General features: G+C 45.4%; 55 protein-coding genes and 1 tRNA gene. 5 read left to right on the plus strand and 51 right to left on the minus strand.

Translation table 11 applies throughout. The features are described 5' to 3' along the window. Positions 1-180 precede the first annotated feature (180 nt). The 48 genes from K5Q73_RS15055 to K5Q73_RS15290 form a co-directional block, all read right to left on the minus strand. Positions 181-1,128: a chemotaxis protein CheW gene (locus tag K5Q73_RS15055; protein WP_220760179.1), complete on the minus strand. Its 948-nt coding sequence runs from the start codon at positions 1,126-1,128 to the stop codon at positions 181-183. Then, on the minus strand, positions 1,112-1,903 hold the full coding sequence (locus tag K5Q73_RS15060) for a ParA family protein (RefSeq protein ID WP_220760177.1): 792 nt from the start codon (positions 1,901-1,903) through the stop codon (positions 1,112-1,114). Before K5Q73_RS15060 ends, K5Q73_RS15055 begins: the two co-directional genes overlap by 17 nt. 185 nt (positions 1,904-2,088) lie before the next feature. Then, positions 2,089-2,784 carry a hypothetical protein gene (locus K5Q73_RS15065; RefSeq protein ID WP_220760175.1) on the minus strand — a complete coding sequence of 232 codons (696 nt, stop codon included), beginning with the start codon at positions 2,782-2,784 and terminating at the stop codon, positions 2,089-2,091. Further along, positions 2,777-3,958, minus strand: a complete 1,182-nt coding sequence (locus tag K5Q73_RS15070) for a chemotaxis response regulator protein-glutamate methylesterase (RefSeq protein ID WP_220760173.1) — start codon at positions 3,956-3,958, stop codon at positions 2,777-2,779. Before K5Q73_RS15070 ends, K5Q73_RS15065 begins: the two co-directional genes overlap by 8 nt. 93 nt (positions 3,959-4,051) lie before the next feature. Continuing rightward, positions 4,052-6,265 (minus strand): chemotaxis protein CheA, encoded by a 2,214-nt coding sequence (locus tag K5Q73_RS15075; protein WP_220760171.1) that lies wholly within the window; start codon positions 6,263-6,265, stop codon positions 4,052-4,054. A 12-nt stretch (positions 6,266-6,277) separates the two neighbouring features. Continuing rightward, a complete protein-coding gene (locus K5Q73_RS15080) occupies positions 6,278-7,015 on the minus strand; it encodes a protein phosphatase CheZ (RefSeq protein WP_220760169.1) in 738 nt (245 codons plus the stop codon). 13 nt (positions 7,016-7,028) lie between these two features. Continuing rightward, the gene (cheY, locus tag K5Q73_RS15085; RefSeq protein WP_220760167.1) at positions 7,029-7,412 is read right to left on the minus strand and encodes a chemotaxis response regulator CheY; all 384 of its coding nucleotides are present in this window, start codon (positions 7,410-7,412) and stop codon (positions 7,029-7,031) included. A gap of 58 nt (positions 7,413-7,470) precedes the next feature. Continuing rightward, positions 7,471-8,190: an RNA polymerase sigma factor FliA gene (locus tag K5Q73_RS15090; RefSeq protein WP_220760165.1), complete on the minus strand. Its 720-nt coding sequence runs from the start codon at positions 8,188-8,190 to the stop codon at positions 7,471-7,473. Continuing rightward, a complete protein-coding gene (locus K5Q73_RS15095) occupies positions 8,183-9,064 on the minus strand; it encodes a MinD/ParA family protein (protein WP_259650724.1) in 882 nt (293 codons plus the stop codon). Before K5Q73_RS15095 ends, K5Q73_RS15090 begins: the two co-directional genes overlap by 8 nt. A 4-nt stretch (positions 9,065-9,068) precedes the next feature. Beyond that, a complete protein-coding gene (gene flhF / locus K5Q73_RS15100; protein ID WP_220760163.1) occupies positions 9,069-10,481 on the minus strand; it encodes a flagellar biosynthesis protein FlhF in 1,413 nt (470 codons plus the stop codon). 11 nt (positions 10,482-10,492) lie between these two features. Continuing rightward, on the minus strand, positions 10,493-12,592 hold the full coding sequence (gene flhA, locus K5Q73_RS15105) for a flagellar biosynthesis protein FlhA (RefSeq protein WP_220760161.1): 2,100 nt from the start codon (positions 12,590-12,592) through the stop codon (positions 10,493-10,495). Positions 12,593-12,869: 277 nt separating this feature from the next. Continuing rightward, positions 12,870-14,003: a flagellar biosynthesis protein FlhB gene (gene flhB, locus K5Q73_RS15110; RefSeq protein ID WP_220760159.1), complete on the minus strand. Its 1,134-nt coding sequence runs from the start codon at positions 14,001-14,003 to the stop codon at positions 12,870-12,872. A gap of 92 nt (positions 14,004-14,095) precedes the next feature. Then, entirely contained in the window at positions 14,096-14,896 is an 801-nt protein-coding gene (gene fliR, locus K5Q73_RS15115; protein ID WP_220760157.1) for a flagellar biosynthetic protein FliR, read from the minus strand. A 113-nt stretch (positions 14,897-15,009) separates the two neighbouring features. Then, positions 15,010-15,279 (minus strand): flagellar biosynthesis protein FliQ, encoded by a 270-nt coding sequence (fliQ, locus tag K5Q73_RS15120; protein WP_012154625.1) that lies wholly within the window; start codon positions 15,277-15,279, stop codon positions 15,010-15,012. A gap of 7 nt (positions 15,280-15,286) precedes the next feature. Next, positions 15,287-16,036, minus strand: coding sequence for a flagellar type III secretion system pore protein FliP (gene fliP / locus K5Q73_RS15125; protein ID WP_220760155.1), 750 nt, complete (start codon positions 16,034-16,036; stop codon positions 15,287-15,289). A gap of 38 nt (positions 16,037-16,074) precedes the next feature. Further along, positions 16,075-16,449, minus strand: a complete 375-nt coding sequence (fliO, locus tag K5Q73_RS15130) for a flagellar biosynthetic protein FliO (RefSeq protein ID WP_220760153.1) — start codon at positions 16,447-16,449, stop codon at positions 16,075-16,077. Between the two features lie 27 nt (positions 16,450-16,476). After that, positions 16,477-16,857, minus strand: coding sequence for a flagellar motor switch protein FliN (gene fliN, locus K5Q73_RS15135; RefSeq protein ID WP_220760151.1), 381 nt, complete (start codon positions 16,855-16,857; stop codon positions 16,477-16,479). Between the two features lie 12 nt (positions 16,858-16,869). Beyond that, positions 16,870-17,898, minus strand: a complete 1,029-nt coding sequence (fliM, locus tag K5Q73_RS15140; protein ID WP_220760149.1) for a flagellar motor switch protein FliM — start codon at positions 17,896-17,898, stop codon at positions 16,870-16,872. 68 nt (positions 17,899-17,966) lie between these two features. Continuing rightward, complete coding sequence (gene fliL / locus K5Q73_RS15145; RefSeq protein ID WP_220760147.1) at positions 17,967-18,485, minus strand: flagellar basal body-associated protein FliL; 519 nt, start codon at positions 18,483-18,485, stop codon at positions 17,967-17,969. Positions 18,486-18,571: 86 nt separating this feature from the next. Further along, positions 18,572-20,233, minus strand: coding sequence for a flagellar hook-length control protein FliK (locus tag K5Q73_RS15150; RefSeq protein WP_259650723.1), 1,662 nt, complete (start codon positions 20,231-20,233; stop codon positions 18,572-18,574). 187 nt (positions 20,234-20,420) lie between these two features. Beyond that, positions 20,421-20,867: a flagellar export protein FliJ gene (gene fliJ / locus K5Q73_RS15155; protein WP_220760145.1), complete on the minus strand. Its 447-nt coding sequence runs from the start codon at positions 20,865-20,867 to the stop codon at positions 20,421-20,423. An 84-nt stretch (positions 20,868-20,951) separates the two neighbouring features. After that, positions 20,952-22,292, minus strand: a complete 1,341-nt coding sequence (gene fliI, locus K5Q73_RS15160; RefSeq protein WP_220760208.1) for a flagellar protein export ATPase FliI — start codon at positions 22,290-22,292, stop codon at positions 20,952-20,954. After that, on the minus strand, positions 22,264-23,214 hold the full coding sequence (gene fliH / locus K5Q73_RS15165) for a flagellar assembly protein FliH (RefSeq protein ID WP_220760143.1): 951 nt from the start codon (positions 23,212-23,214) through the stop codon (positions 22,264-22,266). The genes fliI and fliH overlap by 29 nt, the downstream gene beginning before the upstream one ends. Beyond that, positions 23,214-24,263 (minus strand): flagellar motor switch protein FliG, encoded by a 1,050-nt coding sequence (fliG, locus tag K5Q73_RS15170; RefSeq protein ID WP_220760141.1) that lies wholly within the window; start codon positions 24,261-24,263, stop codon positions 23,214-23,216. The genes fliH and fliG overlap by 1 nt, the downstream gene beginning before the upstream one ends. Then, positions 24,253-25,953, minus strand: a complete 1,701-nt coding sequence (gene fliF / locus K5Q73_RS15175; RefSeq protein WP_220760206.1) for a flagellar basal-body MS-ring/collar protein FliF — start codon at positions 25,951-25,953, stop codon at positions 24,253-24,255. Before fliF ends, fliG begins: the two co-directional genes overlap by 11 nt. Positions 25,954-25,995: 42 nt before the next feature. Beyond that, positions 25,996-26,328: a flagellar hook-basal body complex protein FliE gene (fliE, locus tag K5Q73_RS15180; RefSeq protein ID WP_220760140.1), complete on the minus strand. Its 333-nt coding sequence runs from the start codon at positions 26,326-26,328 to the stop codon at positions 25,996-25,998. Positions 26,329-26,865: 537 nt separating this feature from the next. Then, positions 26,866-28,218 (minus strand): sigma-54 dependent transcriptional regulator, encoded by a 1,353-nt coding sequence (locus tag K5Q73_RS15185; protein ID WP_220760138.1) that lies wholly within the window; start codon positions 28,216-28,218, stop codon positions 26,866-26,868. After that, positions 28,211-29,338 carry a PAS domain-containing sensor histidine kinase gene (locus tag K5Q73_RS15190; RefSeq protein ID WP_220760136.1) on the minus strand — a complete coding sequence of 376 codons (1,128 nt, stop codon included), beginning with the start codon at positions 29,336-29,338 and terminating at the stop codon, positions 28,211-28,213. The genes K5Q73_RS15185 and K5Q73_RS15190 overlap by 8 nt, the downstream gene beginning before the upstream one ends. 303 nt (positions 29,339-29,641) lie before the next feature. Further along, positions 29,642-31,075, minus strand: a complete 1,434-nt coding sequence (locus K5Q73_RS15195; RefSeq protein WP_308443279.1) for a sigma-54 dependent transcriptional regulator — start codon at positions 31,073-31,075, stop codon at positions 29,642-29,644. Positions 31,076-31,388: 313 nt separating this feature from the next. Next, entirely contained in the window at positions 31,389-31,790 is a 402-nt protein-coding gene (gene fliS / locus K5Q73_RS15200) for a flagellar export chaperone FliS (RefSeq protein WP_220760134.1), read from the minus strand. 6 nt (positions 31,791-31,796) lie between these two features. After that, positions 31,797-32,186 carry a flagella biosynthesis chaperone for FliD, FliT gene (locus K5Q73_RS15205; protein ID WP_220760132.1) on the minus strand — a complete coding sequence of 130 codons (390 nt, stop codon included), beginning with the start codon at positions 32,184-32,186 and terminating at the stop codon, positions 31,797-31,799. Between the two features lie 143 nt (positions 32,187-32,329). Next, a complete protein-coding gene (gene fliD, locus K5Q73_RS15210) occupies positions 32,330-33,691 on the minus strand; it encodes a flagellar filament capping protein FliD (RefSeq protein ID WP_220760130.1) in 1,362 nt (453 codons plus the stop codon). A gap of 137 nt (positions 33,692-33,828) precedes the next feature. After that, a complete protein-coding gene (locus K5Q73_RS15215) occupies positions 33,829-34,248 on the minus strand; it encodes a flagellar protein FlaG (protein WP_220760128.1) in 420 nt (139 codons plus the stop codon). 183 nt (positions 34,249-34,431) lie between these two features. Continuing rightward, positions 34,432-35,616, minus strand: a complete 1,185-nt coding sequence (locus tag K5Q73_RS15220; RefSeq protein ID WP_220760126.1) for a flagellin — start codon at positions 35,614-35,616, stop codon at positions 34,432-34,434. A gap of 629 nt (positions 35,617-36,245) precedes the next feature. Beyond that, complete coding sequence (locus tag K5Q73_RS15225) at positions 36,246-37,433, minus strand: flagellin (RefSeq protein ID WP_220760124.1); 1,188 nt, start codon at positions 37,431-37,433, stop codon at positions 36,246-36,248. Positions 37,434-37,768: 335 nt separating this feature from the next. Further along, positions 37,769-38,971, minus strand: a complete 1,203-nt coding sequence (flgL, locus tag K5Q73_RS15230; protein ID WP_220760122.1) for a flagellar hook-associated protein FlgL — start codon at positions 38,969-38,971, stop codon at positions 37,769-37,771. A 38-nt stretch (positions 38,972-39,009) separates the two neighbouring features. Continuing rightward, complete coding sequence (gene flgK, locus K5Q73_RS15235; RefSeq protein WP_220760120.1) at positions 39,010-40,935, minus strand: flagellar hook-associated protein FlgK; 1,926 nt, start codon at positions 40,933-40,935, stop codon at positions 39,010-39,012. Between the two features lie 43 nt (positions 40,936-40,978). Continuing rightward, entirely contained in the window at positions 40,979-42,130 is a 1,152-nt protein-coding gene (gene flgJ, locus K5Q73_RS15240; RefSeq protein WP_220760118.1) for a flagellar assembly peptidoglycan hydrolase FlgJ, read from the minus strand. A 28-nt stretch (positions 42,131-42,158) separates the two neighbouring features. After that, positions 42,159-43,250, minus strand: coding sequence for a flagellar basal body P-ring protein FlgI (locus tag K5Q73_RS15245; protein ID WP_220760202.1), 1,092 nt, complete (start codon positions 43,248-43,250; stop codon positions 42,159-42,161). A gap of 42 nt (positions 43,251-43,292) precedes the next feature. Beyond that, positions 43,293-43,967, minus strand: coding sequence for a flagellar basal body L-ring protein FlgH (flgH, locus tag K5Q73_RS15250; protein WP_220760116.1), 675 nt, complete (start codon positions 43,965-43,967; stop codon positions 43,293-43,295). Positions 43,968-43,989: 22 nt separating this feature from the next. Next, on the minus strand, positions 43,990-44,778 hold the full coding sequence (flgG, locus tag K5Q73_RS15255) for a flagellar basal-body rod protein FlgG (protein ID WP_220760114.1): 789 nt from the start codon (positions 44,776-44,778) through the stop codon (positions 43,990-43,992). A 10-nt stretch (positions 44,779-44,788) separates the two neighbouring features. Further along, positions 44,789-45,532, minus strand: coding sequence for a flagellar basal-body rod protein FlgF (flgF, locus tag K5Q73_RS15260; protein WP_220760112.1), 744 nt, complete (start codon positions 45,530-45,532; stop codon positions 44,789-44,791). A 408-nt stretch (positions 45,533-45,940) separates the two neighbouring features. Beyond that, positions 45,941-47,302, minus strand: coding sequence for a flagellar hook protein FlgE (flgE, locus tag K5Q73_RS15265; protein ID WP_220760110.1), 1,362 nt, complete (start codon positions 47,300-47,302; stop codon positions 45,941-45,943). Positions 47,303-47,390: 88 nt separating this feature from the next. Then, complete coding sequence (flgD, locus tag K5Q73_RS15270; RefSeq protein WP_220760108.1) at positions 47,391-48,203, minus strand: flagellar hook assembly protein FlgD; 813 nt, start codon at positions 48,201-48,203, stop codon at positions 47,391-47,393. Between the two features lie 25 nt (positions 48,204-48,228). Next, the gene (gene flgC / locus K5Q73_RS15275; protein WP_012154594.1) at positions 48,229-48,645 is read right to left on the minus strand and encodes a flagellar basal body rod protein FlgC; all 417 of its coding nucleotides are present in this window, start codon (positions 48,643-48,645) and stop codon (positions 48,229-48,231) included. Between the two features lie 2 nt (positions 48,646-48,647). Then, a complete protein-coding gene (gene flgB, locus K5Q73_RS15280) occupies positions 48,648-49,046 on the minus strand; it encodes a flagellar basal body rod protein FlgB (protein ID WP_220760106.1) in 399 nt (132 codons plus the stop codon). 165 nt (positions 49,047-49,211) lie between these two features. Next, a complete protein-coding gene (locus K5Q73_RS15285; protein ID WP_220760104.1) occupies positions 49,212-50,045 on the minus strand; it encodes a protein-glutamate O-methyltransferase CheR in 834 nt (277 codons plus the stop codon). A 139-nt stretch (positions 50,046-50,184) separates the two neighbouring features. Beyond that, on the minus strand, positions 50,185-51,105 hold the full coding sequence (locus K5Q73_RS15290) for a chemotaxis protein CheV (protein ID WP_220760103.1): 921 nt from the start codon (positions 51,103-51,105) through the stop codon (positions 50,185-50,187). 207 nt (positions 51,106-51,312) lie between these two features. Between K5Q73_RS15290 and flgA the strand changes: the two genes are divergently transcribed. The 3 genes from flgA to K5Q73_RS15305 all read left to right on the plus strand — a co-directional run bounded on the left by flgA (position 51,313) and on the right by K5Q73_RS15305 (position 53,030). Next, on the plus strand, positions 51,313-52,086 hold the full coding sequence (gene flgA / locus K5Q73_RS15295) for a flagellar basal body P-ring formation chaperone FlgA (RefSeq protein WP_220760101.1): 774 nt from the start codon (positions 51,313-51,315) through the stop codon (positions 52,084-52,086). A 105-nt stretch (positions 52,087-52,191) separates the two neighbouring features. Next, on the plus strand, positions 52,192-52,509 hold the full coding sequence (flgM, locus tag K5Q73_RS15300) for a flagellar biosynthesis anti-sigma factor FlgM (protein ID WP_220760100.1): 318 nt from the start codon (positions 52,192-52,194) through the stop codon (positions 52,507-52,509). 95 nt (positions 52,510-52,604) lie between these two features. Continuing rightward, positions 52,605-53,030, plus strand: a complete 426-nt coding sequence (locus K5Q73_RS15305) for a flagella synthesis protein FlgN (RefSeq protein ID WP_220760098.1) — start codon at positions 52,605-52,607, stop codon at positions 53,028-53,030. A 328-nt stretch (positions 53,031-53,358) separates the two neighbouring features. Here the strand turns inward: K5Q73_RS15305 and K5Q73_RS15310 are convergent, their stop codons facing one another. Next, complete coding sequence (locus K5Q73_RS15310; protein ID WP_220760096.1) at positions 53,359-53,805, minus strand: LPP20 family lipoprotein; 447 nt, start codon at positions 53,803-53,805, stop codon at positions 53,359-53,361. Between the two features lies 1 nt (position 53,806). Then, the gene (locus K5Q73_RS15315) at positions 53,807-54,436 is read right to left on the minus strand and encodes a FlgO family outer membrane protein (RefSeq protein ID WP_220760094.1); all 630 of its coding nucleotides are present in this window, start codon (positions 54,434-54,436) and stop codon (positions 53,807-53,809) included. Positions 54,437-54,726: 290 nt separating this feature from the next. On the opposite strand from K5Q73_RS15315, the gene K5Q73_RS15320 reads away from it, so the two are divergent. Continuing rightward, positions 54,727-55,896: a flagellar assembly protein FlgT gene (locus K5Q73_RS15320; protein ID WP_220760092.1), complete on the plus strand. Its 1,170-nt coding sequence runs from the start codon at positions 54,727-54,729 to the stop codon at positions 55,894-55,896. 192 nt (positions 55,897-56,088) lie between these two features. Further along, positions 56,089-56,164, plus strand: a tRNA-Arg gene (locus K5Q73_RS15325). A 120-nt stretch (positions 56,165-56,284) separates the two neighbouring features. On the opposite strand, the gene K5Q73_RS15330 is transcribed toward K5Q73_RS15325, so the two are convergent. Further along, complete coding sequence (locus tag K5Q73_RS15330; RefSeq protein ID WP_220760090.1) at positions 56,285-57,538, minus strand: dicarboxylate/amino acid:cation symporter; 1,254 nt, start codon at positions 57,536-57,538, stop codon at positions 56,285-56,287. Between the last annotated feature and the right edge of the window lie 133 nt (positions 57,539-57,671).

Below are 57,671 nucleotides of genomic sequence, written 5' to 3' on the forward strand. Positions count from 1 at the left end.
GACCATATTTATCCATTAATAAATAAACCTATTAGCTATGGTTGCTATTAATCACAATCTAGTTCGCCTAGTCATAACTGCTAGCTAATATCATTACTCAGCATGGTGTATGGCACTACTTAGTCGCTTTTAACCCAATGAGCTTGGCGCTTGGTATGCATCGGCAGCTAAATCATTCCGCTACAAAAGCGCATCTTGGCAGCCTAAGCCCGAGCCCAACATTTGAACCAAGGCATCAACATTTAAAATGCCGCACATCTGCTCTTTTACTACACCAGCCAACCATGGACGCTTACCAGCTTGGCTGCGCCAATTAATTTCAGATTTTTTAATTGTAATCGTATCGACTAACGACTCACAACCTAGGCCCCAGGCACTATCTTTTAGTACAACAACATATTGATAACTCACACTCTGAGCTAGCTGCTCATCGTACTTTTCAGGCATTACCCAAGCGCAAGTATCAACGACATTAAGTTGGGTCTCTCGATACTGCTGTACCCCCATATACCAATCGGGGCGCCCCATGAGCCTGGTGACCTTGTCTAAGCTAACAATTCCGCCAAGGCTAACTAAAGGCACTGCAAGCGTTAAGCCTGCCACATTGAAAAAAAGTACTTGGAACTCATCATCAAGCTGCTCTAATAATGTTTCAGTCGACACTAACATCTCTTGCTCAGACGCTACGCTTATTACTTCAGCGCTCGCTTGAAAAGCAGGAGCAACATCTGAAGCTGCTAGAGTCGAAGTTTTTAGCTGTGTGCCTTTATCTTGCAGCGCTTGTGTTTTAATTTCTTCCAGAGCTTTTAACTGAGCTTCATCCTGGTTTTTTACTAGTTCAACCTGCGCTGCAACTTCAGCCGCAACAGGATTACTCACTTCTGCAATCACAGGCTGTGCACAAACACTTACTGCATCAGTTAGCGTCTGTGTAGCTTGCTGACTTTCAGCCTGATTAGCTCGCGTAAACAGTAACTCAAGAGCCTGACGACTAAAGTCTGAGTCGACATCTAACGTTTCTGCTAATTGAGGCTCTTGTCGCGAGTCATTTTCTGCCTTATTTGCTGCGGGCTCATTTAACAGCAGCGAAAAATAATCACATACCGCATCATCAACCGATTTTGACATGAGATAGATCCTTCGCGAGTAAATAATCCAGCAAGCGATTGTAAGCCTTAACCCCACGGCTATTTGGAGCATAATGGGAAGCGGGTAAATGGCTCAAACTAGCATCTCTAAATTTGGTATCAACAGGGATCACGTCCTGCCATAGCTCATCAATATAATCTTCATTCAGTTGCAACAAAGCGGCCGAAGCCGCGCGTGTGCGTTTATCAAACATGGTTGGCACTATGGTATAACTGTATTTCATTTTTTTTGAACGTCCCATCAACAGCATGGTTTTTACCATACGATCCAGCCCTTTTATAGCCAGAAACTCTGTTTGAACAGGTACAATAATGTGCTCACTTGCGGCGAGTGCGTTGACCATCAATACACCCAATACCGGAGGGCAATCAATCAGCACGATATCGTACTGCCCTTCGATAAGTTTTAAGGCTCTTTTTAAGATAAGCCCCATTCCCTCTTCGTGACCTAGGCTGCGATCTAAAGTCGCCAAAGCCATAGTGGATGGCATCAGATCCAATCCTTGCACATTCGTCGGTACGATATGGGTTTGTACTGTCTCGCGAGTTAGGTTTTTGTGGGCTAAAAATAGATCGTACAGGGAGCAAGGCAATTGCTCGCTGTCTATACCTAGGTAATAGCCAAGGGAAGCGTGAGGATCGGTATCAATCATTAATACTCTTTGGCCACGTTTTACAAACGCACCAGCAAGGCTCGCAACAGTTGTTGTTTTACCCACTCCGCCTTTTTGGTTTGCTATGGTCCAGATCTTCAAGAAGTACCCTTAAGGTTAATTAAGCTAATAAAGTGCGACTTAAACTCAAACTGCTATCGATTCAATATTAATCGACTCAATGTTAATCGGTTCAATGTTAATCGGTTCAATATTAATCACGGGGCTAGACTAATAATCTTACATACTCAATGATATACGCGTTCACAAATGAGCTAGAAGCATAATTACTTTTCAAGCTCTCTAGTTGTTACCCTGATCCCACCATGAGGTAAACTGATAAGCTTTACCCCATCTGGCGACTCGTTCAGCATGACAGCTTGCTTGACTACTCGTGTACTATTAAAAGCGCTATCCTTCATTTTTGCAGCATTACTGCGCTCTTCATCAGTAACGGTTAACACTGCGTCTCTATCAAGCTCTGACAATATGGCTGCGGTGTGTTTCTGCTCTGTTTTAGCTATCACGCCATTTGAACTTTTTTCTTGTTCTTGTTCTTTCTCTGAAACAGGTTTTACTGGCTTTTGCTGAGTGACGCTTTGTTTTTGCTGTTCATCATCTGCTAAACCGCTCGATTTAGAGCTAACACTCTGGCTTGAAGACTGCTGCGCTCCCGGACCGATAGGCAAAACGGTGGATTCGCCTTGCTTAGCCTTATCGACAAAAGAACTAACAAAATCCGGATTTTCAGCCATCCAATTCGCCATCACTTCAGCTTGTTCATCCGGCACCATGAGCAATACTTGGCTATTCTTAAGCTTTTGTACTTCGCTAGATAACAGTTTATTTTTATGCTTAGCTTCAAAATAAAGCGAGCCGAATGTAAAGGATGCAATACTCAGCAAAAACATTAATAGCAATGACAGAGTATTGATCTCGCCCCGTTGCAAAATGCTGCTCTGTTTCAAAAGCGCCTTAGCCATTAACGGTTTCTTTTATTATCGACTCAGCCATATGCTCTAACGCTATCGATTTAGTTGCAATACCCGCTGCCGTAACAGCTTGCGGCATACCGTAAACCACGCAGCTGGCCTCATCTTGAGCCCAAATGTTCGCACCAATACCCTTAAGCATTCTTGCACCTTCACGGCCATCGGCGCCCATGCCCGTAAGTACTACGGCTAACACATCGCCACCAATCACTTTCGAAGCTGAGGCAAAAGTAATATCGACACAAGGCTTGTAGTTCATATCAGCCTTGCCAGCAATGATCTTAATTCTGCCAAAAGCTCCGCCTCGTTCTAGCATCATCTGCATGCCGCCAGGCGCTAGGTATGCACAACCCGGCCTTAGCTGATCGCCACTCACAGCCTCCTTTACCTCTATTTTACACAAGCCATTAAGCCTTGCTGCAAACGTTGGCGTAAAGGCAGCAGGCATATGCTGTATAAGTAAAATAGGATGTGGGTAGTTAGCTGGAAACTGAGTCAGAACCTTTTGCAGTGCAACGGGTCCGCCTGTCGAAGTACCGATTAATAGCGCCTTGTATTTTTTACCGCTACTACGGGTTACAAGATTAGAACGACTTGCGGGCTTATCGGTGGTTGTTAGCGCATGAACACTTGTTGCAGGTGCATTAACGGCTGTACGAGAAAAACTCGAAATAGGCCGAGTTCTATCGCTAGCAGCCTGAACTCTTTCATTGGCCGAAAGCGCTCTATCGTTACTCGTCAATGTGCGAGTTATGGGCCTAAATAAGCGGCGTCGGCCCAATGCCCGAATGCGCTGCTGTAACAGGGCTATCGCATCATCTTTATTGGTTGCAATGTCTTCAAAACGTTTAGGCAAAAAATCCAAAGCGCCTGCATCCAAAGCTTCTAACGTTGCTTTAGCCCCATCGTGTGTCAGTGATGAAAACATTAAAATTGGAATAGGCTTACTCGCCATGATCTCTTTAACCGCGGTGATCCCGTCCATGACTGGCATCTCTATGTCCATGGTGATCACATTTGGGTTAAGCTCTGCTGCCATCTTAACAGCCTCAGCACCATTACAGGCCGTTCCCACCACCTCTAGCTCAGAGTCTTGATTTACTATTTCACTAACACGTCGTCTAAAAAAACTCGAATCATCTACGACTAAAACTTTAATGCCCATTTAAATCCCTATACCGCACCACTGGCCGCCCAATACTGTATGTAAAAAAGGGAATAACAAAGCAATGCCTGTTATTCCCCATGCTAACCTGAGTTAGCTCCTCTTACGGGCGTAATGCTTGAGTAGCCCTGGTACATCTAAAATCAGTGCAATACCGCCATCAGAAGTAATGGTGGCGCCTGCCATGCCTGGTGTACCATGAAGCAATGTACCTAGCGGCTTAATGACCACCTCTTCTTGGCCTATCAGTGAATCCACCACAAAGCCAATCTGCATCGTGCCTAATTGAACGATAACAACGTGTCCGTGCTGCTTATCACCATGCTTAAAGCTTAACTGCTTGCGAGATAACCACTGCTCTAAATAGAATAATGGTACCGCTTTATCACGGACAATCACCGTCAATTGGCCATCAACCACGTTCGTTTTGGTCAAGTCTAAGTGGAAAATTTCATTAACACTCGACAGCGGCAGAGCAAATACTTGCTCAGCAACTTCAACCATCAAAGTAGGCATAATTGCTAAGGTCAACGGCACCTTAATCTCAAGACGCGTGCCCTTGCCCAGTTGTGAGCCTATATGAACCGAACCGTTTAGCTGAGTAATACGGGTTTTTACTACATCCATACCTACGCCGCGGCCTGAAATATCGGATATTTCAACTTTGGTTGAGAAGCCTGGCGCAAAAATAAGGTTATAAGCTTCTTCATCGCTCATACGAGCGGCCGCATCTTCATCGAGAACGCCTCGACTGATTGCGATCCCTTTAAGTTTATCTGGATCCATACCAGCGCCATCATCTTCAATCTTAAGTAGAATATGGTCGCCTTCTTGACTAGCTGATAGAGTAATTGTGCCCGTGCGCGTCTTACCATTCGCTTCACGCGCATCTGGCATTTCAATACCATGATCGACGGAGTTCCTCACTAAGTGAACCAGAGGATCTGCTAGCGCTTCGACCAGATTTTTATCTAGATCGGTATCTTCACCGATCATGACTAAGTCAATTTCTTTGTTTAAACTACGGGCTAAATCACGAACCACGCGAGGGAATCGACCGAAAACCTTCTTAATTGGCTGCATGCGAGTTTTCATCACAGCGCCTTGAAGATCGGCGGTCACTAAGTCAAGATTTGCCAAAGCTTTTGACATATCTTCATCTTCGCGTGCTACACCTAAACTCAGTAAACGGTTGCGCACTAATACCAGCTCACCGACCATATTCATAATTTGATCAAGTCTTGAGGTATCTACCCTAACTGTGGTTTCAGCTTGAGGCGCTACTTTAGCCGGTGGTTTTATATCTTGTTTAGGCTGTGGTTGAGGTTTAAGCTCAGCTTTAACAGCAGGCACTTGCTGTGCTGTTGTTATTGCTTGCACTACAGCTTGAGATTGATTAACTGCTGGCTGCTCAGTAACGGCTTCGCTGACCTCGTTAACCTTAGCTGATTTCCCAGGACCTGTGCCTGAACCATGCAACTCATCCAGCAGACGTTCAAACTCGTCATCAGTTATTTCATCAGAATCGACTTGTGAGCCACTCTGCTCAATAGCAGCAGGAGCTGCCGACTGAGTTTTAAATTGACCCGAGCCATGTAACTCATCGAGTAAAGACTCAAACTCATCATCGGTAATATCACCAGATGCAGCTTGTGAGCCCTGTGAGAGAGAGACTGTGGACTCTGCAGGCTTGCCTGGCCCGTTGCCCGAACCATGCAGTGCATCGAGTAAGGCTTCAAATTCGATATCATCGATATCATCAATGCTACCGGTAGTTGCACTTGTAGTTGTAGCGCTCTGCTCTATTACTTGAGGCGCTTGCGCTGCAGCTTGTTCAATAATAGGTTCTTGAATGCTGACAGTAGGCTCTTCAACAATTGCAGGACTGACAGTTTGTGCCACTTCTGATGGCAGTAATTCGCCAGCGCTTAAGGTTTTAAGCTGAGCTAATAATGTAGGCTCAGCGGGAGATTGAGTCTGCCCAGCTTGTGTTTCAGCGAACATTGAGTTGATTGAGTCGACCGCTTGTAAAATGACATCCATCAAATTAGCAGAAACTTCACGCTTGCCAGTACGCAATAGATCGAAGGTGTTTTCTGCTTCATGGCAAACATCTACCATTGGAGATAAACCTAAGAAGCCTGCGCCACCTTTAACCGTATGAAAACCTCTAAAAATCGCATTTAGCAGTTCGGTATCGTCCGGGTTATTCTCTAACGAGACGAGTTGCTCTTGTAGAAGCTCTAGTATCTCACCGGCTTCGATCAAAAAGTCCTGCAGTATCTCTTCATCAACATCAAAGGACATTCTTTGACTCCCTTAAAAACCTAAACTCGAAAGCAGATCGTCAACTTCATCTTGACCCGTCACCACGTCATGGCGGTGCTCTGCGTTCATAATAGGACCTTCAGCTTCAACATTTAGCTTTGGCTTATAGTCAGCAGTTTCAATAGGCTGCTCACCAAATACTGTCAACATAGACACTAAGCTATTCTCGACTTCTTTGACGAGATCAATAACTCGGCGGATCATCTGTCCAGTTAAGTCTTGAAAGTCTTGCGCCAATAAAATTTGATTTAGAAGTTCTTTTACTCGGCTTGCATCCGATTCACTTCTTTCCACAAACTGATGAATATCATGGCATAAGGCTTTAAATTCTGTCAGTGGCAACTCACGACGCATTAGCTTGTCCCATGCGGGCTTTATTGCTTGAATATTGTCATTGAGTTCACTAGCAAGAGGTAAGCACTCTTCCACCGCGTCCATGGTTTTATTTGCCGCTTGCTCTGTCATATCAATAACATAAGTCAAACGTTCTTTTGCATCAGGGATTTCAGTGTTGGCTAATTCAATAAGACGACTGTCGAATTGAAAATCTGCAATAGCACTATGAAGTTGACGGGTTAAGCGACCCACTTCATCAAAAAGATCTTTTTGAATTGGCGCGGCGATCTCCCTAACTAATTCATCCGCTTTTTCTTGCTGACCCTGACTGAGTAGTACGACTAGACTCTCTGCTTGCTCTAGAGTAATCAGGCTTGACGATTGTTGCTGCATAGCTCATCCCTGCTTAGCCGAGTCTTTCAAAAATTTTATCTAGCTTTTCTTTAAGGGTGGCGGCAGTAAATGGCTTAACTACATAACCGTTTACGCCAGCTTGTGCTGCGGTAATGATCTGCTCACGCTTAGCTTCAGCTGTGACCATCAACACTGGTAGGTGCTTGAGGTTATCGTCGGCACGAATAGCCTTTAATAGATCGATCCCTTGCATCCCTGGCATGTTCCAGTCGGTTACAACGAAATCAAAATCGCCTTTTTGTAACATAGGTAGAGCTGTAGAGCCGTCATCAGCTTCCTGGGTGTTATTAAATCCCAAGTCGCGTAACAAGTTCTTAATGATACGTCTCATTGTTGAAAAGTCATCAACAACAAGAATCTTCATATTCTTGTCCAAGGTTTCCTCCGCGGAGCGCGCTATATATGCGCGTGTAAAGTGCTATCAATGATAATAATTATTCTTGCGTCCAGTGTTTGAGCTTGCCCTTGAGTCTGAGCATCGCCTGACTATGGATCTGGCTAACTCTAGACTCACTGACCTCAAGAATGGCCCCAATCTCTTTTAAATTTAATGCTTCATCGTAGTAAAGCGACAAGACCAGCGCATCTCTTTCTGGTAATAGCTTAATCGCTGCGACGAGCGCTGAATGAAACTCGACTTCAGCGAGTGATTCATAAGCATCGTCTTCGTGGCCGTCATCTGGATTTATTCCATCAACAGCTACGCCTAAATCTTCTATACCAACAACTTTGCCGACTGATACGTCGTTTAAAATGGCATGGTATTCATCGAGTGAAACCTCGAGTCGCTCGGCGATTTCGCCATCACGAGCATCACGACCTAACTCTTGCTCTAGTTCATCTATGACCTGAGCCACACGGCGTTGATTACGGTGTACCGAACGCGGTACCCAGTCACCTCGCCTAATTTCATCTAACATAGAGCCCCTAATCCGAATACCGGCAAAGGTTTCGAACTTGGCGCCCTTACTACCATCAAAATTTGATGACGCTTCGAGTAGCCCCATCATGCCGGCCTGCAACAAGTCATCTAACTGGACTGATGCAGGTAAACGAGCCAAAAGATGATGGGCTATTCTTTTTACAAGCGGTGCATACTGTTCAACGATAGACGTCTTATTATCAAAACGAGTATACGCAGCCGCTTTATTCACCCGATTTATCCTCTTGATAATCAGGGCGCTGAACTAAACGTTCAACGAAAAACTCTAAATGCCCACCAGGTTGAGACGGCACAGGCCAACTCATGATCTTATTCGCTAACCCCTGGTAAGCTATTGCTGCAGGCGATTTAGGAAATGCCTCAACAATCAACTTTTGCTTACGTACCGATTTACGTAAATTCTCATCAAATGGCACAGTGGCAACCAGCTCTAGTGCAACATCGAGGAATCTATCTGTTACCCTGCTTAACTTGGCAAACAGCTCCATACCTTCACGTAAACTACGTACCATATTAGCCACAATCTTAAAGCGGAATACGCCGTGTTCACGACTCAAGATCTTAATCAACGCATAAGCGTCGGTAATTGAGGTAGGCTCATCACATACCACAATTAGCACGTCTTGTGACGCACGAGAAAAGCTCAGAACCATATCTGATATACCTGCTGCCGTATCGACAATCAAGATATCAAATTGGGTTCTCATTTCGCTAAACGCACGTATAAGACCTGCATGCTGAGCCTGAGTCAGTTCAACCATAGCTTGAGTACCTGAAGTGGCTGGAATAATACCAATACCTTTCGGTCCTCGAAGGATCACATCATCTAATTCGGCCTCTCCCGACAAAACATGAGATAAATTTCGCTCAGCGCGTAAACCTAACATCACATCGACGTTCGCTAGACCTAAATCGGCGTCCAATACCAATACACGTTTACCCTTTTCGGCTAACGCAACAGCAGTATTAATTGATACGCTGGTTTTACCAACGCCACCTTTACCACCTGATACGGCGATTACTTTTACTTTTTCATTATTTGGCTGATTCATCATACGTAAACCGCTTGCTTGATCCGGAGTCATGGCTTCACTCAAATGCATAGGTCATTTCTTGCGACCCTTCGCTATTATGTAATGGTTCTATGGGGTTGTTATCTAATGCTGTTAATGCGCGATTGGCTAATGATAATGTATCTGCCACCTGCATATCTTCAGGAACTCTTTGTCCGTCAGTTACATAACTTAAAGGCAACCCACTTTGAATCAAGACGCTTAACGCTGGCGCTAAAGAAATTGATTCATCTAATTTTGTCAGTACCGCACCCGAAAGTGGAATACGTGTAAACTGTTTTACAGCATCTTCTAATACTCGGCGCTGCCCCGTTGCTGACATTACCAGATAACTGCGTATGGGTAATCTGCTATTTGCAGCTAAGCTATCGAGTTGCTGGAATAAACGCTGATCTCTTTGCCCCATACCTGCCGTGTCGATTAGGACCAATTTACGGTTCCTGAACTGGTAGAGTATTTGTTCTAACTCATTAAAATCATGAGCCTGTTTGACAGGGCATCCCATTATCTTGCCATAAGTTGCTAATTGCTCAAAGGCTCCAATGCGATAATGGTCCGTTGTAATGAGAGCAACTTGATCTGAGCCATGATAAGCCGCAAAACGCGCAGCTAATTTAGCCACAGTCGTTGTTTTACCGACACCCGTTGGCCCAACAAATGCTACTACACCACCCTGGCGTACAATATCATCACCTTGGTTATCTAACATATTAGCTAAACTGCGTGGCAAAGAGGCGACTAATTCTGCTGGCGAGTAATGCTCACTAAGGCTAGATAACTTCTTGGCAATCGCAGGTGAAAACTCTGCATCCAGCAATTTGCTTTCAAGCATAGCACCCACAGGGTCGATACGGTTTTTCTGCTCGACCATCAAGCTACTTACTTGATGCGTCAATAAATTACGAATTGACGCTAATTCTTGTTTCATCGCGTCAATTTCTGCACTGTTGTTTTGCTTTTGGCCGTTGAAACTGTCTGGAGCGCGGTTGGGCGTAAACTCTGCCTTAACTGGCTCCGACTTTTTCACTTGTGCCTGCAATCCTTTGGCCCATTCAGGCATATCCAACTCGTCATTACTTCGCGGCTGGTTATGCTGACTAATTCTGCTCTGCTGACGCTCAAGTAACGCTTGCAGTGAATCAGGTGCTGGCGTCGGGTTTGCTCGGCTTTCAGTCCGTAGATTCGGCCCCCTAGCACCTGACGGAGCGCCTAAGGTCACCCTCTCTTCAGCAAGATCGGTGAACATGGCTGCCGACGGCTTGGCCTCGGCAATCTTTGGCTTAGGATCGTCATAGTCAACCGCAGCAACAATCTCAATGCCACCAGTCACTTTCTTGTTAGACATGATCACAGCATCAGACCCCAAGGTTTCTTTAACTTGAGCTAAGGCCGAGCGCATATCTTTTGCTAAAAATCTTTTAATCTTCAATTATTCGACCTCTACTGACCCACTGCCGAGACGATGCGTATCTGCTTCTCGTCGGGGACTTCCTGATATGAAATCACCCGTAAATTAGGGATCGTATGCTTAACGAATCGCGATAAGGTTGAACGTAACATACCAGATGTCAGCAAAATTGCAGGTTGCCCCACCATTTCTTGACGCTGTGTGGCGTCCACTAATGACTTCTGCATGCGTTCTGCAAGGCTTGGTTCGATATTCGGACCATCTCCTCCCGTCGCCTGCATAGACTGATGCAACATTTGTTCCAACTCTGGCGCCAAAGTAATGACAGGGATTTCAAGCTCAGGTCCACTGATCTCTTGCACTATCATACGTTTTAACGCGATACGTACGGCAGCCGTTAACACCTCGGTGTCACTACTCTTGGTTCCATACTCAAGTAAAGTTTGTACTATGGTCTTCATGTCACGAATAGACACGCCTTCATTAAGCAGGTTCTGCATCACCTTCACAACGGTACCCAGCGGCATCACATCGGGAATAAAGCCATCGACTAACTTAGGCGAATGCTTGCCTAACATCTCAAGTAACTGCTGTACTTCTTCATAGCCAAGTAGCTTGGCAGCATTATTGGTCAGCAACTGACTGATGTGAGTAGCCACTACTGTAGAAGCATCTACGACGGTGTAACCTAAGGTCTGTGCGTGCTCACGCATTTCAGGGGCGATCCAAACCGCATCTAAACCAAAAGCAGGATCTTTGGTTTCGATACCATCAAGCTTGCCATAAACTTGGCCGGGGTTAATCGCCAGCTCACAGTCATGACGAATTTCTGCTTCCCCAGAACTTACCCCCATCAATGAGATCCGGTAAGCATTGGGGGATAAATCTAAGTTGTCACGAATATGCACCGCTGGCACCAAAAAGCCTAACTCCTGTGACAGCTTCTTACGCACCCCTTTAATTCGGCCCAGGAGTTCGCCGCCTTGTCCTTTATCAACCAGTGGAATTAAACGATAACCCACTTCTAGGCCGATGGTGTCGACATGTTGCACATCGTCCCAACTCAACTCTTTAGGCTGAGCATCGCGAGGCTCTGCAGGTCCGCTCTTTGCAAGTTCTACAGCACGCTCTCTGTCTGTGTCTTTCTTTTTCTTAATAAAGTAAGCCGCTGCGCCCGATATTGCAGCGCATGACAAGAACACCAAATGTGGCATGCCAGGAACAACCCCCATCACTAACATCACTGCCGAAGCAATGGCTAGCGCCTTGGGACTGTCAAACATTTGCCCCATTACCATCTCGCCCATATCGCCAGATTCATTTTGACGCGTCACCATCAAGGCCGCAGCAATAGAGAGTAGAAGACCCGGGATCTGCGCCACTAGGCCGTCACCAATCGTTAGTAGGGTATAAATTTCAACGGCAGAAGAAAAAGATAAGTCATGCTGAGCGATACCAATAATAAATCCGCCAACTATATTGATAACCAGAATTAAAATACCGGCAATCGCGTCGCCTTTCACAAACTTTGACGCACCATCCATAGCACCATAAAAATCGGCTTCGCGAGTCACTTCGGCGCGGCGGTCTCTGGCTTGATCTTGAGTTAACAGCCCAGCATTTAAGTCGGCATCGATTGCCATCTGCTTGCCAGGCATAGCGTCAAGGGTGAAGCGAGCACTTACCTCAGAAATACGCCCAGCACCTTTGGTCACTACAGCAAAGTTGATAATAATGAGGATTAAAAACACTACTAGACCCACGGCGTAGTTGCCGCCGATCACCACGGAGCCGAACGCCTCAATCACTTTACCAGCAGCATCGCCACCGTTGTGACCTTCAAGCAGTACCACACGAGTTGAGGCAACGTTTAGGGCAAGTCTGAGTAAAGTGGCAACCAGCAATACCGTTGGGAAAGCGGCGAAATCAAGTGGGCGGTCACTATAAATGGCAACCAGAAGCACCACGAGTGCCAGTGCGATATTGAAGGTGAATAGAATATCGAGCAGGAACGCTGGCATAGGTAAAATAATCATAGCCAGAGCGGCTAAGACTAATAACGGTGTACCAATACCTTTTAAATGTGCAGGCTTTATCTGTTTTAATTGGCCTAGACTTGCTTTAAGTTCCATTCACCCTGAGTCCGATCTTTGACGTCTAGCGTCAATACAGCAAATACTGTACCAATTATTTTTATTAATATTTAAGAACTATAACCTGAAAGCTATTAACAAAGAATGCTTGCTGATTCAAATGTTTGATTTTTAGGCATAGATAGCAATATAAGTGCTATACAAAGAGCAATTAAGTTACCGGTAATAAACTTATAAGCGACAATCCATTGGTGTTGCTTAAATCAATATCTGAAAAAACAACTCTTAGTTGATAACTTTGTTATGTAGATTGCTATTAATGCTGTAGATCGTCAGGGATGGGTTGCTTGGTCGGGATAGGGTTGGGTCTACGGCCTTTGCCTTTTTGGTATTGGCGTAACTGGAATACATAGGCAAGTACTTGAGCAACTGCAGTAAACAAGCCTTCAGGGATCTCTTGGTCAATTTTGGTGGTGTGATATATCGCGCGAGCAAGTGGCGGTGCAGAAACAATTGCCACGTCATGTTCACGAGCTATCTCACGAATTTTAAATGCGACCTCATCCACCCCTTTCGCGACCACGAAAGGCGCAGTTGAGCGACCCGCGTCATACTTAACCGCTACGGCATAGTGTTCTGGGTTAACAACTATCACATCGGCATTGGGTACTTCTCCCATCATACGTCTTTGTGCCATTTCACGTTGTAACTGACGAATGCGCCCTTTTACCTCTGGCTTACCCTCTGTATCTTTATATTCGTCTTTGACTTCCTGCTTGGTCATCTTTAGCTGTTTAGAGTGATTCCAGATCTGAAACGGTACATCTATCATTACGATCAGCAAGGTCGACGCGCACAGCCAGATAAAAATCCAAACGATTAAGTCCAGAGCGTGATAAATATTGCCAGGTAGATGCTCCTGCGACAGCAATAAGATGTCGTTGAGATAAACGCTCAATAATAGGTAGGCGGTAATCGCTACCACTGAAAACTTGGCGATACCTTTAGCTAACTCAACCGCCGCCTGTACCCCAAACATCCGCTTAAATCCGGCTACGGGGCTCATTTTGCTGGCCTTCGGCATAAAAGCACTTACGGAGAAGGAGATCCCCCCCAGAGCGATATTGCCCGCAAAGGCGATTAGCGCTAGAAATACAATAAAACCCAATAGAGGAAAAGCTAACTCGCTGCCCACCATCCCCCAAACATTCATCATTTGGTTCGTATCGAAGATCTCATCGCGACTTAGCGTATACATCTTGCTCATGATATTAAACATAGCCTGAGCAATATTAGGCCCCGTCATTAACAGACCTACGGAGGCCGCAATGAGCACAGCAGAGGTACCTAGATCTTTAGAACGTGCAACCTGCCCTTTGTCTTTGGCCTGTTGCAACTTCCTGGAGGTTGCTTCCTCTGTTTTTTCTTGACTACTGTCGTTCTCAGACATTTATGCCCGCCCTCCTATCACAGAAGGTAACCAGCGAATCTCTAGCAACGATCCTGAATACGACGCCAGCAATGTTCCAGAGTACGACGCCATCAATTAAGCCCACCATCAACACTGCATTGCAGCTCAAGCGCATTACAGAGCAAAATTTGGGTTTCACGCCACACCTCATCGAAGTGAGACATGATTGGCGATAGGGTTAGCCATAAAATAAATAACCCGGCAACCATGGTGACCGGAAAGCCAATAGCGAAAATGTTTAACTGAGGTGACGCACGAGTCATCACTCCGAAGGACAGGTTAATCGTCAAAAGTGCCACAATCGCAGACAGTGACATAGTTAAGGCGGCGCCAAACATATAACCCACGAACTCGGTAAATAAGCGATAACTTGCCAAGCTTAACCCCTGCATCGACACAGGAATGGATTCAAAGCTGGCGATCACCATTTTAATCAACAGAAGATGACCATCTACCGCTAAGAAAATTACAGTGGTCAATAGCAAGAAGAAGTTACCCACAACAGGAGTCTGCTGGCCAGAACTCGGATCCACCATTGATGCAAAACCAAGACTGGTCTGCATACCAATGATTTGGCCAGTAAGTACGAAGGTTTGCATCAATAACAAAGTCGCAAAGCCCATGGCAACACCGATAATGATCTGCTGAGCGGTAACGAATGCGGCGCTTAAGGAGAATAAATCGATGTTTGGCATGGCTGGTAAAATTGGCGCTACAGCAGCGGTGACGGTAACTGACAGCAGTAGCCTCACTCGAGTCGGAGTTGTGGTTGCTCCAAAGACCGCCATGACCATAAACATGCTTGAAATTCGGGTTAAAGGCCACAAATAACCGGCAATGCCGTTCATAATGGTATCGAGTAAGATCTCCATTTACTTTAATCTACTGAAGACGGGACAAGTAGCCATATTTACTCTATCACCTGTAAGCACATTATATTCAACACTGGCAAACCTAAGTCCATGTTCAAAGCTCCAGCAACTAGTTAGCCTATAACTTGCGGGATCATGTCGACCATCTGCATGAAGAAGTCCATCATCATTTGGATCAAAAGATGGCCCATCAACATCAGCGCTAATAAAGTTGTTAGCAAGCGTGGAAGAAAACTTAAAGTTTGCTCGTTAATTGAGGTCGCGGCCTGAAACACTGCCACCACTAGACCTATGATAAGACCAGGCACAATAATCATCGACACGATGATGACGATAACAGCCAATGCTTCTCTAAAGATATCAACCAGTGATTCAGGACTCATAGCTTACCTACAATCCAAAACTGTTGGCTAAGGTGCCCATCACTAGGCTCCAACCGTCAACTAATACAAATAGCATGATTTTAAACGGCAATGACACAATCATCGGCGACAACATCATCATACCCATGGCCATCAAGATACTGGCAACCACCAAATCTAGCACTAAGAATGGTACAAACAGCATAAAACCAATCTGGAAAGCAGTCTTGAGCTCACTGGTTATGAATGCTGGAATGATCACAGTCATAGGCGCATCTTCTGGCTCATTGATATTTTGATAGCCAGAGATCTCAATAAAGGTATCGAGATCGGTTAAGCGCGTCTGGGCTAGCATAAATTCTTTAAGCGGCCCTTGTCCCTTGGTAAACGCATCTTGCAATGGCATACCTTGCTCAATATAGGGCTGTACTGCTTGATCATAAATCTTGTCGAATACCGGCGACATAATAAAAAATGTCATAAACATGCTGATGCCGATTAACACCTGATTAGACGGTGTTTGCTGTAAGCCAATTGCTTGGCGTAGAATCGATAACACCACAATAATGCGGGTAAACGAAGTCAACATAATAACCATAGCAGGGATGAAGCTTAACGCCGTCATCAATAGCAAGATCTGCATGGTGACGGAGTACTGCGTAGAACCGTCTGCGCCGGTCGACACAGTCACCGCTGGCAAAATGCCATTCTCAGCAAAGGCTACAGGTGCTGTTAATGACAGAGTCAAACCGACAATAACTAAAATCCATTTCATCATTTTAATGTCTTCATTGTGACGTCTTCATTGTGACGTCTTCATTGTGATGTTTTAGCTTGACGTAGACGACTAGCAAAAGACTCTGTCGATACTTCTACGGGTGTCGTTAATTTATCGACTAGGCTGACTTGCTGAGGTGTTACGCCCAGCAGATATTGTTGACCACCAACTTCTATCAGCACCAACTTTTCTTTCTGCCCGAGTGGGGTCACGGCAATCGTCTTTAACACCCCTTGACTGCTTGGCACTAAATTAAAGCGCCTAACAAGGTAAGCAAGAAAGAAAATTAACAACAACACGACGATCAAACCGCCAACCATACTCGAAAGCGTGGCTATGCTCGTTGGCGAAGCTGGCGCTTCAGCTTGAGCAGCTACTGCACTGACATTGGCTAAAACCAATTGAAAACTCATCTAACGTCCTCTGACATAACATCTTTGTTACTTAAGCTTTTTGATGCGCTCAGTTTGGCTAATAACATCCGTTAGACGAATACCAAATTTATCATTCACCACAACCACTTCACCGTGGGCAATTAAGGTACCGTTAACCATCACATCTAATGGCTCACCCGCCACCCGGTCAAGCTCAACCACCGAGCCCTGGTTTAACTGCAGTAAGTTACGAATATTGATAAAACTACGACCCACTTCCATAGAGATGGTGACCGGAATATCCATAATCGCATCTAACTTAGATGCTTCTTCTTCACTCAGAGGAGCTCCGTCACTGCTAAATTCATCTAATTCAACTGCTTTGGCTTCTTCAATTGCTTGCTCTGCCATTGCTGCAGCCCAATCATCACCGCTATCTGTACTCATTTACTCTTCACCTTATATCTCAGAACGTTCACGAGCACGGCCCTTATGGGTCACGAGCTGCAACTCTGTCTTAACCGTTTCTGGTCTTGGAATTTTTTCGCAAATTTTTAATGCTAGGTTATCTTTGGCTTTCCCCATCTTACAACGGTAAGTAGGTAAGTCTTCAACCTTCAAGATAATGTGCTCAGGAAGCTCTACAGGGATCACATCCCCAGCTTTAAACTCGAGTACTTCTCTTAGGGTTAACTTGTGCTCGACTATCGTGGCATCGATCCCCACATCAACATCCATGATCTCATCACGTAGTGCCTGAGACCAACGCATATCGGTATCTTGAGTATCACTTTGTACACCCGCATCTAGCAGTTCTCGGATCGGCTCAATCATGGAGTACGGCATGGTGATATGAAAATCACCACCACCGCCATCGACTTCAATATGGAATGAGCTCACCACGACCACTTCTGTAGGGCTAACAATATTGGCCATTGCCGGGTTAACTTCAGAGTCTAGGTAGTCGAACTGAACTTCCATCACTGGTGCCCAGGCTTCTTTATAGTCTTCGAAAATAATTTTTAATAGCAGCTGCACAATACGACGTTCAGTCGGGGTAAATTCACGCCCCTCGATCTTGGCATGAAAACGACCGTCACCACCGAAGAAGTTATCCACCAAGATAAATACTAAGCGCGCTTCCATGGTGATTAACGCGGTACCTTTTAGTGGGCTAAAGCGCACCATGTTCAGACTGGTCGGTACAAACAAGGTATGTACGTACTCACCAAACTTAAGCATTTGTACGCCGTTAATTGACACTTCTGCGGCGCGGCGCATCATATTGAACATGCTGATCCGCAAGTGGCGAGCAAAACGCTCATTGACGATCTCAAGCGTTGGCATACGACCACGTACGATTCTGTCTTGAGACGAGAAATCATAAGAACGGGCGTCAAGCTCATTGTCGTCAATAATGTCCTCTTCGACATCATCGACTCCATGGAGCAGTGCATCAATTTCGTCTTGGCTTAATAAATCACTCACGATATCGCCTTCATTTTAAAATAATCGCTTTTATTACAGCAAATAACCTCTAGTAAAAACTAAATGCGTTACTGCATAACAAAGCCGGTAAACAATACTTTCTCAACCACTGTACGACCCGTTACAGGTTGCAGGGTATTTTGCACATTGCGCAGCGCTAACTGGCGTAATTCATCTTTTCCCGCCGGTGAGCTTAACTTTTGAATATCTGACCCACTAAAAGTGGTCAATAGTGCATCTTCAATAAGCGGGATATGCTTTCTAATCAAAGTATCGTCGTCGTTACCGCGAACCATCAACTGAACTTTAATCTCGACTAAGCGGGTGCGGCCGTTATCCGACAGGTTGAATAGGAAAGGCCTTGGCATCGCTGCATAATAGGCTTCCCCAGTTCTAGCAGCTTGCTCAGTTACTGTCCCTGTTGCAGTGTTCTCAGCCTCTGAAGTTTGTTCTGTTGCCAACAACATCCACACAGTCGCTGCAATTGCAATCAGCAGTACTACACCGCCCACACCGAACATAATCAGTTTCTGTTTACTTTTTGGTTTGACGCTGTCTTCTAACTCTAAAGCCGCTTCTTCTGCCATGTTTCTTCCCTAACTGGAGCACTAAATCCGCTAAGCACTCTTTGCAATATACTCGTGCTCTATTCTATGTACTATAGGTTACCTGCTTATGCATAATAATCTATACCTGAAGCCGAACTTGTTGATAGATTTGACCTTGTCAGCATCTCTTCTGCCGATATTTCATCCGTTTCAGTCGCTGTTCTGCCATTTCCAGTACCAGAACCCTGATCACCTTGGCCGTTTCTTCCGTCACCTTGAGACACTTGACCGTCGGTGAGCTGCATACCTTGCTCGGCTAACATTTCTCGTAATCTTGGCATTGCTTGTTCAACAAGTTCGCGTGTCTGATGCTGGCTCACCTGAAATTGCACCTGTGTGGTATCACCTTGAACTTGGATGCGCACCATCATCTGTCCTAACTCTGGTGGATCTAACCGAATTTCGGCTTGCTGAATACCGTTACTAACCATAGTGATCAGCTGCTGATTCATCACAGGTGCAAATCGCTGGATCATCTGCTGCATTTGCGGCGCTTGTTCAGCACCTTGTTTTAGTGACAAATTAAACTGAGGTAACTCCTGGCGACTAGCTGGCGCTTGCTGCTGTAAAGCTTGACTCTGTAAACCAGCAAAGGATTTAAGCTCAGAAGTGCTCTCTTCGCTCACTCCGGCAAGATTAGCTTCAAGCCCGGCACTAATTGCCGTGGTACGAACCGATAACTCTGCGCCTTTAAGCTGCTCTAGCGAAGTTGCAGTGTTAGCTGTAATAGCGGCAGAATTCGCGCCATCTGCAGCTTGAGTCGATTTAGCTTGATCGCTATTCACATTACTTGGTGATATTTGCCCTGCAACCTCTTTGCCGAAAATGTCGCGACCAGTATTAGTGCCCTTTACATCGATGCTATTAAGTCCTTTAGAGTCTGTCACGGCGCTGCCCATTAAAGATTTTTCAGCTGCCAAAGCAAGCTCATCAGGAGCCCCATCTCCAGCTGTTGCCGCTGGATTAATCTGCATAGAAGAAACTGCCACGAATTCTGACTTTAAGGTGCCATTGGCATCGAGCATTTGGCCTTGCTGTAGCAGAGTGTTAAGTTCTGCAGATGACAGCTGACTCAGCTCTTGCTCTGAAAGATCCGTTTGCTGACTTAGTGCAAAAAGCGCTTCTTCTGACAGCTGGTTAGCAATTAAGTCATCAGCGCCTAACGCTTGCTCAAGCGCTTCTGTTGCCAGCGACTCATCTGATAACGGCAAATCTTCGCCGTTAGTGGCAAACTGTGAATCCCCGCCGAAATTGTTAGCTAAATTAATCTGTGCAAATACTTGGCTTACGTCGTCTGCGCCTTCATCACTTGAACTTTTATCAGCAAATCCTTGAACATTGCGCCCCTGCTCTTGAGTAGACGCGGCTTGATCTTGTCTATCGACTCGCTCGCCTTTATCTGACGAATTAGCACTAGTCGATTGATTTTCAGTTTGTTGCTTGGCATTTGCCTCGGCATTTCTTTGATTATTAAGAGCCTGCCTCTGGTTATCAAGATCTTGTCTCTGCTTATCAATAGCCTGTTTATCACGAGCTTGGCTTGCCGCTTTTTCTAACGCGGCAGTAAAACTATCCCCTTCGGAATTAGTCTTAGGTTCGGTGGACTGACTCTGACGTTCAGCAACCTGTCTATTCGAATCAGGGCTACTGAGTAAAACATTGGTCACCTGCTGCATTCCATCTCCATTACTCATCAATAAACACTCGGCAACTCTACCAAATGTCAAAATACCGCTCAATTAGGCTAATCAATAATGTAACTGCAATAATAATGCCAAAAGTCGGCTTATTAGGAACCTTAGGTCTAACGCCAATCAGCATTACTAGAGTGGTGGGGGGGTAGGGTAAAGGGGGGTGTTGAAAGTGCTGGAAACTAACTTGTTACGTTAGTTCAAGCTCTGAACTGATAAATGATTAACGCTGCCTTTTGCGATAAAACTGCTGGGACGCAAACTCGTCAACCATCTTTTGCTCGGCGCGTAACTCGGCGAGCTTCGCCTTTTCGGCTTTATTGGCTAATAACAACTCCACCGCTTTGCGCTTCTGTTGCTTTTCTTGCCAATATACCTGCCGGTGCTGACGCTGGTTATCAGCCTCTTGTACGGTGTTGACCTGCTGAATAATCGCGGTATCGATTTGACGCACAAATTGATGAAACTGATGATAGTGGCTGGCGCTGATACTTTGTCCCTGTTGCTGCTCCATCTGCTTCATATAATCGAGACGATAGTTTTGCAGTGCGTCTAACTGATTTTGTCGTCTTTGCAGTTCAAGCTGCGCCGAACGAAGTTGTAACGACGCCTGCTCTTCTGCATCTTCTGCAAGCTTTAACACCATTAATAGGGGCTCAGCTCTAGCCATGATTAGTGGTCCCGTGAGTTAGTGCTATAGGTAATATGCCTATACAAAATTTGGCTAAGCTAAATTTGGCTAAGCTAAATGTAATTAAGCTTGGCATTGGGCCCCTAATTGACTCAGCATCAAGGTGCTACTGTCAAAGGTAACGGAGTCTTTCATTGTCTGCCTTAAAAAGGCATTCATCGCGGGCTGTAAGCGGATAGCATTGTCGATACGCGGATCGCTACCTTGGCTATAGGCCCCAATGGAGATCAAGTCTTTATTTTGTTGGTAAAGAGAGTAAACCTGCTTAACTTTACGCATCGCTTCAAGATGATCAGGGCTAATCACCATAGGCGCTACACGGCTGATAGAAGCTTCGATATCGATGGCAGGATAATGACCCGAATCGGCAAGACTTCGTGACAACACAATATGACCATCAAGAATTGCTCTTGAGGCGTCGGCGATAGGATCTTGCAAATCATCGCCTTCGGTTAATACGGTATAAAACGCAGTAATTGAACCTTGTTTGCCACCGCCGTTACCTGCTCGCTCCACCAACTTAGGCAACTTGGCAAACACCGATGGCGGATAACCTTTAGTTGCTGGCGGCTCACCGACAGCCAAGGCTATTTCACGCTGCGCCTGAGCATAGCGGGTTAAACTATCCATAAGTAGCAGTACGCTATAGCCTAAGTCGCGAAAATACTCGGCAATTCGGGTCGACGTTTCGCAGGCGCGAAGACGCATCAAAGGCGAAGTATCGGCTGGTGCCGCGACCACGACAGACCGCGCTCGCCCTTCAGGCCCTAAAATCTCTTCAATAAACTCTTTTACTTCTCGGCCACGTTCACCCACAAGCCCCACAACAATAATGTCAGCCGTGGTGCCTCTAGTCATCATCCCCAGCAGCACACTCTTACCAACGCCAGAACCTGCGAATAATCCCATACGCTGTCCCTTACCCACGGTGAGCATAGAGTTGATAGCTCTTACGCCCACATCTAATGGCTCACTAATGGCACGTCTTGATAGAGGGTTAATGGCGGGCGCGTGGCTAGAAGCTTTTTGATCTGTCTTTAAATTTCCTAAACCATCGATAGGCAAACCACTGCCATCAAGCACTCGACCCAGTAGTGATAAACCAACGTTTAAACCTGATTGTTCACCTAGCGGTGTTACCTTGGCGCCAGGGAGTACCCCGCGTAGCTCTTCAATCGGCATAAGGTAGAGCAACTCATCATCAAAACCTATGACCTCGGCAATGAGGTCGCCAGACATGGTTTCGATTGCGCACAGGCTACCAATAGCTGCTCGGCAGCCTGTTGCTTCTAAGGTCAAGCCCACCACTCGCACCAGTTGACCACTGGCCTCAACTAGAAATGGATGCACTTTTTGCTGGTGTTGGGCCAGCTTATTACGGAGTTGGTGCTGACGAGTCGGCATACTCACCTTCGATTGCATTTAAAGCCGCTGTGGCTTGGTCATTATCTACTGCGTCATCTTTTGGCTCTATCGTTGCAGCATGCTGCTTAGCTTGCGCCTGCCTTTGTGCCAACAGTGCATCTTGTTGCTGCTCTTTTAACTGCAACAGATCTTGTTGATGCTTATCTAATTCTAAGAAGACGCTCTGAATACGGGTCTCAACTGTCATATCGATATGACTGCGGCCACTGTCAATAATACAGTCACCCGGTGTTAAGCTTGGATCGGCTTCAATTTCCCAGCGGTTTCGCTCTAACTGAGCCTGAGAGTAGAGCTCTGAGATCAGCATCTCATCACTCGGTGTGACTCGAATATTTATCTTCTGCTCTTTTATTGGCAAGGAGTCAACGCCCTGACGCAGCGCCGCCAAAATATGCTCGGGATAAGTTTTTAGCTCATGACCAATTACGGCCTTTGCCAACACCATTGAGGTATTGAGCAGTTCTTTTTCGATTTCGGTATCTAATATAGATAAAGGCGCTTCAAACTGGCTCAAAAGAGCTTCAAAACGTTGCAACATCTCAGCAGCCGCTTGTAACCCCTCCTGATAACCTTGTTGCTGACCTTGGCTGAAGCCTTCAGAGTGCCCTTGCTCAAGCCCCTCTAATCGGCCTTTTTCTAAGCCTTCGTTATGCCCTTTCTCTTGCCCTTCGGCAAAGCCTTCTTGCTCTGCATGAGCGCGAATATCTTCAATCTCGCTTAAGGTTGGCGGCAGTATAGACTCAACTTCAGCTAGCTCCTCGGCCTGCAATTGTAAGCTGTGACGACCGAACATATTCAGTGATGAGGGAGCCTGCTCTTTGCGGATCTCCGGTAGTTCCCAGTGTTCAAATTCGTCGCTAGTATTGATACTCGCGCCTTGAGGCTTTTTAGGATCCGTCATTATAGAAACTCTTCACCGCCTCCGCCGCCAAGCATGATCTCTCCACTATCACTCAAGCGACGTGCAATAGATAAGATCTCTTTCTGAGCGACTTCAACTTCACTAATTCTAATGGGCCCCATAGCTTCTAAATCATCTCTTAGTAACTCTGCAGCGCGCTTAGACATATTGCTGAGGAGCTTCTCTTTGAGCTGATCATCCGCACCTTTCAGCGCCTTCATCAACACGTCTTGCTGCACTTCACGCAGTAGAACCTGAATCCCCATATCATCAACCTCACTGAGGTTCTCGAATACAAACATCAAGTCTTGGATCTGTTGCGCCATCTCTTCATCAGATTCACGCATCGTCTCCATCAAGTGACTCTCTACTCCGGTATCGAGATAATTCATGATATTTGCCGCAGCTTTCAAGCCACCCATTTTCGCAGCCTGAGCACCACCTTGTCCGGCGAACTGTTTCTCCATGATATCGTTAAGTTCTTGCAATGCTGCCGGCTGCACCTCTTCAAGGTTAGCAATTCGCATCATCAGGTCTAAACGGGTATTTTCTGGGAACTGGCCAAAGATTTCCGCGGCCTGATCGGGTTCTAGATAAGACAGTACGATAGTTTGAATTTGCGGATGTTCATTTTGAATAATCGTCGCCACCTGACGTGCGTCCATCCACTTCAGTGAGTCCAGACCTTTAGCGCCTCCACCCATGATGATCTGTTCAATCAGGTTACCGGCTTTGTCTTCACCTAATGCTGCTGTTAGCGCTTTACGAACAAACTCTTCACTGTTAAAACCGATGGAAGAGTATTTTTGAATTTCATCGAGAAACAGCTTATGAACGCCAATAACTTTCTCTTGACCAAAATCTTGCATCGCCGCCATCGCCATACCGACTTTCTGCACTTGTTTAGGCTCAAGGTGCTTTAAGATAGACGCTGCGTCACTCTCACTCAGGCTTAATAACAAAATTGCGGTTTTTTCGATGCCACTTAAATCACTTGTCTTTAAGGCCGTCGCTTCGGGCTTAGCTTCTACATTAGTATTATTTGTCATCTTCAAGTAACCAGTTTTTCACGACTTGCGTCGATAGTTCAGGCTCGTTAGCCACTAGTGCACGAATCGCCTTAATCATGTCATCGTCTTTATGCAAGTTAGGGATCAATATTGAGCCATCATCGGCATAACTGTATTCGGCTTCAGGGCGTTGCAGCATGCCTAAGGTATCGGCTGCATACTGATCTTCAATTTCAGCTAGCTCACCACCGGTTTGTGGATCATCCGGCATTTTGACGCTATCAGGATAAACCAGTTTTTTCAGCATTGGGCGAACGACTGCAAGGATCAACACCAATATGACTAGCGCGCCAAGCACTAACTTTACTGCTCGCCAGAACCAAGGCTGTTCCCACATCTCTTGCGCTGGCGCATCTTCAATAAGCTGATCCATAAATGGCACGCTAACAACTTCAATAATATCACCGCGCTGAGTATTAAAGCCCACTGCGCCTTCGAGTAATCTACGAATATTGGCCAGCTCTTGCTCTGTGCGTGGTACACGGTTGACGCTACCATCCTCCGATACAGGGCCATTTTTAAAATCAACTGCAACTGATACGCTCACGCGTCTTAGAGTACCCACTTGCTGACGCGTGTGGCTAATCGTAGTGTTAAGCTCGAAGTTGCGGGTGGCTTCTTTATGCGTCGTTCCCGATGCTAACTTGGTACTTTCTTCAGCCCCTACCTCTTGCGGAATGTCGGATTCCATAGGAGGTTGATTAGACAGTGCGCCAGGAATGCCGCCACTTGTTCCACCAGAAGAGTTATTCTCAACTACCATCTCGCTTCTTAGCGCAGGTAAGTCTGGGTTATAGCGCTTTGCTGTTTGCTCTACGGCGGTAAAATCCATGCTGACATCGACCTGAGAAGTAAAATTCTCAGGGCCTAGAATAGGCATAAGAATCGACTCAACTTTGGTGCGGTATTCAGACTCTTTTTGCTGGACGATTTCAAGCTCGCGGCGGGCGATGGCAGAAGCGCCATCTTGGGTACCAGAATTTAACAGGCGGCCATTAGCATCGGTGACAGTAACCTTGTTCGGCTCGAGATTATGTACTGCAGAGGCAACGATATCGACAATTGAGTCGACTTCTTCCTGACTTAAACCACTACGACGAGTACTTACCACGACGGTAGCACTTGGCTTAGAGCGGTTGCGAGCAAACACGTTTTCTCTGGGTAAGGCTAAAATTACTTTTGCACGAGTGACACTCTTTAACTCTTCAATGACGCGGGCAAGATTTTGCTCTTGGCTGTGCTTGAGGCGTGCCTGCTCCATGCGCTGACTCACACCAAAACCACTGTCTTTATTTAAAAAGTCGTTATTCGCTTCTTGGTTATCTAGCCCTTCTCGGCTCAATAACATCTTCACATCTTGAAATTTATCTTCAGGAACCTTGACTACATCACCTTGAATTTCGTACTTAACCTGATTTTTATCTAGTGCATCCAACACTTGCACCATTTCTGCGGTGCTCATCTGTCCTAGAGGTCGATATTCAGGCTCTTGCGCCCAAATCATGACAAAAACAGCCACGGCTAAACAGATAGCAAGCGCCAAAATCATCGTCACTTGACGCAACATATCGACGCTGCCAAGCGAACCCATAATGCCAGGCTTATGCTCCTCTTGGACACCTGATGTTTGTGGACTCGATGCTAAACCTGAGCCTGTTCCTACGACCATTTCTGTACTCACTCTTGTACCCTGCGTTTACGTTAAAAAGGCCTAAACAGGCATACTCATAATTTCTCTATAAGCTTCAACAAGCTTATTTCGCACTTGTACCGTTGCCTCAAAAGCAACGCTCGATTTTTCTCTGGCGATCACGGTATCAGATAACGTCACTGTGGTATCTCCCATATCGAGTCGAGTGGCGAGATTAGCAGCATTTGATTGAAGTTCGCTTACATTTCCAACAGCTTGGGAGAGTAACTGACTGAAATCACTGCCCGAGGTGTTTTGTACCTGACGCGTGATCCCAGTTTGAATGCTTGAAGTGCCGATTTGACCATTGAGTGACTGCATCTCTTGCAGTAATGAATTCGCACCAATTTGCATAGCTATCTCCCCTGTCGATTTCTTGACGAAAATGTTGATATATCTAGACGAATGCAAATAGCTTGCCAGTTATTCAATGGAAGGTTAAAGCTGAGAAGGTGCTAGGAAAGGCAAAGAAAGGTTCTAGGTTTAAAAACAGGTGCTAGGAAAAGCAAGAAAGGTCCCAGGGAAAGCAAAGACGAACGGTCTGCGGCCTCACAGCACGTGGCTTCGCCACTACAGAACACTACGCTTACGGAGAAACCGATTAAAGCATAAACGATTTAGAGCCGAGACGAAAAAGCCAGAAAATCTTGTACCATCTCAGCCTTTGACTTGGCTTATGCTTTTCCTAGTTCCTAGTTCCTAGTAGCGAAGCGTCCTCGTAGTGAGCTTGCGAACGTCCTAGAACCTTATCAGTGAGTAAGCCTGCGAACGTTCCGTTAACCGTGAGCGAAGCGTTCGTCTCAGCCTTTGACTTTGATTTTGCTTATGCTTTTCCTAGGACCTAGTAGCGAAGCGTCCTCGCAGTGAGCCTGCCGAACGTCCTTCATAGCTTTAAGCCGGTATTTGGATCCCTAGCTCTCGCATTTTTGCCATCTTATAGCGTAAAGTTCTGGCACTAATGCCTAGCTTCTCGGCGACAAGCTTACGACTGCCATCACATTGAGTTAAGGTCTCTAAAATTATTACATGCTCTTGTGCTTTTAGCTCGTCACCTAAACCATCGAGCTCAGCAGGTTTACTTTCTGCCATAGGTATGACTTCAGCGGTAAAACCTAACTCTTGCGAGTCGATAATAATATCTGCCGCCGTTACCTCAGCAGACATAGACAAAATTAGCGCCCTTTGCACCACATTATCGAGCTCACGTACGTTGCCTGGCCAGCGATGAGTCAATAGACGACGAGTAGCACACTCGCTAAATTCAGGTATTTCACTACGATTGGCAATTAATGCGTGGCGCTGCAATAAATGTCTTGCGAGAGGCAAAATATCGGCTGGGCGTTGATTTAATGACGGCCAAGTCAGCGGAAAAACATTAATTCGATAATATAAATCTTCCCTAAATTCGCCCGATGACGCCATGGCTTTAAGATCGCGATTCGAGGTGGCCAGCACCCGTACATTGAGCTTAATCGTCTTACGCCCGCCTAAACGCTCCACTTCGCGCTCTTGCAATACTCGCAACAGTTTTGCTTGTAGGCCGACTTCCATCTCTGATATTTCATCAAGCAGTAAAGTACCACCTTGCGCCTGTTCAAACTTGCCAGGGCAGGCTTGATAAGCCCCTGTAAAGGCGCCCTTCTCATAGCCAAATAACGTTGCCTCAAGCATGTTTTCAGGGATGGCAGCGCAGTTAATAGCGATAAATGGCTCGTCGGCACGTTGGCTGTTCTGATGAATATACCGCGCTAAAACCTCTTTACCGCTGCCGCTCGGCCCCATGATCATCACAGAGGCGTCCGATGCCGCTACCCGCTGCGCCAATGCTAACAATGCAATGCTTTTTTCATCGGCTACGATTGGTGTGCCTTCAATCACTCTGGCTGGCATATAGCGAGAAACTTGATTAACTAATACCTCTGACGAAAACGGCTTAGCCAAATAATCAACCGCGCCTAGTTTCATCGCATTGACCGCGTTATCAATAGTCGCATATGCAGTCATCAACAATACTGGCACTTTGGGATGATGTTGCTGCATATAGTTGAGCAGGCCTATGCCGCCTACACCTTCCATTTGCACGTCGCTTATCACCATATCGAATCTATTGGCTTTGAGAGAAAGGATGGCTTCTTCTGCCGAAGCAACATCGACGCAATCATAATGAGCTAACATCAAGGTATCGAGCAGTGCTTCACGCAGTGAAGCATCGTCCTCTACGAGTAATAATCTACCTTCAGACATGCTCATTTTCTCCATGAGTTTCATTGTGAGCCTTATTTAGCGAAAGCAACGGGAATTTCAAAGAAGCCGTACAACCATTACCTAAATGACAACTGAACTGCATCTTACCGCCATGATTATTTACTACAGCTTGAACCACGGCTAGACCTAACCCAGTACCTTGCGACTTAGTAGTAAAGAATGGCTCTAGTACCTTTTGCTGCATATTGGCATCCAGCCCATTACCATTATCAATAACATCTAGATGTAATGCAGTTTGAGTGTCATATGCATGCAAGGTGACTTGGCTCGCCTCAGCTTCTAAACTGTTCATCACTAGGTTATTTATCGCTGAACAGAGAGCCGCATCATTAGCCCGAATTTTTTGTTTTGATTGATTGTTAAATATCAACTTACAGCCTTTTTGCTCCGCTATCGGCAGACAGTTACTCAGTACATTATCAACCACTTCATCGATAACCAGGATTGAGTCTAGCTCCTGTTGACGACCCTTTGCCATCAACAGCATATCATTCACTTGGTGCTCTAATTCATTGAGTCTATCGACTAGCTTGCCTTGAAAGCGCTTACGAGAGTCCTCCGATATTTTAGGGCTCGCCAAGTTTGACGCATATAGCAGAGCCGCGCTTAAAGGCGTTCTCACCTGATGGGCAAGGGTTGCTACCATCTTGCCTAGCGCTGATAATCTTTGTAAGTGTGACAAGTTTTTTTGCAGTAAACGGGTTTCGGTTAAATCAGTCAGCACAATCAGCTGACCTGGTTCTGGCGTAAGAGGGGTAATGGCAAGCTTTACCCGACGACCATTACGTAATGAAACCTCGTGACCATCATCATCTTGTGGCGAAAATGCCCGGTTGATGATTTGTAGCCAACGCATGCCTTCTAATGGGCTACCTAAAAGCTCAACAGCAACGGGATTAGCCTCGGTAACAATGCCATCACCGCTAATGATCACCACACCAGACGGCATAGCCTGCAGAATATGGTCCATACGATTAGACATATTAGCGGCTTGCTGAACGTCAACCAAGTGTGGGCGTTTCACCACTCTTGCGTTAGTAGCATGAGTTGCGTTAGTTGAATCGCTAGTATCGACTGGTGATTGTGGAATAGCTGACATGGTAACCCCGTCAAAAAAACTGCATTTGCATGGGGTTAAGCAGGAATTATGCCAGTTGTTTTTTAAAAGAAGGACGCTGCGCTTACAGAAAAGCTTAGAACGAAGGCAATAAAAAAGCCAGAAGACTCAGCTTCTGGCTTATTCACGAAAGTAAGTAAATATCGAAAGTTCACTTTGATTTAAACAGTCTCAGCTTGTACCGTAAGCGAAGCGTTCGTCTCAGCCTTTCTTGTGCTTTCCCTAGGACCTAGAAGCGCAGCGCCCTCGAAGGACGAAGTCCGCCCTAGAACCTATCTCTTAGCCTTAATCTTTACTCAACCCGTACTTTCGCATTTTCTCAACTAAGGTAGTACGGCGAATGCCTAGCATTTCTGCGGCGCGAGCAACCACGCTATCTTGTTGATCCAGTGCTTGTCTGATCATATCGATTTCAAGCTCTGCCAATAAGTCCTTTAGATTTACCCCTTCAGGTGGTAACTCACTCGGGAATCGCGTCTCAGGGATCTCAATAGGCTCTTCATCACTAAAGATAGAGGCTAAAGCATCACGTTCAAGCTGCTCTTCGCTTACTTCGACACAATACTCGGGGACATCAATATGACGATACTTAATAGGTAAGTCGTTTACATCAACTAATCCGCCTGGGTACAGAATCGTTAAACGCTCAACCAAGTTAGACAGTTCACGCACATTACCTGACCAGCAATGTTCTTTTAACGACTCGATAGCTCGCTGAGTGAAACGCACTCGACCGCGGCCTTCGTTATAGACTCGGCTGACTAACTCTTGCAGTAATAGAGGGATATCTTCTTTGCGCTCGCACAAAGCAGGCATTTCGATTGGGAAAACATTCAAGCGGTAGTAGAGATCTTCTCTAAAATCTCCTTTCTCTATCATGGTTTCTAAATGTCTATGAGTTGCAGCAACAACGCGAACGTCGGCTGAAATAGACTTACTACCACCAACACGCTCAAACATACGCTCTTGCAGAACACGTAATAACTTAACTTGCATCTGCAATGGCATATCGCCAATTTCATCTAGGAATAAAGTGCCTTTCTCAGCAAGTTCGAAACGACCTTTACGCGCACTGATTGCGCCAGTGAATGAGCCCTTTTCATGACCAAAAAGCTCACTCTCCAATAATTCTGGTGGGATTGCACCGCAGTTGACTGGAATAAACGGCCCGTCACGGCGATCTGAAATATAGTGAATATTACGAGCGACTACCTCTTTACCAGTACCTGACTGACCTAGTATCAGTACCGTAGCTTCAGAGCTGGCAACCTGGTTAATAAGATGACGAACATTAGCAATCCCCTCACTGCGGCCCACTAAACTTCTAAATAATTTAGTCTGATTCGCACTGGTTGGGATCTCTGGCCGTTTAACTTGACCATAGACCTGACAAAAGTGGAGTAACTCAGTTAATTGTGGGTAGTTTAAAGGTTCTTCGATGCAGCCGAGAATGTTCGACGTTTTAATGTCGCCTCTTTCTCCTAACATCAAAAAGGGCTGCCAAGGAAGCGTACCAGTCAAAGACTGGATAATTTCTTTCGGTTGGTTCTCAGAAGGTAAAACAATCGCGCGAAAGCGCGTCTGTTTTGTATGCGTCTCGAGTTTATCGAAGTCGATCAGTTCGACCTGCTCTCCTAAGAACTCAAATACACACGACAAGCGATTAATTCGCTCTGACTGGTTACCGACAAGTAGAATTCGTTGATCTGTTTGCATCATTCCGAAGGCCGTATAGGCTCAAATATGTTCAGCGCATTAATTATTAGTGTTCGTTGCTTTTCTCAAGCTAATTGTTCAGCCAGTAGTTATCTAAAATCCAATCTCAAATATCTACCTTATAGAATAGTGTATTATCAGCCCGTTATTAGCAAGCCCCTGATGAATTTTATGAGGAGCTGACTAAGTTTTAGGTTAAAATCTCTACTTTACAATCAACTGTTAGACGTATTTTTGACGGGTGACAAAAAGGAGTGCGTTAACACTCCTATAAAACAACAACCCAGAAACCTGAGCCAACTGATTAACAAAGTAATTAGTTTTGTGAAGATAACTCATGCAATTCGCTAGGTATTGCATCCCACGCTTCCTTGATAGTGCGTAAAACATCCATTGCATCATCAATAGCCTGAACATCATTATTGATGTTAGCGTCAGAAATTCTGCGCAGCATAAAGTCATAAAGAGCACTTAGGTTACCAGCAACATCCCCCTCAGCCTCCATGTTCAAGCTGCTATTTAACCCAGCAACAATACTTATCGCTTTACCTAAACTCACCCCTTTAAGTTCTAGGTTGCTCTGCTCAATGGCATAACGCCCCTGAACTAAGCGCTCCAAAGCTCCGGCAAACATCATTTGAATGATCTTATGCGGTGAAGCAACGTTGATACTGCTATCCAACGAGACCTTTCTATACGACTGAAGCGAACCTCTCATAAATACCTACCTATTTGAATCTATTGTCTTGTAAAGATTTGTTTGTCGTCTACCCTTGCGAAGTGCGCCTAACAAAGCTTCTCTATCGGCAAGAACATTACGTGCTCGTATTTCAAAGTTTTTAGTGCTCTGTGCAAGCCCTTGTAGATAAGACCTATCTTGGATCTGATCATCATTCACTAGCTGAGCAATCAAAATTTGACGGCTACCAATGCTATCCTGCAATTTAGATACCAAGGTGTCACTTTCACCATCTTCAAACTGAGCATTTTCTAAACTATCTAATATTTTGGATAAAGCATCATCCAGTTTTGCTAACTCGATGACTCGCGTTTCTGTAGTTAACGGTGAGTTTAAATGTGAGTCTAATGGTGGGTTTATAAGTGAACTTGTCATCTAGCAACTCTCAATATAAGGAGGATGAATAGCAAGGCAGGCGTAGCTATTACTAACGCCTTTTACGCATTCTAATGTTACCGGGAAAAGCTATTGCAAAAAAAATGTCGTAGCCAGGCTGTAAGCCATATCTTTCAAAGCGACTAATTCTGCGGCACCATGCCAGGCAGGGAGTCTAGTCGATTAAACAGGTCACTCGTTTGCTGATTCAAACTAGCAACCATCAAGTCCATGGCATTGAACTGGTTAAATAAGCGTGTTTCGTATGCAGCCATTTTCCGTGCGAATTGCTCTCGGCTATCGGTGAGTCGTGATACTTGATTATCTAAGGTCTCATCACGGCTATCTAGGGTACCACCAGATTGTACGTAAGTTTCGGCCAAACCATCTAATCTAGAAGCTAAACCTGTATCTTCTGCGCTAAACATCTCTCGGATCTGCGGCATATCAGATTCAAGTGCCTTATCCAAAATCTTCTCATCGATCTCAAGTGTACCTTGCTGAGTGGTTTTTATGCCTATATTAGCCAACATAGTCGTACCTTCAGAGGTATCAAAACTACTGGATAATACACCACGCAACTGGCTCTGAAGACTACGGATCATCGAGTCGCCTTGCAAAATTCCCGCTTTCTCTGTTTCAGCATCATAACTAGACAGATCTGAAACAGTCCCCATCAAGTCATTATAAGCTTCGACAAATCCCTCAACACTCTTCTTAACAGAATCCGTATCTGGAGATATCGTTAGCGTAGTGCTCTGCCCGATATCATCATCTTTAAGGGTTAAACTGACGCCGGTGATAACGTTCTCGACTTCATTGCTACCCGACGTCACTTTTAAACCATCCACATACAGCACCGCATCTTTTGCCGCACTGAGCTCTGTCATAGTAAAGGTATCAGTCAGACCTGTACCACCGTCGGTGTCTGTTGCAGTAACTGTAATGTTATTAGCAGTGCCGGTTTCATCCGAAGTCATCACCAGTTGTGGGCCATTATCACCGTTAATGATGGTTGCGGTTACGCCGACGTTATCTTCGGCATCGTTGATTTTTTTCATTACCGTTTCGAGCGAGTCCCCCGCTTCAACGGCAACAGTAAAATCTTTGCCATCGACGCCAAAAGTTAACGAGCCTTCACCCAGTGCAGCAGTGGCATCGGCTACCGCCGCCGAGCCAATTTTTTGACTTTCGGCTAATTGTTCAACTTCGATTTTATAACTACCGGCAACGGCAGTTGCATCCGCTGTTGCACTGATGAAATCTTTATTCGACAACTCGACCTTACGTGCAATAAAAGTATCTGGGTCGGTTAGCTTCTCTAAACTATCTTGAAATTCAGTCAGTGCACTCTTTAGTGCGCCTATACCCGAGATCTGCGCGTTAAGCTTGCCCTCATCGGCATCAAACTTGGCAACCTTTGGATCGTTTTCAGCCCCTACAAGCGCCGATACAATGCCATTGATATCCATTCCAGAACCAATACCTACCGATGTTAATCCCATGACAACCTCAACTTAACTAAAACTATGAATACTGACTAATTTAATTCTACGCATTAGCCTTATTTAGGCACACGCAAGAATTATTTGTATTAAAACACACTGGAGCCAACTGTGGTTAAAGATGCTAATAAGTAGAGTTAAACTTGAGTCGACATCAATAAACCATCCATCTCTGCAATTTTTTCATGCAATTTTATGGCCAACTCCAATGCTTCTTCATTAGGGATCTGCCTGATTAAATCGCCGGTATCGATATCGACCACACTCACAACTTGTTGCCCAAGCGACTCATCAAGCTTAAAAGCCAAGCCTTTACGCAGCATAGACATCATATCAGACAGCTCGTTCACAACAGACTCCATCTGTTCAACGCTCTCCCCCTGTAAGCTATCTTCCGCCTGGCTGCTGTTATTTACAGCTTTAACTTCATCAGTTTGCGAAACTAAAGAGCTGCTAGCATTTATTTCAGCAAGGTGATCTTGGCTGCTATTTTGCGTCTTTACAGCTAGATCAATAGCGATTGGGGCTACAGAGTTATTAGTTACATTGACATCCATCTCTTCACTCCTGTGTTTTAAATTCCTTTGTTGTTCAACGCAGTTGAATTGATTGTTATTAATCCAGCTGCTTTCGACTATCTAGATTAAACAATAAAGGGAGAGCCGAAACCGACTCTCCCTTTTAACATCAGCGATACTGACGGTTAATCCTAATGTTCAACCAGAGGCTTAGCTCTAAGATTACAATAGAGACAATGCCGCTTGTGGTAGCTGGTTAGCCTGTGCAAGCATTGCAGAAGAGGTTTGCGATAGAATTTGCTGCTTAGTCAGCTCAGCAGTTTCTTTAGCAAAATCGACATCCTGAATACGGCTACGTGCATCTGACACGTTAGACTGAATGTTGCTCAAGTTGTTAATGGTGAAGTTCATACGGTTTTGAACCGCACCTAAATCAGCACGTTGACTATCGATTTGTGAAATAGCCGCATCGATAACGCCAATTGCAGATTGAGAGCCCTCAACAGTATTTAAGTCTATATCGTTTACAGAACTAACCTGACTATCATCAGCTCCGAGTGCAAAAGCAGTTGAAGGTGTAACAGCCCCTGCGGCATCATCTTCTGCAGCCATGGTTAATGTACTGCCATTCTCTGCTACACCACCAAAAACAATCTTACCTGTATCGACTGTCGCGGTAACACCCGTATCAGCAAGGCTGGTGTTTAGTGCAGTTGCTAATTCATCAGCAGTCATACCTTGTTCAACTGTCACTTCAATATTTGTTGGAGCCCCTGCTCCAGGAGGTGTATGTGCGAAAGTAATTTTACCCTTAGTGGTGCCATCAGTGTCAGAATCATCAGCGAGCGCTGTAATATTTGCAGCACTCAATTCACCAGTAACAGTCTTACCTTTTGATCCAAGTTGATCTGCAGAAATATCCGAAAGAGACAATGATATAGTCTCATTAGCATTCGAACCAACTTGGAAACTTTGAGTACCATAACTACCGTCAAGTAGCTTCTGGCCACCGAAAGAGGTTGTATCAGAAATACGAGTCAACTCAGCATTAAGTGATGTAATTTCTTTTTGCATTGCCGCACGGTCGTCGCTTGAGTTTGAACCGTTAGCCGATTGTAGAGAAAGATCACGCATACGTTGCAGGATATTAGTCGACTCTTGCATCGCACCTTCTGCTGTTTGCGCGATAGAGATACCGTCGTTAGCATTACGCATTGCAACGCCGATACCATTAATTTGACTGGTCATACGATTCGAGATCTGTAGACCTGCAGCATCATCTTTTGCGCTGTTGATGCGTAGACCCGATGACAAACGCTCCATTGAGGTTTGTACGTTTGAGTTAGCGCTATTTAGGTTGCCCTGTGCGCGCATTGAAGTCACGTTCGTATTTACTGAAATAGCCATTATTAATTCCCTCTGATCTTACTTTAGATAGACTGATTGTTGTTGCCTGTCTTTCTAAAGTCAGGCGAATTATCTTGGTTACAATATCTATAACGGCAGAGGGATTTGAAGCTTTAGTGTTTTTTTTGATTTTTTTGTTTTTTGCTCTAAAGGGGGCGCGATACCGCTAAAGAACAATAGCTACAGACAGTTAGCTGTGCGCGTAGAGAATGCCTAGATGCTAGAAGTTAGATGCTAGAGCGCTTCGCTGCTAGGACGTGGCTTCGCCACGGCGAGAGCGTGCTCCGCCCTGCGATACAATCAAAAGCAGCAAGACAATGAACAATGTAGTTTTAATCTTTTGCTCTTCTTCGTGCCCTCCGTGAAAGCGAAGCGCTTCGTGGTAAAATTAGCTCGTAACTCTTAAATAAAAAAAACAGCTAGGCCCATTTGGGTCTAGCTGTTTTTTTTGCTTTTACTGTTAAGAAGGTAAGTCTAGCAGGAGCGGAGCGACGCTCTCGCCGTGACGAAGTCACGCTCTAGGCTCTAGAGCCTGCTTTGCGTAAGCGCAGCGTTCCGTCATCCGTAAGGCCGCAGGCCGTTCGTCTTTTAGCCGTCTTTAAACCATCTTTGCCTTAACCGATTTGGTTCTAGCCAAGCAATGATAAGGCTGTTTGCGGTAACTGATTCGCTTGCGCAAGCATCGCAGAAGAGGTTTGTGACAGAATTTGCTGCTTAGTCAGTTCTGCAGTTTCTTTGGCAAAGTCCACATCCTGAATACGGCTACGCGCATCAGTTACGTTGGACTGAATATTACTTAGGTTATTGATAGTAAAGCTCATACGATTTTGTACCGCACCTAAGTCTGCACGTTGGCTGTCAATTTGAGTAATCGCAGCATCAATAACACTGATTGCAGACTGAGAGCCTTCAACAGTATTGATATCAATATCAGCCACCGCTGTCACTTGGCTATCATCAGCGCCGAGTGCAAAAGCAGTTGAAGGTGTCACAACACCTGCAGCGTCATCGACAGCCGTCATAGTTAATGCACTGCCATTCTCTGCAACACCACCAAAAACAATCTTACCAGTATCAACAGTAGCGGTAACTCCCGTATCAGCAAGACTTGTGTTTAGTGCTGTTGCTAACTCATCTGCAGTCATACCTTGCTCAACTATCACTTCAATGTTTGTAGGGGCTGCTGCACCTGGAGGTGTATGAGCAAAAGTAATTTTACCTTTGGTGGTACCATCAGTATCACTATCATCTGCTAGCGCTGTAATATTGGCCGCACTTAGTTCTCCGGTAACAGTCTTACCTTTAGAGCCTATTTGATCTGCAGAAATATCAGAAAGAGTAAGTGAGATCGTCTCGTTGGCGTTTGACCCCACCTGGAAGTCTTGTGTCCCGTAACTACCATCTAACAATTTCTGGCCACCAAAAGAGGTAGTGTCTGAAATACGAGTTAATTCGGCCTGTAGTGACGTCATCTCTTTTTGCATTGCAGCGCGGTCATCGGCTGAGTTTGAACCGTTAGCCGACTGTAGAGAAAGATCACGCATACGCTGTAAGATGTTAGTCGATTCTTGCATCGCACCTTCGGCAGTTTGCGCGATAGAGATACCGTCGTTGGCGTTACGCATGGCGACGCCGATACCGTTGATCTGGCTGGTCATACGGTTAGAGATCTGCAGACCCGCAGCGTCATCTTTAGCACTGTTAATACGTAGGCCTGAAGATAAACGTTCCATTGACGTTTGCGTACTAGAGTTAGCACTGTTTAGGTTGTTCTGCGCTCTCATTGATGTGACGTTAGTATTAACGCTAATAGCCATGTTGTAATCCTCTTCTTAGTTTGTCGCCAAGACTAGAGACTTGGCTAAAATTGTTAATAGTAAAATTGTATCGGGTACTGCTGTTTAAAATGATTCCGACTCCCTTGTCTCATCATTAAGCCCAGTGCATTTATACGCTATGAAGTCTGCGTTAAGCACGGAGCACTACAGCAACCTAGTAGCAGCTAAAGTTACATTTGAGCTGCGGGTGTCAAATATTTAAAAGAGACAAACTCTTTAATGTTTTAATGCTTTTTTCGTGCCAACTTTGTTAAAAACTAGAAAAATAAGACGTTAAAGACTGAGTCGGTGCTCTAGGTCCTAGGTCCTGGCCCCTATATATAGTCAAACAGCGAAGTCGAGCCCACCTTGCTAAACACACTAGATACCGCATTCAGCGCCAATTGTTGCTTCTCAAACTCAGTAATCGCTTCGGCATAATCTAAGTCTTCTAGCAGTGATAACGCAGATTGGTTAACCAACTGTTCTTCTTTATGGGTATCTGTATAGCTCTCTAAACTTTTGAGGCTATTACCCGCCACACTGCGGCTCATTGCCATCTGTTCTTGGCCACTGGTTACATTAGTCAATAATTGCGCCATCTCAGATTGGCCTTGTGGGCTATTCAGCTTTGCACCATCTTCGAGTAAAGAAATCGCACTGTTTAAGGTGTCGAAGATGTTTGATTGGGTTTCTGGCGACATTGAAAAAGTATCACCGGCAACTGGCGCCCCTTTAAACTGCAATTCAATGCCGTCGACAGTCACGGGCTGACTTGGGTCAAAATTAGGAATGGTCGTGACAACGCCTAATGCATCGGTCACATTCAACTCAAGCCCACCAGCACCATCATCCGCAAATGCAAAGCTGTAATCACCTGCAACCGGTAATGCGCTATCTGTCACTTTAGCGCTTTCAACTGAAAAGCTGCCGGTTTGAGACGCCGAATAATTGACGCTATAGTCCCCTAAGCCATTAGCTGCGTTCATAAAAACACTGTCACCAGGGATATTGCTGCCTACCGTCACGCCCGATGCCACTATGGAGTCTCTGACTCCTGAATCACCGCTATAAACAACCTTGCCGTTATTATCAAAAGCAAATGGCGTGGTGTCGGTTGCAAAACCAGCAAACAAACTATTACCAGATTCATCTTTGCTATTGGCAATAGATAACAACTCTTCTAGGCTACTGCGCATCTCATCGGCAATAGCTTGCCGGTCGGTATCCGTTAAGGTGCCGTTTACTGAGCGCAGCATCCCCTCGTGCATACTTTGTATTAACGTTTCAGCGCTACCAATCTTACTTTCACTTACCGCCAGTCGATTCGAAGCGTAATCAATGTTCTTTAAAAACTGATTGGTCAGCGCGCTTTGCTGATTTAGGTTATCTATCCCAGCTGCGGCAATAGGGTCGTCACCAGCAGTATTCACTTTTTTGCCTGACGCCAACTGCTCCAAGATCTGGTTGGTGGCAGACTGGCCTTTTAAGACATTGCTGCTGGTTTGATGAAACATTTGCGCTGTTGAAATTCGCATAATCTTAATTCCTGTTTCAAATCTTGAAGCGTTCAGTGCTAGCGCAGAGAACTAAATAATGTGTTGAATATTTCATTGGCTGTGGTCATGATCCGTGCTGACGCCTGATAAGACTGCTGAAAGCGCATCAAATTTGCCGCCTCTTCATCAAGGTTTACCCCTGATACACTTTGCACTCGGGTATAAGCCTGACTGTATATTGCATCGGCAGAGCCCATTGCAATTTCAGCCGCCTTAGTCTTGCTGCCCACATCAAACTTAGTGGATTCATACACGTCATTTAACGTTGTTTTGCCACCATTCATTAATTTGGCTTCACTGAGCTTGGCCATATTCACCAAGTTAGTGTTATCACCTTCGGCAAATGATAAATTGAAGGTGAACTTCTCGGCCGTCGCCGCGGTAGAATCAATCTCGAAGGTAAAGCCATGGGCACTGATATTCGGTGGTGTGTAAGCTGCCGCAGCGCCAAGCGATGTACCATCAACGTCAAACACTTCAAATGTAGGTGGCGTTGCAGAGGGATCGATTTCAAAGGTAAGCTCAGCGCCCGTTACAGGGAAATTTGTGTCAGTTCTATCATCGATGCTGACGAGATTTACTTGGCTGTTACCGGTATTTGCCGCATCGGCAGTGATTTGAGCCCCCGTAGCAGCGGCTATGCCTTTACCATCTGTCATCTCCACCGATACTGATGCCGCTGCGCCTGATGTTGGGCGTATTTCAAAAGTGTCACCAGAGGCGAGTGCCCCTGCATCGATGTCGATGCTAAAGCCAGCAGCACCTTCGAGCTTAGTGCCGTTTAACGTAAGCGGCGTGATGTTGCCGCTTACGGCATCTTTTAGCTCATAAGTTGATGGGGCAGTAAACTTTAGCTCATAGCTGCTACCAGTTAAACTGCCTACATCGTCAATATTCACGCTTAGATTTGCAGTGCCAGTATTACTTGATAGCGCACCGACACGGCCAAGCTGCATTGATGGGTCGTTAATATCGGTAAAGATATTTGCGCCCACTTGACCATTTAAGTCAAAACCTTGGGCCTGCGCCTGATTAAAGGCATCCGCTACGCCTAGCGCGTATTGGCCAAGCTCCATCTGTGATGGCATCAGAGTCTCATCGCGATAGTTAACTAATGCGCCTAACTGGCCACCGAGTTTGGTCGCATCAACAATCATGCTCTTACTGCCCGACTGCGCGGTTATTTGTAACTCATTCGGGTAAGGATCACCTTGCACTGTACCCATTTGCATTGAAACTTCACCCGACACCAACATCATTGTGCCACCCAGCATTACACTCTTGGCTCCAGAGTCGAGTGCCACTACGTTGACAGATGCATACTCACTCAGCTCTAAAATCAGTGCATCTTGCTTGTCTAGGAGCTGCATGTCTTCGCCCTGAGACTTCATCAACTCACGATTGATATTGCCTAATTCAGTACTGATCTCATTGATGCGGCTAGTTACAGCAGAGATCTGATCATTGGTTTGAGTCATCTGGCTATCAAGATGCCCTTGCATTTGATTAATGCTGTCAGCTAATTGATTAGCACTGGTCAGCATTGAACCTCGCATTCCCAAATCACCAGGAATATCAGATAAGGCGTTCATGCTGGCAAAGAAATTGTTTAGCCCTTCAGGCACTCCTTTACCTATTTGTGAGAACAGCTGATCTAACTCACTCATCTTGCCAAAGGTAGTTTGTGTCTCACTGACAGCAGTTGAACCAATACGTAGCTCTCTTGTGGCGTAGTCGTTATAGACACGTTTAACATCAGATACATAGGTACCCGCGCCATAAAAGTCATTGCCCATTCGCTGTGAATCAAGCGCCGACTGAGAAACTACCTGACGGTTATAGCCCGCGGTATTAGCATTAGCGATATTATTACTGGTTATCGCCAGTTGAGATTGAGAGGCCAGCACACCTGTGCGAGCAATATTCATTAAATCTAAAGACATGCGTACTGACTCCCTGCTGCAAGTGGTTGAACAAAACTATTCTTCATTGCTTAACCCCTTGTAAGACGTCTTTAAAATCTCGCGTAATGGTTTTCATCACCTGAATAACCTTATCGGCATATTTCGGGTCGGTTGCATAACCCGCTTCTTGCAAGGAGCGGATAAAAGCCTGTGGATCCGCGGCTTGTTTCATCGCGTCTTGATAGCGATCACCATTAGAGACAAATGACACAAAGTCATTAAAGCTTTGACCAATATCCTCATAGATCCTGAAATTAGCTTGCTGCTTAACGGCTATACCCTGCTCATATTCCAGCGTGCTGACCGAGGCTTTGTCACCTTGCCAACGCTTATCGGCTTTAATGTTAAACAGGTTATTACTCTGCTGCCCTTGATGGCCTTTCACCATTTTCTGGCCCCAACCTGTTTCTAACGCTGACTGAGCAATCAATACTTCTGGTGTGGTGCCTAAGCTTTGAGCCGCTTTTTGGGCATGGGGGTATAAACGCGCAACAAACTCATCTTGGCTGGTGAAATTAGCCTGAGACTTATCGGCATTGACTGCCGCCGACGGCAATACTTTGCCACTCAATACCGAATCTAAAGTTTGTGATTGAACGCCGCTTGTTAATGCGTGCGGAGCCTGGCTATTCGCTGCTAGAGCATTACTCGAAGAACTATTACCCGCAAAGCTATTACCCGAAAAACTCTGATGAATCGGACTACTTACGCTTGGATTTGCTACGGCCTGAACGCTTACGGCATCTAAGCTAGCAACACGTGAGTTAGGCATCTGCAGCGCATCAGGTCTATCCATTGTTAATGCAGCAGCCTTAGAGCCGCCGTTGATATCACCACGAAGCACTGAAGCTGGCGTCATCGGGCTGTTGGCGGGGTCAAGTTGCTGCACCATTAAATCGGCCAAGCCCAACATGCCTTCACCAGAAAGGTTGAGCGACATCTGCTGATCATGCATCTGCTCATAAAACTTGGTGTACTGACTATTCATTGGGCTGTCTGATTCAAACACAGCATTGGCGTCACGCATGCTTTGCATCAGCATCTGCACGAAGATCCCTTCGAATTGCTGAGCAACTTCTTTTAACGCACTGGTTTCATCGTTTTGGGCTCTGGATCTTAATGAGTCCAAGCCTCCAAGATCCAGAAATTGCGATGCGTTCGACAGCTTCTCCATGACACCTTTCCAATCAAACTGACAATATTTAGATAATTATCAGTTCACCATGCAAAGCTCCTGCCATCTTTAACGCTTCTAGGATGGCAAGTACATCTGAAGGTGCAGCACCCACCAAGTTAACCGCGCGAACTAGCTCGTCTAGCGTGGTTCCTGGGTTAAACATAAACATACGGCTGTCTTCTTCTGCCACATCAATTGTACTGTCGGTAGTGACCACGGTTTGACCATTTCCGAAAGCATTTGGCTGTGAAACCTGGGTTGCTTCAGCGATTGTCACCGTTAAGCCACCATGGGTTACAGCTGCTGGCAATAATTTGACGTTTTGACCAACAACAATCGTACCGGTTCGCGAGTTAACAATGACTTTGGCAGACTCTGCAGCTGGCTCGACTTCAATATTCTCAAGGGTTGCCAAAAATGACACTCGTTGTGATACATCTCTTGGTGCACTCACTTGCACCGATGTCGCGTCAAGCGGTCTTGCCATGCCAGGACCTAATAAGTCATTAATCGAATCTGCCAAACGTTTCGCAGTAGAGAAATCGGCCCGGCGCAAGTTAAAGGTTAAGTGATCACCCGTTGAAAATGGCGTAGCCACGGTACGCTCAATGATGGCGCCGTTTGGTATACGGCCAACTGTTGGCGTGTTTTGCACCACCTTTGAGCCATCCATGCCTTCAGCGCTAAAACCACTGACCACCATGCTGCCTTGGGCTATCGCGTAAACATTACCGTCGACACCTTTTAAAAAGGTCTGTAACAACATGCCGCCACGTAAGCTTTTTGCCTCACCTAAGCTTGAAACCGTCACATCTAAGGTTTGACCCGGCTTAATAAACGGCGGCATTTCAGCGCTCACGGCAACAACTGCAATGTTTTTAATCTTGGGTCTGAAATTATCAGGCAGATTAATGCCAAAATTTTTCAGCATGGTTTTAAAGGTCTGCTCGGTATAGCGGGTTTTCTCACCCGTACCAGGCAAACCCACAACTAAACCATAGCCAATCAACTGGTTACTACGTACACCCTGTACGTTAGCAATGTCTTTAATACGCTGTGCATGCACAGGAGCGCTCAAGGCCAAGATTGCACAGAGCAAAACCAATTTTAATTTCATCATCCTAAATCCTTAACCTAGGCTCATACCTAAAAGGTTGGCCTAGAATGGCCACCAGCTACCCATAAAGAACGAAGCTAACCAACCGACTTTCTGTACTTCGGCAAAGGTTCCAGTGCCGCTGTACTGAATACGTGCATTCGCAACTCGCTGTGAGTCAATCGTATTGTCTGGTCGAATATCTTGCGCGCGCACAATACCTGTGATGCGAACGAACTCGTCACCGTTATTAATGCTTATCCATTTTTCACCGCGGATCACCAAGTTACCGTTATTAAGCACCTGCATCACGTTGGCCGAAATACTGCCCGACAAGCTGTTGCTTTGGTCTGCATCAGATTCACGCTTGGTGTTCATGCTGTCTTTGTAGCGTAGATCGATTGGGTTGCCGCCAATGGTGACATTGCCGCCGCCAGCATAAATGGGATCCAGAGATAAATCCGTGCCTTTAGAAATTTCGTTATTGGCGCTCTTTTTAGCCTGGGTTTGCTCCATCAACATCACAGTTATGATGTCACCTACCTTAAGCGCCTTAATATCTGAATAAAGACTCGATGCCTGACTATCTTGATACATAGAGCCTGTAGCAGCGATTTTAGTTGGCGGCGCCTCGGGATAGACAGGCGCATAATAGGGATCGTCAGCAATCGGTTTACCGCTGGTCGAATTACACCCCGATAAGGCTGTCATAAAGACAAGTGCCCACAAACGCTTCATAGTCAAAGCCTCTTATAAAACCTTAAAGATTCTGGTTAACGTAAGACAACATTTGGTCAACCGCTGAAATGACTTTTGAGTTCATCTCATAAATGCGCTGACTCTCAATCAAGTTAACGAGCTCTTCGGTCACGTTAACGTTTGACGTTTCAAGTGCGCCTTGGCGAATAGCGCCCATACCGTCAAGCGAAGCTGTTCCTTGGATTGGCGTGCCGCTTGCGCCGGTTTCCATATATAAGTTTTGCCCCATAGGATCGAGCCCTGATGGATTAATAAAATCAGATATGGCTAACTGGCCCACGACCTGGTTTTCAGCATTGCCCGGTGTTTTAACTGACACTTCACCTTCTGCCGACACGGTAATACTGGTAGCGTCATCAGGAATAGTAATAGAAGGCTGTACCACATAACCCGAGCCTGGCGTTACGATTTGGCCTGTATCATCAAGACTGAACTGACCATTACGAGTATAAGCAGCGGTACCATCAGGAAGCTGCACCTCAAAAAATCCCGGCCCCTCTACCATCAAATCTAGAGAGTTATCCGTTGTTAGCATATTGCCTTGGGTGAACATCTCTTGCGTGGCCACCACTTTAGTACCCGCACCAATACTTAGACCATTTGGCATCTTAGTATTCGATGCACTGATGCCACCGGCTTGATTGACGTTTTGATAAAGTAAGTCTTCAAAAACCGCACGGCTCTTTTTAAAACCCACGGTGCTGGCGTTAGCCACGTTATTAGAAATTACTGAAATATCGGTTTGCTGAGCGTCTAAACCAGTTTTACTTATCCATAAAGCGGGATGCATAGTATCTCTCCTAGCTTATGCGCATTAAGGAAGAGGACGCGCGATCGTTCTCTTCTGCTGTTTTCATCATTTTCACTTGCATCTCGAACTGACGTTGTAGGTCAATCATAGACACCATCTCATGGACCGCATTGACGTTACTGCCTTCGACTGCGCCACTTAACAAACCTACGCTAGGGTCGGCTGGTGCATTCTCACCAGACATCAAACGGAACAGTCCGTCTTCCCCGCGCATTAAATTTTGATTACCGGGATTAACGAGTTTAATTCGGGCAACTTCTTCAATCACTTCAGCTGTCGCACCCGATGGACGTACAGATACGATGCCATCTTGAGAGATTTCGACTTTTTCAATCGGTAGCGGCAATACAATAGGGCCATTGTCGCCCATTACAGCCGTGCCTTTGTCATTACGCAGCACACCTGAGTTATCAAAACGTAAACTGCCTGAGCGGGTATAGGCTTCACCGCCATTCTCGGATTGCACCGCAATCCAGCCATCACCTTTAACGGCAATATCTAAATCACGGCCGGTAGTCTTAATCGGACCACTGGCAAAATTAGCTGACGGAGTTTCGGTCATAGAGAACACGCGCGTAGGCAAACCTTCGCCAAACGCTTGCATTGAGCGAGCTTGAGCTAAAGAGGATTTAAAGCCATCGGTATTAGCGTTAGCTAAATTGTTGGCACTGACCGCCAACGAATTCATATTCTGTTTTGCGCCGCTCATCGCGACATAGAGCAATTTGTCCACTTGATACTCCGTCAAACTTCCGTCTAACGAAATAAATAGCAAACATCGTGCCAAGATATGAAAAGAAGGACGCTGCGCTGCGAGGTAAAGCAGGTTCTAGGTTTAAAAAATAGGTCCTAGGTTCTAGGGAAAAGCTAAGAAAGGTCCTAGGTAAAGCAAAGACGAACGGCCTGTGGCCTTACGGAACGCTTCGCTTACGGAAAAGACTTAACAAATTAAAGCATAAACGATTTAAAGCCGAATAAAGCTAAGACGGAAAAGACGAAAAATCTTGTCCCGTCTCAGCTTATACCGTCAGCGAAGCGTTCGGCTCTTGTGCTTTTCCTAGGATCTCGCAGTGAGCCTGCGAACGTCCTAGCAGCCCGAAGGGCGACCTCGAAGCGAAGCGCCCTTCTTAGCTTTTAACGCTTATCGAATTTGCAGAACGGTTTGCTGTAGCGTGTTATTCACTTCAAGCGTTCTTGAGTTGGCTTGGAAGTTTCGCTGCGCTGAAATCAAGTCCACTAACTCGGTGGTCAAATCAACGTTTGACTGCTCAAGTGCCGATGAACGAATACTACCAAAAGTACCGCTGTTCGCCTCGCCCGCTAACGCTGGACCTGAATCTAAGCTTGCCTTCCAAGACGTATTGCCCGCTTGGGTTAACCCTTGCTCGTTAGCAAAACTAACTAAGGCTACACGCGCTAGTGGTACGGTTGAACCGTTACTGTAACTGGCATTGATTAAACCGTCAGCGCCAACTTCCACGTTAGTCAAACGACCAACTGTTGTACCGTCTTGAGTTAATTCAGTTACCTCAAATGGCGATGCATATTGAGTTGGGTTGTTAAAGTTTAGCGTCAATGTCTGGGTGCCATCAGCACCTGGACCTAATACGTTAGCGCCACCAACACCTAAAGCTTCAGTCTTGATAACCGCAGGGTTACTGCCGGTATATGCGCCAGTGTCATTAAATGAAATAGCTGCACCTTTCCAACCTGCAGCGTTTACAGCATCTTTTTGTCCATCAACAGCGCCGTCGCCGTCGGTATCAACATCATACTCACCAGCGGCAGGATCCAGATCAACTGGCTTACCGTCTACTGCATAAAACGCCACCCAGTTACTCTCACCAGTGTGAGCGGCATTAGGAGGACGTATAAAGTACGAGGTTAAAATATGCGGTTCACCCAGTGAATCATACATAGTTACAGAAGTTGAGTTGTTAAAGGTCTCTGGATCATCGGGATCGAAAGCTGCAGGATCAAGTGTGCCTTCACCCGCGTTGAGGTTCATTTGAATCCCCACGTTATCTGTCTTAACCGGGCTACCTGCGGTATCTGGAATTTGTACTGGCTTAGTGGTAGTTAAACTTACAGATGTGGAGTTACCATCTTTATCTACCGGGAAAGTCTGTAAGAAGTTACCTGCCGAATCAACAATATAGTTATTTGAATCGAACTTAAATGCGCCCGCACGAGTAAATGAATGATCTTGTGAGCCCGCTTCAGATGAGGTAACAAAGAAACCACCACCATTAATTGCCATATCAAGTGAGTTATTAGTAAATGCCATACTGCCTTGATGGAACTGCTGCGCAACTTGACTTGTTGTGACACCACCACCGACTGCCGTTTTACTATTTGAAAAAATAGAGTTGGCGTAAACATCCGCAAACTCAGCACGGGATTCTTTAAAGCCTGTGGTGTTTACGTTTGCGATGTTGTTTGCCGTTGTATTTAGATCTTTTTGTGCAGACGATATACCGCTCAATGCAATGTTAAATGACATGGTTCACCTCAATCCTTATTAAATTCGATTTCTAGACGATTGATACATACCTTGTAGCCAATCGCCTCTGAATATATCTGTCTAGCAATTAAGTCTCTGATACAGCTAAGACATCGCCGATCTTAATTCCGCCAACACCGCGTAAGTTCAAAATAGCGCCCGTCGCAGCGGTTCCCAATGACACACTGGTCACGTGGGCATAGGTCGATACTGGTAACTCTTCACTTGTACCATCTACCTTGCCGCTGGCTTTGAAGGTATAACTTCCCTCGGCAACTGGCTCGCCATTCTTGTCTAAACCATCCCAGTTCACATCGATATTGCCACCAGCACTACCATCTACACTGTAAGTAGTAACCAACTGTCCTTTATCGTCTTCAATACGAACGGTGATAGATTCGATAGGCGTAGGCGTACTAATAATGCCTTTCATACTCGGATCGTCTGCAGATATATGAGCAGTATCAGAGGGAATAAGCACCTTTTGACCAACAAGTCCCGATGCCTGTAACGCCTGACTCGAACTGGTTAATGCATTAAGGTTAATAATCTCTTCATTGAGCTTGCTGATCCCATCAACCGTAGAGAAAGAAGCCATCTGCTGGATCATCTGATCATTTTCAACTGGCTTAAAAGGATCTTGCATCGACAACTGTTGGCTCAACAGCGAGAAGAAATCCTCTTGAGTCAATTCCTGACTATTAGGCTCTGGAATAGGATTTTCTTCTGGCAGACGTAAACTATCAAGAAACGGATTCCCGGTAGATGTCTGCTCTGTATTTGTCGCCGATGCTGCCGTACTCTGAGTCGCTGCCTGAGCAGTTTGCGGCGAAATAGTATTCGTCTGTTGTGTCTGACTCGGCGCCGTCTGCGTTGCGGTCAGCGGATTAATAAGGCTCAAAATTTACCTCCAGCTTTCACTGAGTTTATTTGCCTATTCTAAGTGTCTGCTGAAGCATAGATTTAGCCGCTTCAGTGACTTGAACATTCATTTGATAAGAACGAGAGGCTGAGATCATATTAGCCATCTCTTCCATCACATTGACATTTGGCTTGTAAATAAAGCCGTCGGTGTCCGCCATTGGGTGATCTGGCGAAAACTCTTTATTTAGTGGTAAATCGCTTTCAACAATCCCTTTAACCGCCACAGATTGCGCTGCGCTTTGATGCTGCTGCGCTTTACTCATCTCGGCTTCAAAGATTGGATGGCGAGCACGATAGGTCTCTCCAACACTGCTCGATACTGAATCGGCGTTAGCTATGTTACTGGCTGTGGTATTGAGTCTGACTGACTGGGCAGACATCCCTGAACCCGCAACATTGAAAATATTAAATAAGCTCATTATTAATCGCCTCTAATCGCTTTTTTCATACCAGAGAACTTACTGTCGAGAAAACCCAGTGACATTTGATATTCAAGGGCATTTTGCATAAATGCTGACTGCTCTTGCTGAATATCGACAGTGTTACCGTCACCGGTATCGGGCTGGTTTGGCACTCTATAGCCTACATTCTGCTGAGTTAACGCCGCCATATCGAAGTGCTTGCTGTCGCTTTTAGCCATAGCTAAACCTGATTGCTGAGATTGGGCCGCATTCATTGCTTTTGAAAAATCAATATCGCGCGCCTTGTAGCCAGGCGTATCAGCGTTAGCAATATTTGAGGATAGGATCTCTGCACGTTGGGAACGTACGCCCAAAGTGTGTTGATGAACTCCTAACGCTTTATCAAAACTAATCGCCATAAAATTGCCTCCTCAGCTCTATGGCTGAAACAAAGCAATAGTTATGCCAAAACAATATAATAAAGAGAAGTTTATGCAGAGAATAAGCTACAGCTAGATTAGACAGAAACAAAAAACGCGTCTAGAGAGACGCGTTTTATTTACTGAGTGTAGTTCAGGGCGAGATTAAACTCGCTTCTGATAATAGATCCCAGGATTACAACGGATCATGTCAAATTCATCGGACAAACCCGCTATAGACTCAGATGCGCCAAGAAACAGAATGCCGTTTGGATTTAATGCGGCAGCAAATTGCCGTAGTATTTTCCGCTTTGCCTCAGGAGAGAAATAGATCAATACATTGCGGCAAAAAATAATATCGAACTTGCCGAGTAAGGTATAACTCTCGAGTAGGTTATGCGCTCGGAAATTAACCAAACGCTTAACGTTATCTTTAACCACCATATTACCCGAGGGCAAAGTATCAAAAAACTGACGCTTACGTTCGTCAGATAACCCTCTTGCTAAGGCGAGATTGTCATACTCGGCACTTTTACAACGCTCCAGCATAGATGGCGATAGATCAGTTGCCAAAATGTTGGCATTACCAGGCAAGCTTCCAGGCTTGCGCTGTTGATGCTCCAAGATAGTCATAGCCAAAGAATACGGCTCTTGTCCTGATGAACAGGCAGCAGACCAAATCTTTACCGGGCGGCCTAAACGGCTAAATGTCGGTAGTATACTGTTCGATAGTAGCTCGAAGGGATAACGGTCACGAAACCACAATGTTTCATTAGTGGTCATGGCATCGATAACCTCAGTGCGTAACTGACGCTCTGTAGGCTTCATTGACTGCTTTACCACTTCAGATAAAGAGGGCAAGTTATACTTACCCATTAGAGGCGCTAATCGGCTTCGCACCAAATACAGCTTGTTTTCTCCCAGCACAATACCGCTGTGCTGCTCTAGGAATAATCTAAATTGCTTGTACTCATTCTCAGCAAGAGACTTATTTGACACTCTATTATCCTAATATCAATAAAACAAACCGCTTCGACCCAACAGGGTTAAACACAGCCAAAAAACGAACGCAGCGTTATACCTTAGCAGCAAAGGAAACACAAGCAAGAGATGTTTCCTACTTCGCTAAATTACTCAACTAAAGACTTAAGTGCTTGTTCACAGCCGCCGCTAACTCATCAGGATTAAATTTCGCGATAAAGTCATTGGCGCCAACTTTCTGTACCATAGCCTGATTAAACACACCGCTAAGTGAAGTATGTAATACCACTTTGATGTTCTTAAGCTTAGGGTCATCACGGATCTCAGCCGTTAAGGTATAACCATCCATCTCTGGCATCTCAATGTCTGAAATAATCAAAGGGATCTCAGTTGAAACATCATCAAGCTCCGCAGACATGGCTCGTAGTTTCTCTAACGCTTCTTTACCATCTTTTGCAGTATCGATTTGTAGGCCCAGCGAGGTCAACGCCCTAATAATCTGTTTACGAGCAACTGAAGAGTCATCAATAACCATAATATGGTAGTGCTGATCTTTATCTATGGTTAAAGCATCATTCAGTTCTTGGCTGGTTTCAGTATTAACAGGCGAGATCTCATCGAGAATTTTCTCAACGTCTAAAATCTCAACCAACTCATTATCAATTTCAGTCACCGCAGTGAGATAAGAAAATTTTCCGGCCCCTTGAGGCGGAGGCATAATGGCTTCCCAGTTCATGTTGATGATACGTTCAACCGAACTCACTAAAAAGCCTTGAACGCTGCGATTATACTCGGAGATGATAATGAAACAGTTTTCAATGTTCTCAATTGGTCTACCACCTGTTGCCGCACTCAAGTCAATCACTGAAATGGTCATGCCGCGAACATGGGCAACACCACGTACTTTTGAGTTCAACTTAGGCAGAGTCGTCAATGGAGGACATTGTAAGACCTCCTTGACTTTAAACACGTTGATTCCGAATCGTTGACGTCCATTTAGTTTAAATAACAATAACTCCAATCGATTTTGACCTACCAATTGGGTCCGTTTGTTTACGGATTCAAGAATAGTCGACATACATTTTGCCTTTTACCTACTTCTCATAGGCTTATATCTAATTTAAATTAAGAGATCTGCGCAAATAAACAATTAATTTTGGTCTCTACCGAGCAATTCCATATATCTTTCCTTTTTAGGCATACTACTTGCTTAACTCAAGCTTATCTGAGTAAGCAATACAATTTCAGTCAAACTAATGACACTCACAGATGCAAAAGGATAGAGATGACTGCGGTCCAACACATTCCAAAATATACGCGCATTCTAGCGAATCAAGCTACTGCATTCATTATAAAAGCTTTTATTGGCTCGTTTTTCATCATACTTGTGACGCCAACTCTAGCACTTGCAGCCGAACCTGCCAGTATTCCTTCTATATCGACCATATCTCGATTAGCTATAGCCGCAGTTGAACAAAAAATTGATGCTCCTGAAAAAGCGCGGATAAATATCACGCCACAGAGTTTAGACACCCGAGTCAATTTACCTAATTGTTACCTGCCAATTAAGGCTGAGATTGCCAGTGACCGTGCCATTCGCCGTAATAATACGGTTAAAATTAGCTGCAACAGCCCAGACTTAAGCTATCCATGGCAGATTTTTCTCTCAGTTAGAGTCGATATCCTCTACCCAATCGTGGTTGCAAAATCGACCATGGGACCGGGCGATCTACTCGCACGCGGTGAAATTGAAATCGAATATATCGAACAGAGCAGCATCCGCGGCCAACAATTTGAGGATATCTCACAAGTTGTAGGTGCAAGACTTAAAAGACGTGTCGCTCCGGGTCAGCCAATTTTTGCCAACCAACTCTGTATCGTTTGTAAGGGTGACAGTGTGTCGATATATGCTCGTTCTGAAAACTTTCAGATTAAAACCGTAGGCGAAGCACTGCAGGACGGAAACGTTGGCGATAAAATTCGAATTAAAAATAGTCATTCACATAAAAAACTCGATGCTCGAGTCACTGGGGTTGGCCAAGTCGAAGTAAGAATGTAACAATATATGCTGTGTGAATATATGAATGAAAAAATCCTAAAGTATTGAGTAATGCTGCCGATAGCATGTGTAATAAACTCTCTTTATTAACTGTTGGATCTCAAAATGGCTATTGATATTAAACAAGTAAACGCCCATGCCAATACTCGTATTGGTACTGGTATGAATACCAAAGGTGCACCGGCTCAAACCGCACCCGCAGCGCCCGCACCTACTGCACAGAAGAGTGATTCAGTGTCGATTACGGCGCAGGCTCAACAAATTCAAAACGTACAGACTAAGATGGCTGACATGCCTGAAATCGATCAAAAGAAAGTAGATGCAATTAAAGCAGCAATTGCCGAAGGTCGTTATAAAATCGACCCAGAGAAACTAGCCACTAACATCGCTAGCTTTGAGAATGATCTTAAAGATTTAGGTTAAGCCCTGTGTTCCTGCTTTCGTGTACAACGTCGCGGTAACTGGGCTCTACAAAATAAAAGTAACCAATACGTTTGACTCAAAATAAACAGGCCATTATGACAAATTTATCTCAACTCATTAGCTCACAATACCAAGTGCTGACCGAGCTAAAAGAATTGATCAGCCAAGAAAAACAGGCTTTGCACGCACAGCAGGCCGATGTTTTATTGTCGCTAGCTAGCACTAAGACTAATCTATTGGCGAGCCTTAAACAAAATGATGAGATAATTGCACAGCAACCAGATCTAGCCTTGTTAACTACCCATCCAGAGTTATCGCAGCAAGTCGCTAACACCAAGCAGCTACTAGCAGAATGCCAACAGCTCAATGCCGAAAATGAATCATTGATTGAATTAAGTTTAGCCAGCTTAAATCGATTCTCGCAGGCACTACAAGTCAGCCGAAACTCTTCCAGCCTAACCTATGACGGTAAAGGCCAGACCTCAAGTATCTCCACTCTAGGTAATAACTTAAAAGCTTAAAGGTTTAAAAAAAGGGCGTCGCGTTGCGACTTCTAGATCCTAGGTTAAAGATAAAGAAGGTGCTAGGAAAGCATAAAGATCAAAGCAATTGCATAAATAAAACCAATGCAAGCTTTTGACTTTTCTTGTGCTTCCCCTAGGTCCTAGAAGCGAAGCGTCCTAGACTCTTCTTAGCTTATACCGTTAGCGTAGCGTTCTGTGAGTGAGCCTGCGAACGTTCCGTCTTCTGTAAGCTAAGCGTTCGTCTTTGTCTTTTCTTGTGCTTTTCCTAGACCCTATAAGGACGAAGTCCGCCCTAGCTCCTAGAAGCGAAGCGCCCTTATTAGCTCTAAAAATACGTAATCTCTTTTACTCGTTGTGAACGATTTTGCTGCTGATACAACGCCCACACCTGCTCAAAATCCAGTTCAAGCTCCGTCACATAGTGCTCGCCTACTGGGTAACTCTTGACCACTTTCGCACCGCGGATCACACCAGACACTGATGCTTGAATTTCATCAGCCGCTAACATCCAATCTCTAACCTGACTCGTCGCGCTCAGTTGCTGGCCATAAACCTGCTCGGCAAGCTCACGATAAGCGGCAATCTTTGACGCCTGCATTGCCATTAATACACGCTGGGATTGCTCGGTTGCAGGCTGAGTATCCAGTGGTGCATAGCCTATAGCTGTCAACTTAGGAAAAGAGCTCGGCGCCTCGGTTTCATACTGCACATATCTGTCTTGTGCAGAGCATGCACTGAGTGCTAATGCAGCACATAAAATAACCGCCTTCATCTTATTGCCCCCCTACTAATTGAACCGTGTGCTGACCAGTTTGCGCATCTCGATAAAGTAAGCCATTTTGTGAAACGACTTTTTCAGACAGACTAATATAGCCTGGCATAGCACTCGCATTAACAAAGCCCTGCGCCGCCGATATTACCCGGTTATTGTTGATATTAACGATACGACTATTTAACGCGACACCTCGAGTTGACAAGCTCATTGTCGACACAACCACATTTTCAATTGGAACATCTACCGGTAATTGCTGCCAATCTCGAGTCAAAATAAACTCACCCGATTGAGTCACTTTTAGGGTATCGCTAACGTTGATATCGACAAGATTGAATTGATGATCATGCAAGCTGGCAATCAAACCTTGCTGAAACTGCAGCCCTAACCCATTGGTCGATTTCATATCTGACAACAACACTGGAGTTGTGACCAGTAAAGGCTGATCCGAACGTAGGGCATCGTTTTGACGCACCAACTCGTTCACCATCTGCTGCGATAAATGATTAACCGCTTCGGTATGCGGCAAACCATAGCCGTTAGCCATCTGCAGTTCAGCCTGATTATCGGCTTCTGTGCTTGCGCAGCCTATCGCAAACAAAATAGGTAAAAAAATGATTAGCTTATACATTTTTTAAGTTCCTGTTGGGCTGTCGTAGCCATGGTTAATCTCGCTCTCTATCTCAGCCTTTATCTCTATCTCAGCCCGTTTTTGACACGAGATTTATTGACAAAAGTGAGTCTATTAACTCTTATCGGCAAATAAGCGAATAACTTTATCGCTTTTCACCTTAAGAAACCGACCAAAAACGCTAGGAAAGGCACGTATATTGCTTAACAGTTAACGAGGCATATATGTTCGTCAGTTATCCGACATGCAAAAATCTTCGGCTATCAATTTCTCAAAACTGGAAAGGTGAGATGAAACCAGCGCAATATTTTACAACCGCACTCGTGTGCCTAGCATCATCTGTACTGACTTTACCGGTACAGGCAAAATGGATTAGCGCCAGCGGTCAAGCCAAAATTAATGACAACAATGTCAATCAGGCTAGAGAAAATGCCATCCATCAAGCGGTCAGCTATGCAACATTGCAATCTGGTGCGCGCTTTAGTAGCCAACAAACCGTCAAAAATGGCCAACTGGTTAACGACTCTTTTACTCTAGAGCAGCAAGCCCAAAGCCAGAATGTTGAACTGGTGAGCGAGCTAATAGAAGACGGTAAAATCACAGTTAACGTACGCATCGATATGATTGAACCGCTCAACGACACTTGCCAAGCCACTCAACTCAAAGCGGCAATTTTAATCCCTCAAGCACTGATTAAAGATAGAACCCAGCTTAGATACGGCAATATTGGCCTTTTCGAACAAAATCTATCTGAACGACTCGCTAGCACCCTAGAACAGAACGCCAGTAACAGCTTCCCACAGACCCACGCCAACGAGCGTTTAGACATAGATCAAGCCCTAGTGGATGTGCGAGGCTATCGCTTACCTAGCTGGTTAAGTGAGATCACCGACAGTCAGTATATTTTACTACCAGAAATCATCGATATCTCTACCGAACCATACACGACAACCTTAGGGCTTTGGGACAATGACCCTATGCGCAATTTCCATATTCGCGTCTCTCTGTTCCACGGTATAAGCGGCGAAAAAATCTGGAGCCAGCAATATAGCCAAGCTGCAGAGTGGGAATTTAAGCGCCAACAAACGGTAAACTCAAACAGTGAAAACTTCTGGAGCAGTGAGTACGGCCAAGCAATCGATCAAATACTCGCCAAGGTGAGTCACGATATCGACAACAATCTAAATTGTCGTCCCTTGCTGGGCCAAGTTGTCTCAAGACAAGCCAATAGAATCATCCTTAATGTGGGCAGACGTCATGGCATTCGAGTTGGTGATACTTTGCAGTTAGTATTACAACAAAATATGCCTGACAGGCTCGATAACATGCGTGCAGTAGCAGGAAAAAGCAAAGCAAGCATTACCATAGATCAAGTCACTGAAGAGAGCGCAACCGCAGTATTAGATGGCATGGCTGCATCGCTAAATATCCAAATCAATGACCTAGCAATAAAGCTATAACTAAAGTACTGAGGAAAATTAGTACTGAGGAAAATTGCAGGCTCGCATGACGAGCAATAGCTACAAGCTAAAGCGAATTCATGACGATTAGCCTGCAAAACGCCCCATTGCGAACATTTATTAAGCAACTAAATTTAAAGACTTTTCATCAGCTCTTTTCATCTAGAGTAAAACCAGTATAATCACTCACGTCTCCCTATAGCTCAACAGGATAGAGCAGTCGCCTCCTAAGCGATCGATCGGGGTTCGAGTCCCTGTGGGGAGACCATATACATACCTCTGTATATGCAATTCAATAGCTTGTCATTTCTAGTAAAACTAATTATATCTACGTATATTTTCAGCAGTTGATTGACTGCATCCCTTAAACAATAATCCAATAGATCCATTAGCTTTTCTGCCACTTATCAACCACTAGCGCGGCGATGATATCGCCTTCGACATTAACTGCGGTGCGGAAGGTATCAAGTGGCCGCTCGATAATCAGCAAGATTCCGATAGCTTCTAACGGGATCCCTGCGGCCAATAGCACTAACTGCATTCCCGACATTGACCCCGATGGCATACCTGGTGCCCCGATTGAAGACACCATGGCCATGATAAAAATCATCACCATGCCTGTTGTAGTCAGATCCACGCCGAATAGCTGCGCCAGAAATATAGCGGCGACCCCTTCAAATAACGCGGTACCGTCCATATTCATCACCGAACCTAAGGGCAGCACCATGCTACTGGTAGAAGGTGATACGCCTAGCTCCTCAGCACTTCGCATCGACAAGGGTAAAGTCGCGGCGCTCGATGAGGTGGCAAAAGCCATCGCTAACGGTGCGCTAATCCCTTTAAACAGGGTGGATATTTTAATCCCCGTCAGTAACTTGGCTAAGCTAGGCAATACCACCAGCCCATGAAGCATAGTCAGTACAAATACCAATAGAGCAAACATCGCTAATTGGCTAAATAGCGCCTCCCCTCCCGTGAGGGAAAACTCGAATACGATGGCAAAGATAGCCAAGGGCGATAGGCGAATAATACCGCCAATCATGGTGTTAATGCCCTTGTTAAGGCCTGATATCAGCTCAAACAGCGGGTGTTTTTCAGGTAGCGCGGTTAACAGTGCGATGCCAAACATAATTGAAAACACCACCACCGCGAGCAGGTTTCCATCTGAGATTGCAGCAACCGGATTAGAGAGCGCCATATTCAGCAGCTTAGTGGCGATAGCGCCGCCCGATGCCGCCTGCTCACCAATGAGAGTGGCCCCTTCGGCTAAAGGTACCGCCTGAGTTAAGGGTTGCCACTCCGGTAGTAATAACGAAGCACCTAAACCAAGACTTATCGCTATCGTGGTGGTGAAGGTGTAAAAGCCAAGCGTACGCAATCCCAATGTTTTTAATTTGGTTATCGCGCCTATGTTGCTTATCCCTTCGATCAGCGACAGCATCACCATTATGCCTACAACCATCTTCAACAAACCGATATACACGGTTTTACCCAGCATCAAAAATTGATACCAAGCTTGCTGGTCGATTCCGGCTGCGCCGTTAGGATAAACAAAATGAGTTAACCCGCTTGCCAATAACCAAGCTGCAGCTGCGGCCAAGACTAACTGTAGTGGCAATGAGCCACGAATTTTATTCCACATTGCAGGTTTCCATGATGTCGCAGTGATAGTGTGAGAGCTAATCCGCTCTACGGACTGGATTGATTGAGCCGAAAGTTAGTACTCATAAATGTATTGAGCGTCACTTTTCAGACTTGGATGATAGAGGCTGTAA

Source organism: Shewanella sp. MBTL60-112-B2 (genome assembly GCF_019655055.1).
GTDB lineage: Bacteria > Pseudomonadota > Gammaproteobacteria > Enterobacterales > Shewanellaceae > Shewanella.

Excerpts from the sequence above, each read along its gene's own strand:
- K5Q73_RS15290 (WP_220760103.1), bottom strand. The coding sequence starts at position 51,105 with ATGTCGACTATTCTTGAATCCGTAAACAAACGGACCCAATTGGTAGGT.
- flgK (WP_220760120.1), bottom strand. The coding sequence starts at position 40,935 with ATGTCTTTAGATTTAATGAATATTGCTCGCACAGGTGTGCTGGCCTCT.
- flgE (WP_220760110.1), bottom strand. The coding sequence starts at position 47,302 with ATGTCATTTAACATTGCATTGAGCGGTATATCGTCTGCACAAAAAGAT.
- K5Q73_RS15055 (WP_220760179.1), bottom strand. The coding sequence starts at position 1,128 with ATGTCAAAATCGGTTGATGATGCGGTATGTGATTATTTTTCGCTGCTG.
- K5Q73_RS15245 (WP_220760202.1), bottom strand. The coding sequence starts at position 43,250 with ATGAAATTAAAATTGGTTTTGCTCTGTGCAATCTTGGCCTTGAGCGCT.
- fliD (WP_220760130.1), bottom strand. The coding sequence starts at position 33,691 with ATGGGATTAACATCGGTAGGTATTGGTTCTGGAATGGATATCAATGGC.
- K5Q73_RS15065 (WP_220760175.1), bottom strand. The coding sequence starts at position 2,784 with ATGGCTAAGGCGCTTTTGAAACAGAGCAGCATTTTGCAACGGGGCGAG.
- fliE (WP_220760140.1), bottom strand. The coding sequence starts at position 26,328 with ATGCAAATTGGTGCGAATTCATTACTGCAAGAGATGCAGTCACTCAAT.
- fliS (WP_220760134.1), bottom strand. The coding sequence starts at position 31,790 with ATGAGAGGTTCGCTTCAGTCGTATAGAAAGGTCTCGTTGGATAGCAGT.
- fliH (WP_220760143.1), bottom strand. The coding sequence starts at position 23,214 with ATGACGGATCCTAAAAAGCCTCAAGGCGCGAGTATCAATACTAGCGAC.
- K5Q73_RS15190 (WP_220760136.1), bottom strand. The coding sequence starts at position 29,338 with ATGTCAGCTATTCCACAATCACCAGTCGATACTAGCGATTCAACTAAC.
- fliG (WP_220760141.1), bottom strand. The coding sequence starts at position 24,263 with ATGACAAATAATACTAATGTAGAAGCTAAGCCCGAAGCGACGGCCTTA.
- K5Q73_RS15075 (WP_220760171.1), bottom strand. The coding sequence starts at position 6,265 with ATGTCCTTTGATGTTGATGAAGAGATACTGCAGGACTTTTTGATCGAA.
- flgM (WP_220760100.1), top strand. The coding sequence starts at position 52,192 with ATGGCTATTGATATTAAACAAGTAAACGCCCATGCCAATACTCGTATT.
- fliP (WP_220760155.1), bottom strand. The coding sequence starts at position 16,036 with ATGATGAAATGGATTTTAGTTATTGTCGGTTTGACTCTGTCATTAACA.
- flgH (WP_220760116.1), bottom strand. The coding sequence starts at position 43,967 with ATGAAGCGTTTGTGGGCACTTGTCTTTATGACAGCCTTATCGGGGTGT.
- flgC (WP_012154594.1), bottom strand. The coding sequence starts at position 48,645 with ATGAGCTTATTTAATATTTTCAATGTTGCGGGTTCAGGGATGTCTGCC.
- K5Q73_RS15185 (WP_220760138.1), bottom strand. The coding sequence starts at position 28,218 with ATGTCTGAAGGTAGATTATTACTCGTAGAGGACGATGCTTCACTGCGT.
- K5Q73_RS15195 (WP_308443279.1), bottom strand. The coding sequence starts at position 31,075 with ATGATGCAAACAGATCAACGAATTCTACTTGTCGGTAACCAGTCAGAG.
- fliJ (WP_220760145.1), bottom strand. The coding sequence starts at position 20,867 with ATGGCTAGAGCTGAGCCCCTATTAATGGTGTTAAAGCTTGCAGAAGAT.
- K5Q73_RS15215 (WP_220760128.1), bottom strand. The coding sequence starts at position 34,248 with ATGGATGTCAATGTAACTAATAACTCTGTAGCCCCAATCGCTATTGAT.
- fliO (WP_220760153.1), bottom strand. The coding sequence starts at position 16,449 with ATGAGTTTTCAATTGGTTTTAGCCAATGTCAGTGCAGTAGCTGCTCAA.
- K5Q73_RS15320 (WP_220760092.1), top strand. The coding sequence starts at position 54,727 with ATGAAACCAGCGCAATATTTTACAACCGCACTCGTGTGCCTAGCATCA.
- K5Q73_RS15310 (WP_220760096.1), bottom strand. The coding sequence starts at position 53,805 with ATGAAGGCGGTTATTTTATGTGCTGCATTAGCACTCAGTGCATGCTCT.
- K5Q73_RS15080 (WP_220760169.1), bottom strand. The coding sequence starts at position 7,015 with ATGCAGCAACAATCGTCAAGCCTGATTACTCTAGAGCAAGCAGAGAGT.
- K5Q73_RS15205 (WP_220760132.1), bottom strand. The coding sequence starts at position 32,186 with ATGACAAGTTCACTTATAAACCCACCATTAGACTCACATTTAAACTCA.
- K5Q73_RS15315 (WP_220760094.1), bottom strand. The coding sequence starts at position 54,436 with ATGTATAAGCTAATCATTTTTTTACCTATTTTGTTTGCGATAGGCTGC.
- fliF (WP_220760206.1), bottom strand. The coding sequence starts at position 25,953 with ATGGTCGTAGGAACAGGCTCAGGTTTAGCATCGAGTCCACAAACATCA.
- K5Q73_RS15225 (WP_220760124.1), bottom strand. The coding sequence starts at position 37,433 with ATGGCTATTAGCGTTAATACTAACGTCACATCAATGAGAGCGCAGAAC.
- flgL (WP_220760122.1), bottom strand. The coding sequence starts at position 38,971 with ATGCGAATTTCAACAGCGCAAATGTTTCATCAAACCAGCAGCAATGTC.
- flgA (WP_220760101.1), top strand. The coding sequence starts at position 51,313 with ATGACTGCGGTCCAACACATTCCAAAATATACGCGCATTCTAGCGAAT.
- fliI (WP_220760208.1), bottom strand. The coding sequence starts at position 22,292 with ATGCCGACTCGTCAGCACCAACTCCGTAATAAGCTGGCCCAACACCAG.
- flhB (WP_220760159.1), bottom strand. The coding sequence starts at position 14,003 with ATGTCTGAGAACGACAGTAGTCAAGAAAAAACAGAGGAAGCAACCTCC.
- flhA (WP_220760161.1), bottom strand. The coding sequence starts at position 12,592 with ATGGAACTTAAAGCAAGTCTAGGCCAATTAAAACAGATAAAGCCTGCA.
- fliQ (WP_012154625.1), bottom strand. The coding sequence starts at position 15,279 with ATGAGTCCTGAATCACTGGTTGATATCTTTAGAGAAGCATTGGCTGTT.
- fliN (WP_220760151.1), bottom strand. The coding sequence starts at position 16,857 with ATGAGTACAGATAGCGGTGATGATTGGGCTGCAGCAATGGCAGAGCAA.
- flgB (WP_220760106.1), bottom strand. The coding sequence starts at position 49,046 with ATGGCGATTAGTTTTGATAAAGCGTTAGGAGTTCATCAACACACTTTG.
- flgJ (WP_220760118.1), bottom strand. The coding sequence starts at position 42,130 with ATGGAGAAGCTGTCGAACGCATCGCAATTTCTGGATCTTGGAGGCTTG.
- K5Q73_RS15070 (WP_220760173.1), bottom strand. The coding sequence starts at position 3,958 with ATGGGCATTAAAGTTTTAGTCGTAGATGATTCGAGTTTTTTTAGACGA.
- K5Q73_RS15095 (WP_259650724.1), bottom strand. The coding sequence starts at position 9,064 with ATGACTCCGGATCAAGCAAGCGGTTTACGTATGATGAATCAGCCAAAT.
- fliL (WP_220760147.1), bottom strand. The coding sequence starts at position 18,485 with ATGGCAGAAGAAGCGGCTTTAGAGTTAGAAGACAGCGTCAAACCAAAA.
- K5Q73_RS15330 (WP_220760090.1), bottom strand. The coding sequence starts at position 57,538 with ATGTGGAATAAAATTCGTGGCTCATTGCCACTACAGTTAGTCTTGGCC.
- fliR (WP_220760157.1), bottom strand. The coding sequence starts at position 14,896 with ATGGAGATCTTACTCGATACCATTATGAACGGCATTGCCGGTTATTTG.
- flgG (WP_220760114.1), bottom strand. The coding sequence starts at position 44,778 with ATGCATCCCGCTTTATGGATAAGTAAAACTGGTTTAGACGCTCAGCAA.
- K5Q73_RS15305 (WP_220760098.1), top strand. The coding sequence starts at position 52,605 with ATGACAAATTTATCTCAACTCATTAGCTCACAATACCAAGTGCTGACC.
- K5Q73_RS15220 (WP_220760126.1), bottom strand. The coding sequence starts at position 35,616 with ATGGCTATTTCAGTAAATACGAACGTGACTTCAATGCGCGCACAGGGC.